The sequence below is a fragment of the Ginsengibacter hankyongi genome, assembly GCF_008710285.1.
GTDB lineage: Bacteria > Bacteroidota > Bacteroidia > Chitinophagales > Chitinophagaceae > Ginsengibacter > Ginsengibacter hankyongi.
In genome coordinates, this window is record NZ_VYQF01000005.1 from 1 (window position 1) to 57671 (window position 57671).

General features: G+C 38.4%; 44 protein-coding genes (1 of these 44 running past the window's edge). 25 read left to right on the top strand and 19 right to left on the bottom strand.

Annotation, left to right across the window (positions count from 1 at the left end; translation table 11 throughout):
• A partial coding sequence (locus FW778_RS15870) for a glycoside hydrolase family 3 protein (protein ID WP_317132381.1) occupies window positions 1-751 on the bottom strand: 751 nt, incomplete at its 3' end.
• A gap of 33 nt (window positions 752-784) precedes the next feature.
• Here FW778_RS15870 and FW778_RS23595 point away from each other — a divergent pair.
• Window positions 785-907 (top strand): hypothetical protein, encoded by a 123-nt coding sequence (locus FW778_RS23595; protein ID WP_262714417.1) that lies wholly within the window; start codon window positions 785-787, stop codon window positions 905-907.
• A 129-nt stretch (window positions 908-1036) separates the two neighbouring features.
• Here FW778_RS23595 and FW778_RS15875 read toward each other — a convergent pair whose 3' ends face one another.
• Window positions 1037-1996 carry a hypothetical protein gene (locus tag FW778_RS15875; RefSeq protein WP_150415804.1) on the bottom strand — a complete coding sequence of 320 codons (960 nt, stop codon included), beginning with the start codon at window positions 1994-1996 and terminating at the stop codon, window positions 1037-1039.
• Window positions 1997-2035: 39 nt separating this feature from the next.
• A complete protein-coding gene (locus FW778_RS15880; protein ID WP_150415805.1) occupies window positions 2036-3142 on the bottom strand; it encodes a glycoside hydrolase family 18 protein in 1107 nt (368 codons plus the stop codon).
• 149 nt (window positions 3143-3291) lie between these two features.
• On the opposite strand from FW778_RS15880, the gene FW778_RS15885 reads away from it, so the two are divergent.
• Window positions 3292-4158, top strand: coding sequence for a ThuA domain-containing protein (locus FW778_RS15885; protein ID WP_150415806.1), 867 nt, complete (start codon window positions 3292-3294; stop codon window positions 4156-4158).
• A 99-nt stretch (window positions 4159-4257) separates the two neighbouring features.
• Here FW778_RS15885 and FW778_RS15890 read toward each other — a convergent pair whose 3' ends face one another.
• Window positions 4258-5232: a hypothetical protein gene (locus FW778_RS15890; RefSeq protein ID WP_150415807.1), complete on the bottom strand. Its 975-nt coding sequence runs from the start codon at window positions 5230-5232 to the stop codon at window positions 4258-4260.
• A 428-nt stretch (window positions 5233-5660) separates the two neighbouring features.
• Here FW778_RS15890 and FW778_RS15895 point away from each other — a divergent pair, with 428 nt between their 5' ends.
• Window positions 5661-6653, top strand: a complete 993-nt coding sequence (locus FW778_RS15895; RefSeq protein ID WP_150415808.1) for a glycoside hydrolase family 43 protein — start codon at window positions 5661-5663, stop codon at window positions 6651-6653.
• A gap of 137 nt (window positions 6654-6790) precedes the next feature.
• Here the strand turns inward: FW778_RS15895 and FW778_RS15900 are convergent, their stop codons facing one another.
• Window positions 6791-7507, bottom strand: a complete 717-nt coding sequence (locus FW778_RS15900) for a DUF4397 domain-containing protein (protein WP_150415809.1) — start codon at window positions 7505-7507, stop codon at window positions 6791-6793.
• 167 nt (window positions 7508-7674) lie between these two features.
• Between FW778_RS15900 and FW778_RS15905 the strand changes: the two genes are divergently transcribed.
• The 3 genes from FW778_RS15905 to FW778_RS15915 all read left to right on the top strand — a co-directional run bounded on the left by FW778_RS15905 (window position 7675) and on the right by FW778_RS15915 (window position 11084).
• Window positions 7675-8847, top strand: coding sequence for an aminotransferase class V-fold PLP-dependent enzyme (locus tag FW778_RS15905; protein WP_150415810.1), 1173 nt, complete (start codon window positions 7675-7677; stop codon window positions 8845-8847).
• A gap of 430 nt (window positions 8848-9277) precedes the next feature.
• A complete protein-coding gene (locus tag FW778_RS15910; protein WP_150415811.1) occupies window positions 9278-10207 on the top strand; it encodes an NADP-dependent oxidoreductase in 930 nt (309 codons plus the stop codon).
• 76 nt (window positions 10208-10283) lie between these two features.
• A complete protein-coding gene (locus tag FW778_RS15915; protein ID WP_150415812.1) occupies window positions 10284-11084 on the top strand; it encodes a hypothetical protein in 801 nt (266 codons plus the stop codon).
• Window positions 11085-11096: 12 nt separating this feature from the next.
• Here FW778_RS15915 and FW778_RS15920 read toward each other — a convergent pair whose 3' ends face one another.
• Both FW778_RS15920 and FW778_RS15925 read right to left on the bottom strand, forming a co-directional pair.
• On the bottom strand, window positions 11097-11468 hold the full coding sequence (locus FW778_RS15920; RefSeq protein ID WP_150415813.1) for a DUF5655 domain-containing protein: 372 nt from the start codon (window positions 11466-11468) through the stop codon (window positions 11097-11099).
• 639 nt (window positions 11469-12107) lie between these two features.
• Window positions 12108-12953 carry an AraC family transcriptional regulator gene (locus tag FW778_RS15925; protein WP_235906299.1) on the bottom strand — a complete coding sequence of 282 codons (846 nt, stop codon included), beginning with the start codon at window positions 12951-12953 and terminating at the stop codon, window positions 12108-12110.
• 442 nt (window positions 12954-13395) lie between these two features.
• Here FW778_RS15925 and fucP point away from each other — a divergent pair, with 442 nt between their 5' ends.
• The 6 genes from fucP to FW778_RS15955 all read left to right on the top strand — a co-directional run bounded on the left by fucP (window position 13396) and on the right by FW778_RS15955 (window position 18274).
• The gene (fucP, locus tag FW778_RS15930) at window positions 13396-14601 is read left to right on the top strand and encodes an L-fucose:H+ symporter permease (RefSeq protein ID WP_150415815.1); all 1206 of its coding nucleotides are present in this window, start codon (window positions 13396-13398) and stop codon (window positions 14599-14601) included.
• A complete protein-coding gene (locus FW778_RS15935) occupies window positions 14598-14936 on the top strand; it encodes an L-rhamnose mutarotase (protein WP_150415816.1) in 339 nt (112 codons plus the stop codon). The genes fucP and FW778_RS15935 overlap by 4 nt, the downstream gene beginning before the upstream one ends.
• A gap of 87 nt (window positions 14937-15023) precedes the next feature.
• On the top strand, window positions 15024-15788 hold the full coding sequence (locus tag FW778_RS15940; RefSeq protein ID WP_150415817.1) for an SDR family NAD(P)-dependent oxidoreductase: 765 nt from the start codon (window positions 15024-15026) through the stop codon (window positions 15786-15788).
• A 26-nt stretch (window positions 15789-15814) separates the two neighbouring features.
• On the top strand, window positions 15815-16672 hold the full coding sequence (locus FW778_RS15945) for a fumarylacetoacetate hydrolase family protein (protein ID WP_150415818.1): 858 nt from the start codon (window positions 15815-15817) through the stop codon (window positions 16670-16672).
• The gene (locus FW778_RS15950; protein WP_150415819.1) at window positions 16659-17489 is read left to right on the top strand and encodes an amidohydrolase family protein; all 831 of its coding nucleotides are present in this window, start codon (window positions 16659-16661) and stop codon (window positions 17487-17489) included. Before FW778_RS15945 ends, FW778_RS15950 begins: the two co-directional genes overlap by 14 nt.
• Before the next feature lie 2 nt (window positions 17490-17491).
• Window positions 17492-18274, top strand: coding sequence for an L-fucose dehydrogenase (locus tag FW778_RS15955; RefSeq protein ID WP_150415820.1), 783 nt, complete (start codon window positions 17492-17494; stop codon window positions 18272-18274).
• 10 nt (window positions 18275-18284) lie between these two features.
• Here FW778_RS15955 and FW778_RS15960 read toward each other — a convergent pair whose 3' ends face one another.
• From FW778_RS15960 to rhaT, 9 genes are all read right to left on the bottom strand, one after another.
• Window positions 18285-20132 (bottom strand): glycoside hydrolase family 2 protein, encoded by a 1848-nt coding sequence (locus FW778_RS15960; RefSeq protein WP_150415821.1) that lies wholly within the window; start codon window positions 20130-20132, stop codon window positions 18285-18287.
• Window positions 20133-20177: 45 nt separating this feature from the next.
• Window positions 20178-21353, bottom strand: coding sequence for a mannonate dehydratase (uxuA, locus tag FW778_RS15965; protein ID WP_150415822.1), 1176 nt, complete (start codon window positions 21351-21353; stop codon window positions 20178-20180).
• A gap of 174 nt (window positions 21354-21527) precedes the next feature.
• Entirely contained in the window at window positions 21528-22190 is a 663-nt protein-coding gene (locus tag FW778_RS23190) for a glycoside hydrolase family 88 protein (RefSeq protein WP_202552296.1), read from the bottom strand.
• Window positions 22191-22224: 34 nt separating this feature from the next.
• Window positions 22225-22740: a hypothetical protein gene (locus FW778_RS23195; RefSeq protein ID WP_202552297.1), complete on the bottom strand. Its 516-nt coding sequence runs from the start codon at window positions 22738-22740 to the stop codon at window positions 22225-22227.
• 161 nt (window positions 22741-22901) lie between these two features.
• Complete coding sequence (locus FW778_RS15975) at window positions 22902-24290, bottom strand: FGGY-family carbohydrate kinase (protein ID WP_150415823.1); 1389 nt, start codon at window positions 24288-24290, stop codon at window positions 22902-22904.
• Window positions 24287-25561, bottom strand: a complete 1275-nt coding sequence (locus FW778_RS15980) for a TIM barrel protein (protein WP_150415824.1) — start codon at window positions 25559-25561, stop codon at window positions 24287-24289. The genes FW778_RS15975 and FW778_RS15980 overlap by 4 nt, the downstream gene beginning before the upstream one ends.
• Window positions 25562-25570: 9 nt before the next feature.
• Complete coding sequence (gene rhaM / locus FW778_RS15985; protein ID WP_150415825.1) at window positions 25571-25885, bottom strand: L-rhamnose mutarotase; 315 nt, start codon at window positions 25883-25885, stop codon at window positions 25571-25573.
• Between the two features lie 162 nt (window positions 25886-26047).
• Window positions 26048-28171: a bifunctional aldolase/short-chain dehydrogenase gene (locus FW778_RS15990; RefSeq protein ID WP_150415826.1), complete on the bottom strand. Its 2124-nt coding sequence runs from the start codon at window positions 28169-28171 to the stop codon at window positions 26048-26050.
• 23 nt (window positions 28172-28194) lie between these two features.
• The gene (gene rhaT / locus FW778_RS15995; RefSeq protein ID WP_150415827.1) at window positions 28195-29280 is read right to left on the bottom strand and encodes an L-rhamnose/proton symporter RhaT; all 1086 of its coding nucleotides are present in this window, start codon (window positions 29278-29280) and stop codon (window positions 28195-28197) included.
• A 546-nt stretch (window positions 29281-29826) separates the two neighbouring features.
• On the opposite strand from rhaT, the gene FW778_RS16005 reads away from it, so the two are divergent.
• Window positions 29827-30858, top strand: a complete 1032-nt coding sequence (locus FW778_RS16005) for a GntR family transcriptional regulator (protein ID WP_150415829.1) — start codon at window positions 29827-29829, stop codon at window positions 30856-30858.
• Window positions 30859-30929: 71 nt separating this feature from the next.
• Here FW778_RS16005 and FW778_RS23750 read toward each other — a convergent pair whose 3' ends face one another.
• On the bottom strand, window positions 30930-31115 hold the full coding sequence (locus tag FW778_RS23750; RefSeq protein ID WP_150415830.1) for a substrate-binding domain-containing protein: 186 nt from the start codon (window positions 31113-31115) through the stop codon (window positions 30930-30932).
• Between the two features lie 201 nt (window positions 31116-31316).
• On the opposite strand from FW778_RS23750, the gene FW778_RS16015 reads away from it, so the two are divergent.
• The 4 genes from FW778_RS16015 to FW778_RS16030 are packed head-to-tail and all read left to right on the top strand — an operon-like array spanning window position 31317 to window position 38531.
• Entirely contained in the window at window positions 31317-33278 is a 1962-nt protein-coding gene (locus tag FW778_RS16015; protein ID WP_150415831.1) for a beta-L-arabinofuranosidase domain-containing protein, read from the top strand.
• A 38-nt stretch (window positions 33279-33316) separates the two neighbouring features.
• Window positions 33317-33592: a hypothetical protein gene (locus FW778_RS16020; protein ID WP_150415832.1), complete on the top strand. Its 276-nt coding sequence runs from the start codon at window positions 33317-33319 to the stop codon at window positions 33590-33592.
• 35 nt (window positions 33593-33627) lie between these two features.
• On the top strand, window positions 33628-35700 hold the full coding sequence (locus FW778_RS16025; RefSeq protein ID WP_202552299.1) for an amylo-alpha-1,6-glucosidase: 2073 nt from the start codon (window positions 33628-33630) through the stop codon (window positions 35698-35700).
• A gap of 17 nt (window positions 35701-35717) precedes the next feature.
• A complete protein-coding gene (locus tag FW778_RS16030) occupies window positions 35718-38531 on the top strand; it encodes a formylglycine-generating enzyme family protein (RefSeq protein ID WP_150415834.1) in 2814 nt (937 codons plus the stop codon).
• A gap of 308 nt (window positions 38532-38839) precedes the next feature.
• Here FW778_RS16030 and FW778_RS16035 read toward each other — a convergent pair whose 3' ends face one another.
• Window positions 38840-41227 (bottom strand): ABC transporter permease, encoded by a 2388-nt coding sequence (locus tag FW778_RS16035; RefSeq protein ID WP_150415835.1) that lies wholly within the window; start codon window positions 41225-41227, stop codon window positions 38840-38842.
• 1166 nt (window positions 41228-42393) lie between these two features.
• Between FW778_RS16035 and FW778_RS16040 the strand changes: the two genes are divergently transcribed.
• Window positions 42394-43508 (top strand): IS3 family transposase gene (locus FW778_RS16040; protein WP_150415836.1). Its coding sequence is split into 2 segments (ribosomal slippage): window positions 42394-42655 and window positions 42655-43508, totalling 1116 coding nucleotides; the frame shifts between segments, so codons are not numbered across the junction.
• 89 nt (window positions 43509-43597) lie between these two features.
• On the opposite strand, the gene FW778_RS16045 is transcribed toward FW778_RS16040, so the two are convergent.
• Window positions 43598-46495, bottom strand: a complete 2898-nt coding sequence (locus FW778_RS16045) for a ligand-binding sensor domain-containing protein (RefSeq protein ID WP_150415837.1) — start codon at window positions 46493-46495, stop codon at window positions 43598-43600.
• A gap of 206 nt (window positions 46496-46701) precedes the next feature.
• Between FW778_RS16045 and FW778_RS16050 the strand changes: the two genes are divergently transcribed.
• From FW778_RS16050 to FW778_RS16080, 7 genes are all read left to right on the top strand, one after another.
• Window positions 46702-49827 (top strand): SusC/RagA family TonB-linked outer membrane protein, encoded by a 3126-nt coding sequence (locus tag FW778_RS16050; protein ID WP_150415838.1) that lies wholly within the window; start codon window positions 46702-46704, stop codon window positions 49825-49827.
• Window positions 49828-49850: 23 nt separating this feature from the next.
• A complete protein-coding gene (locus tag FW778_RS16055; protein ID WP_150415839.1) occupies window positions 49851-51383 on the top strand; it encodes a RagB/SusD family nutrient uptake outer membrane protein in 1533 nt (510 codons plus the stop codon).
• Window positions 51384-51406: 23 nt separating this feature from the next.
• On the top strand, window positions 51407-53518 hold the full coding sequence (locus tag FW778_RS16060; protein WP_150415840.1) for a hypothetical protein: 2112 nt from the start codon (window positions 51407-51409) through the stop codon (window positions 53516-53518).
• Between the two features lie 20 nt (window positions 53519-53538).
• Entirely contained in the window at window positions 53539-54435 is an 897-nt protein-coding gene (locus FW778_RS16065) for a PKD domain-containing protein (protein ID WP_150415841.1), read from the top strand.
• 58 nt (window positions 54436-54493) lie between these two features.
• Window positions 54494-55516, top strand: coding sequence for a family 16 glycosylhydrolase (locus FW778_RS16070; protein ID WP_202552301.1), 1023 nt, complete (start codon window positions 54494-54496; stop codon window positions 55514-55516).
• A gap of 38 nt (window positions 55517-55554) precedes the next feature.
• On the top strand, window positions 55555-56364 hold the full coding sequence (locus tag FW778_RS16075) for a glycoside hydrolase family 16 protein (RefSeq protein WP_150415842.1): 810 nt from the start codon (window positions 55555-55557) through the stop codon (window positions 56362-56364).
• 690 nt (window positions 56365-57054) lie between these two features.
• Window positions 57055-57671: the 5' portion of a rhomboid family intramembrane serine protease gene (locus FW778_RS16080; protein ID WP_150415843.1), read on the top strand. It continues 118 nt past the right edge of the window; the window shows 617 of its 735 coding nt (coding positions 1-617); it begins with the start codon at window positions 57055-57057; its stop codon lies off the right edge, out of view.

Genomic DNA, 57671 nt, shown 5'->3' on the forward strand with positions numbered 1-57671 from the left:
CCTGTTCGATTACTTTTTTAAAGGGATATAAATACATTTCCTGTAATTCCCTTGGCGCCACATGCGGATCAGTTCTCACATTTCCATCACGGCCTCCCTTAGGCACGCTGTATACCGCAAAATGTTTCAACGTGGATGCAACGCCTTCACTTTGTATACCTTTTACCATTTGTATTCCCAATTCAGAAATAAGATATGGATCTTCACTATAAGTTTCTACAACTCTTCCCCAGCGTGGATCACGGGATACATCTAAAATGGGTGCATATATATTTGTATAGCCGAGTGCTTTTGCTTCAGTACCTTCAATTTGGCCTGCCTGTAAAACCAATTCCCTGTTCCAGGTACTGCCAATACTTATTGGTGCAGGTAACGGTGTTGCCCTGTCGTGGTTAAGGCCATGCACACCTTCATTTGTGAAATCAACGGGTATGCCTAAACGCGTTTCTTCCACAAACCATTTTTGTATTTGGTTGATTGCAGCCGCATGATTGCTATATGGATAAGTGAGGTTGTTGGTATAATATCTTTCAGGTCCGTTGATAACGCCATTGAGTTGTTCGTCAATATTGGCAATGCCATCTTTCCATATTTCAGTTTTCCATTCGGAGGTAGGTAAGCTATCTTTTAATACTCTTTTATAACCATATAAAGTTGCCATCTGGCAGGTCTTTTCATCCACATTCATTTGCGATAGCAAGTCTGCAACTCTTTTTTCAACGGGCTGTGCAGGATCTTCAAATACATCCATCCTCCCATTTTTATTAAAATCTATCCAGCCCTTGTGATAAATATTTATTTGGGCACTAACGGTAATACTATTGAAAATGATAATTATCAAAAGATAAAAACTGAAAGAAAAAAACTTGCTGTTCCGGTTCATAATATTGTAGTGATTGTGAAATAAAAGCAAATGAATAGTTGTGCTGATTATTTTCTTGTGAGTGTATAAGTAACAAACTTATGATAAAATTATTTTAATGAGAGCCGGTTTTTTTGCCTAATAACAAGCTATGTTATCAAAGTAATAAACGATTTATTCTATAAGATCACTGTAAGCCCTTTTGCCAAAATACCGGTAGCCCTTCGAATCATATTTTGTTCCCGATAAAACTGAATGAATAAAGCCGTTCAACTCAACCTGCGTGGTGTGATATATTTTTTTATCCGGGTTAGTTTTCAAATAAAATTGTATACGATTATTTGCCGACTTAAAAACAACCAGGCTATCATCTTCTGTTTTTTTAAAATTAAAAAAAGAAGAAAGTTGTGTTAGCATTAAATGGCTTCTATACCAGGTGCCGCCTGTACCAGAAACGAAAGTTTTTCCGTTATATAATGCTACGCTATCATTGTAGGCAAAAACATTAAGGACGTGTTTCTTATCATTTTTTATCCATGACTTTAATTTAGGCAGGTAAGATGAATCATAACCATAATCGCTATCAAGAAAAATAATTCGTTGCACATAAGATGGAATTGCTGTGACCGCATCGAGGTAGCTAAAAATAAAACGGCCACCACCGCTATGGCTCCCCAGGTATATCACTTTTTTTGGAGACGGGATTAAATTGTATAGTGTATCAACAATTTGTTTTGCTATTGCAGCATAATCATGGTGTTTGGTTTTCCACAGCGGCCAGCTCTTATATGAGTTTTCAAGATAAGCAACCACGATGGATGCAGTGCGTAATTTGGTTCTTATAAATCGGGTCTGAGCACGGATGTGCTGGATATCAAAATGCCAATCATCACCTTCTTTTATTTTTTTGCCCATAGTTTGCTCCGTGGTATTCCCGTTTGGCAATGCGTAAAGAATAAGAATTGTTTTTTTTGCATTTGCGTTTGCAGGAGCATCAATAGTTATTCTTACATCCTTTTGCATCGAAAACGAATAGATAGAATCGTCTTTAAGCTGGCCAACCGTTGCAAAATATTTTAAAAGAGAGAAAGTGATTAATAAAATTTCAATATAAAATTTGTTGAATTTATACATCAATTATTTATAAATCTGGTAGATCATGTGAAGACCGGGTTATTTAGTTTCCTGCTTTTTCGCTTTGTCAATTGCGTCTAGCAGCCCGTTAGTAAAACTGTCATCTGCCAATTGCCAGAACATGATACCATTTAATTTATTTTTTATAACATATTCAGTTTTCAATTTTATTGATACGCTATCGTCATAAGTTGCCAATAATTTTCGCTGCTTGTTAAATGCATAAGGCGCCATTGCTGTAGAATCCCAATATTGTATAAAGCCATTATTTATATTAATCGTATCGGCGAACCTGCTATAAGATAAGCCATGGTAAAAATGCCCTGGCCGGTATAAGCCATTATTTGCTGTATCGCTTACTTCGAATAGCCTTGCATAAAAAGCTGCGCCAATAGCAATTTTTGCGGGAGGAACACCTGCCGCAATTAGTTCTTTTACTCCATTATCCACCGATTCTACTTGCTGCGCTGTTGAATAAAGAGGAGTGTGATGGCCCGAAACCTTACTAAAGCCAGACACAAGGTCGTAACTCATAAGGTTAATACGGTTTATCATAGGCATAACCTTTTTCCATTCCACCGCAGAATCAATGTAAGAAGAAAAGCCGCCTGCTGCGAAACTTATTTCTTTTTTCTTACCCAGCTTTTTTCTTAACTCTTTTACTAACGCAGTGAAGTTGGGTTTATCTTCTGGGCCATAGGCATGGCCGGGAAAGCCGGAAATTGCAGGATATTCCCAATCAAGATCAATCCCATCGGTACCAAAATAATCAGTTAAATGTTTAACAGAATTTGAAAATGTCTTTCTTCCTTTTTTCGTTGAGAAAACTGCAGAGCATGTTTTACAACCGCCCCATCCGCCGAGCGATAACAGTATTTTTAAACGGGGATTTCTTTGTTTCAAAGCTACCATACTAACGATAGTAGCGCTGTCTCTTGCATTGTCAACTGCCAGTGAATCACCTTTTAAATGACAGAAACTAAAAATAAGATGCGTAAGTTTTTCTATCTCAAAACTATCAATCGCAGTTGTTCGGCCGGCATAATAGCCAATTACGGCAATGTTGTTTTGTTCTTTATTATTTTGGGCATTGCAAAAAGATGTAATGAAAGTAAATGTTGCCAGAATTGAAGTTATACGCATCATGTATTATAGTTTCTGTTAAGTGAATTTTTAAAGATTTTGTAATTTATAAAAGATTGCTTGCTTTGGGATATCTTTTTAAAACATTTAATGAAAACCTCTTATTTAATTCGCCTATTTTTATAATTAAGACCGGGAACAAATTTTTTAAAATGATACAATTTGTTTTTAATAATAGACGAAAAATAAAAATCTATTTTGTTCTGAGTTATATATTAAGTTTTTGTTTTCAGATACAAAGTAGCGCACAAGCTAAATCGCCTGCATTTAAAGTGATTGCATTTTATACAGCAAAAAACGACCAGGCGCATATAAGTTTTGTATGCGAGGCTAATAACTGGTTTTCTAAAATTGCCGCTGAATATAATTTTTCTTATGACTCAACTAACGATTGGAATAATTTAAACACCCGTTTTCTATCGCATTATAAGGTTGTAATTTTTTTAGACACACGGCCCGACTCATTACCGCAGAGAAAAGCGTTTCAAAAATATATGGAAAATGGTGGTGGATGGATAGGGTTTCACTTTTCTGCATTCGCATTAACGCCTTCAGATTTTCCGCAAAACTGGGACTGGTATCATGAAGAGTTCTTAGCATCCGGACAATATGTGAGCAACACCTGGCGGCCTGTTTCAGCAATTTTAAGAGTTGAAGATAGTACTCATCCTGCAACAAAACATTTGCCTGTAACATTTAAATCATCTCCAAATGAATGGTACAGGTGGCAACATGACTTGCGAAAAAATCTTTCAATAAAAATTTTACTTTCAATAGATTCCTCCAGTTATCCCTTAGGTACAGGCCCCAAGCCTTATGAAATATGGCATAGCGGTTATTACCCGGTTGTGTGGACCAATAAAAAATATAAAATGATCTATTTTAATATGGGACATAATGATATAGATTACGAACATAAATTTGATACTACCAACAAAACCCTGTCTTATACATTTAATAATCCAATACAGGATAAGCTTATCATTAATGCATTATTATGGCTGGGGGAAAACAAATAAAACTAAAATGTATGTGTCCATAAAAAAAGAGCAGCCTTGTTGAGGCTGCTCTTTTTTTATGGAATAAGTAGTAAACTTAAATACCCGGTGATAAATCAATTAGCTGAATAAACCACCCTTTCTCAACGAACGTGTTCCTTCACCAATTAAAAATCCATTTTGATATATTTCTATAGTGTAATTACCTTGTTGAAAATTTCCCGGTGCAAAAGAAAACTGAACATTTTTCTTTTTAGCCGTTTCTATATCAACTGGTAATTTAGCCGTAAACGCTTTGTCACCTTCTTCACGTGTTGTAAATGTTCCGGAATTTAACGACTGCGTTGAAACAGGTTTGCCATCAGGACCGATAACGCAAACATAAACATCTGTCATACCTGGTGCGGCAATGCGATTGCTTACGTCAAAAGATATTAATAGCTTATCTACGCGTTTTGCTTTTGTAGTAACTTTTTCTTTACCGCTGTGTCTTACATCAACTGGCTTAATATCTATATTAGAAGCGTTTAATGTAGAAGCAACATCTACTTTTTGTACGAGGCTATCTTTGGTAGCTGTTGTTGCGGTAAGGTTTTGATTTAACTGCTCTTTCTCCTGCGTTAACGTTGCTTTATCCTGCGTTAACGTTTGGTTATCCTGGGTTAATTGCGCGATCTGTTGTTCCATTCCGCTTATTTTATCATTCAGGCTGGCGATAAGTTTTTTAGCCCTGCCTAATTCAGCGGCAGTTGCATTTTTCTTATTCAAGATACTGCGGATTTCTGATTTCGTTTTAGCGATCTCTTTGTTGCCATCAGCAAGTTTACTTTGCAAACTTGTATTAACAGTTGACATTGAATCGAGACGTGCTAACGATGCGTCAAAACTTTTTTGTACTTCACTTTTTTGATCCGTTACAGTTGCAATTTGTGTTTGTTGTTCCTGGATGGTGTTGCCACTTTTATTTTTATCAACAACTAATGCAATGCCTGTTCCTACAAGAGCGACGGCTAAAATTCCTATAATTAGGTTTTTAAAATTTTTCCGTGGTTCCTGTGGTTCTGTGGTTGCCGTTGGAAAATTGGTAGTGCTCATAATTTTGATTTTTTGTTTAATGAATTGTTTGTTTTAATTTTTAAATTATAGCTGTCTCGGATAGGTTAAAAACGATAATGAAATATTTTTTCATTTTTCACCCTATTAATTTCCATAATCGTGCCACATTTTTTTTTCTAAAATTCTTATTTAAAAAAATAAATTATATCGCATTGATTTCTAAATGATTAAAAACGAAAAATATTCGGTGTTAAATCAAACCGTAACGTGCCGATCATTTAAAATTTTTATTAAATCAAAGGCTATTAACAAGAAAAATTTAGAAACCCGCATTACTTTTTATTAAAAAAAATAGCATTTATTGTAAGAATTTATCGTTCCTTTTTTCATCAGTATTATATAAGCATAAGCAGGAAGTTTATTAAATATATTTGTTTAATTTTTTTGTCTTCATATAAATAACAGTAATGAAAACAGTTATAATATTTTTATACATAACAGTGTTAACTGCCCCCGCTTGTTTTGCACAATCGAAAACTCATGCTGAAAAATCCGGCAACCCGATCTTTCCAGGGTGGTACGCAGATCCTGAAGCCAGGATATTTAATAATACTTACTGGATTTATCCAACGTACTCCGCGCCTTACGATAGACAAGTTTTTTTTGATGCGTTCTCTTCTACTGATCTCGTGCACTGGACGAAGCACCGTGATATAACGGACACATCAAAAATTAAATGGGCGCATCGTGCAATGTGGGCGCCGGCTATTGTTGAAAAGGATAAAAAATATTATTTCTTTTTTGGGGCTAATGATATTCAGAACGACCAACAAGTTGGCGGTATTGGCGTTGCCGTTGCAGATAAGCCCGAAGGGCCTTTCAAAGACTATCTCGGCAAACCACTTGTTGATAAGTTTCATAACGGCGCACAGCCAATTGATCAGTTTGTTTTTAAAGATACTAACGGTAGTTACTATCTTATTTACGGCGGTTGGGGACATTGCAACATTGCCAGGTTAAATAATAATTTTACGGGGTTTATTCCTTTTAAGGACGGAACAACATTTAAAGAAATAACGCCCGACGGATATGTGGAAGGTTCTGTTATGTTTAAACGAAAAGGCAAATATTATTTTATGTGGTCGGAAGGCGGCTGGACAGGACCGGATTATAGCGTTGCTTATGCTATAGGCGATTCTCCATTCGGGCCTTTTAAACGAATAGGTAAAATATTACAGCAAAATCCTGCAATAGCAACAGGTGCAGGTCATCATTCGGTTATTAATATTCCCGGTACGGATTCCTGGTATATCGTTTACCACCGGAGACCTTTGGGTGAGACAGACGGAAATTCCAGAGTGGTTTGCATTGATAAAATGTATTTTGATGCAAAAGGTTTTATTAAACCGGTTGTTATTACCAAAGCAGGAGTTGATAAATTTATCCTGGATAAAAAGTAAATCGTTGCAAGACCGCCAATTGCCTTTGGAGGACTTTCAAGAAGAGATATTATAGGAAGACATTAATTCTATAAAATGAAAACTTCGAAATCACTATCGACTTCGAAGTTTAGCTTAAAAAACCAATTAAAAAAAGTTTATGGAGTTACCTGTCCGTTCTGAATAAATTTAATCTGAACTGTTTTTGTCGAATCAGTTGCTCCCGGTTGCCCTACTAATAATATAGTATAAATCTTTCCCTTTTCAACACTAATGGTCCGGCTCTTGTTCACGGTTGATTCATCATTTACATTAATAGAAATATCTCCCGGCGTAACACCTTTAAAATATGAAACGCTTGGAAACGGCGCTGCAGTGTTAAAAACATTGCTTCCGTTTGAACTAACGGTAACGGTTGGTTGCAAAGTTGAATCAGGAATAGCATTTACATATCGCACATAAGCTTGCCCGCTTGCGGATGTAAGACTATCGAAATTATCTTTCACAACGACATTTTTATATTTGCCATTTGTTCCTACAAAAAAGGCTGAATAATAGGCACTGTCTGCAAAAAGCTGTGTTGTGTCAGCTAACGTCGCCTGGGTGGAAAAATCATAAGTTGTTACATTGCGGGTACCAGTATATACCCCTAGGTAACTTCCGGTGTAATTTGTAAAACCCAGGGGGCTCCTGGTAAAAATATTGCCTGAAAGCGCAAAACCAACCGAGGTTTGATCCGGGGCAAGATTGAAAGCCATTAACCCCGAGGCAGGTGTGTGAGAAACTTTATCAAGGTTTTTTTTACATGCACTAAATAAAAGGGCACTTAAGAAAATCGCGGATAGGGGTAATAGAATTGAAAATCGCTTTTTCATTAATAAATTCGTTTAAATAGGTAAGGAGATAAATCTGAACTACAAAATAATGAAATAATGATGCCACTAAATATTAATGAAAGTTTAAAAAAAATTATTTAAACGCACCATGAAATAATAAATAAATACTCTGTTTTATTATTACCGAAACGATTTACTTTTATCGTATGCAAAGCAATTATTTAAAATCACAATTTTTATTAAAAGAAGGAATTACTTATTTAAATTTTGGCGCTTTTGGAGCTTGCCCAAAGCCGGTTTTCGAAAGATACCAACAGTACCAATTAGAGTTGGAACAGGAACCAACACAATTTATTACGGTAAATGGGTTGCAATATTTAAGACAATCAAGAGAAGCGTTGGCTGCTTTTTTAAATTGTAATTCCGACGATGTGGTTTATGTTACTAACCCATCTTACGGAGTAAATATTGTTGCAAAAAGTTTTCCTCTTAAAGAAGGTGACGAAGTGCTCACTTCTAATTTAGAATATGGAGCATGTGACAGGACGTGGAGTTATTATTGCGAAAAGAAAGGGGCAAAATATGTAAGGCAGGAAATAAAATTTCCTATACAATCAAAGGAAGATTTTATTGAACAGTTCTTGAACGGCCTTACTTCAAAAACCAGGATAGTATTTCTTAGTCACATCACAAGTAGTACAGGCCTGCGACTGCCAATTGAAGAAATTTGTGCAATTGCAAAGCAAAAAGGGCTTATTACTTTTGTTGATGGTGCACATGCTCCCGGTCAATTGCCAATAAACCTCGGTACACTTAATGTTGACTTCTATACAGGGGCTTGCCATAAATGGATGCTTACTCCCAAGGGGAGTTCCTTTTTGTATGTTAAAAAAGAACTTCAAAATTTGTGTGATCCTTTATTGATCAGTTGGGGTTATAAAAGCGCCAGGCCATCGCATTCACAATTTTTAGATTACCATCAACTGCAGGGAACCAGAGACTTCTCGGCTTTTTTAACGGTACCTGCTGCTATTGGATTTATGAAAGAAAACAACTGGTCAGAAGTTGCTCAAAATTGCAGAGCGATTGCCATGTCTAATGCTGATCGCTTTCGTGATTTATTAAAAACCGAACCGCTTCATAATAGCAAAGGAGATTTTATTTTTCAGATGTGCAGTACTCTTATAAAAACAAAGCAGCCCGAACAACTGCACCAGCTTTTGTTTGTCAAATACAATATTGAAATACCCGTAATGCAGCACAACAACATGACCTTGCTGCGATATTCCATACAGGCTTTCAATAGCCAGCAGGATCTTGACATATTATATAATGCCCTGGAAGATATAATTAAAACAACTAACCTGGTTGACCTTTAATAAAATTAAAAGCGATTATAGTAGTACGCTAGTAATCGTTCTGATTTCTCTTGCACATAATCAAAATCATTTCATGGTAAAATGCCTATATCGCAGTTTCCAGATTCACTGGCTTATGCTTACGGAGTAAAACTGGTTATTTATTACCCCTTATTCTTGTTAAACGTGGAATTCTGTTTTGGTATAGAAAAGGCAAGACGACAAAAAAAGCTGTTGCAAAATTTAATCTATTATTCTAATCATTTGGATTGTTAAAATAAAATGAGCCTAAAGGCTCTATCGTAAAGCGCCTACACGCAAATTTTGAATCGCATAAATTAATTTTCAACAAGATGAAAATCTGTTTTTTATGTGGCTGAAAACAATAAACCGAAATTCACTTTTCAGGCATAATTAATGTAGTCTGTTTTTATTATAAAAACATACCCACATGAAAGCTATACAAATCCATGAATTCGGTGGCCCTGAAGTTTTGAAATATGAAGATGCACCCAAACCTACGCCTGCTGAAGATGAGGTATTGATCAAAGTGTTTGCAAGTGGTGTAAATCCTATTGATTGGAAAATAAGAGCCGGGCATGCAACGGGAAAATTCCCTGTGCAGTTTCCCTTAATTCCCGGTTGGGATGTTTCAGGAGAAATAGAAGAGGTAGGTGGCTCTATAAAAAATTTCAGAAAAGGCGATGAAGTGTATAGCAGGCCTGATCCTTCAAAAAATGGTTCTTATGCGGAATATGTTGTGGTTAAAGCTAATCTTGTTAATCTAAAACCAAAATCTATTAGCCATGAAAAGGCTGCGGCCGTGCCGCTCGCAGGGCTTACCGCGTGGCAGGCATTATTTGATTATGGAAGGTTAATGAAAGATCAAAAGGTTTTGATACATGCGGCTTCCGGCGGGGTTGGAACATTTGCAGTTCAGTTTGCTAAATGGAAAGGCGCTTATGTTATAGGCACAACTTCGGGAAAGAACATTGATTTTGTTGAAGATCTGGGTGCCGATGTGGTAATAGATTACAAAAAAGAAAAATTTGAAGACATTTTAAAAGATATAGACCTCGTAATTGATTTAATTGGTGGTGATACACAAAAGCGTTCTCTGAAAGTACTTAAAAGTGGCGGTCGCCTTATTACGACAGTACAGCCGGAAAACGAGGAAGCTGCTAAAGAAAAAAATATTCACATAGAAAGTTTCCTGGCAAAATCTATACCTGAAAAACTGGAACAAATAAAACAACTGATTGATTCGGGAAAGGTGAAACCTGTTATTGCCGTAATTATGCCATTAAAAGATGCCGCCAAAGCCCAGCAGCTTAGCGAAGAAGGACATACCAGGGGGAAGATTGTGTTGCAGGTTGCATAGGATTTTAGTAGCTCCTTATTTCTACTAACGACTGAACAAATTCCCTTCGTGACATGTTATGTTGTGAAACAGTTTGATGAAGAATAAGTCACTTTCGCTCGTTTTATTAAATACCATCACTTTGGTGATTATGTTATTTGCAAACTACGCAAGTACCAGCGGCATGTATTCAAATAAAAATGTGGCTGATGTAAGCCATAAGTATGATACATTATTTGCGCCCGCCGGTTATGCTTTTATAATTTGGGGAGTTATATTTTTACTGGCACTTAGTTTTGTAATTTATCAATGGGTTTTATTAAAAACAAACGATTCGCAGCGATACGTTCAGCGCATAGGAATATGGTTTACCGTAAGTAACATTGCGAATGCAGGATGGCTATACTGCTGGCTCAATGAGCAACTAGGCTTGTCCGTTATATGCATTTTTATATTGCTCATCAGTCTTATTATTTTAACCATACATCTTCGTCTTGAACTGGACGATGTTCCGGTTCGTAACATCTTTTTTGTATGGTGGCCGGTTACATTTTACCTTGGCTGGATAATGGTAGCAACTATAGCCTGTGTTGCATCGTGGCTTACATCAATTGGGTGGGCCGGTATTGGCATCTCTCAAAGCACATGGACAATAATATCAATTGTAATAGCTTGTTTACTTTACCTCATCATTATTGTAACAAGGAACATGCGTGAGGCAGCTGTAGTGGGAATTTGGGCTTTCATTGCCATTGCAGTGCGCCAGTGGAATAACCATAACGGTATTGTGTGGACGGCACTTCTTTCCTCTTTAATTCTGGCAATTGCCATATCAGCGCATTTTTACAAAAACAGGAATTACAGTATCGGCTTAAAATTAAAAAGAGGCGAGTGGTAATAGCGATAAGGCTTATTCGCCATTATAAGCCATAGTCATAAAACGAATCACTTCTTCGTTTATATCTTCATTATAAAGCATACGAAAATGATGATTAAATTGATGGGCGCTCCCAGGGACTTCTGCAATCTTTTGAAAACAAAGATTATCAGGATACGCTTTTGCAAACGGGAACACAATATGGATAAAGTTCTTACCGAATTGGGTGATCCATGCAATTCTTTTTTTATCGTTGGAAATGCCAATCATTGTGTTTGCGGGGTATAAAGAAATGAGCCCGATCTTCCTGTATTCATTTAAAAAATGATGAAATAAAGATTTGGTGTGATCTGATTTTCCCGCCAGGAAATCTTCAATTGTTTTATTCGGCTTGGGCTTCGTCATAAAATAGTAAGATACTCAATGAGATTTTTTGTGATTTAACTAAAAAATAGGGAAGCGTAGAAGCCGCACCATCAGTCGTTAAATCTAGCGCATTCAGCTACTCTGCCCAAATTTTTCAGATTTAAGTCACCCGAGGTTTGGAGCTTTTGCACAAATACCTTTTGAATAAAAAAAATGTTTCACAAAAATATTTTCAATCATGGAAGAAAAAAAGAATGATAACAAATCTGATGATAACATATCCTATAAAGTGTATGGTTATGTGTCATGATGTTTACAGGATGGACTAAAAATATAACTGGTTATTCTGCCTGAAACTTAAAAGTTAATGCAGAAAAAACTGTAAGTCATCTCTTGTTATTTTAATTATTCTTCTTATTCTTTAAACAAAAAAAAGGGTTCCTTAGAAAAAGAACCCTTTAAACAGCCTTTACTAGCTTGCTTATGAGAAGTTGGTTTACCTGAAATTTATTTTAGCCCCGGCAAATTCATCCAATATTATTGAAGGTATTTGCGTCAGCAACATTTTCTTTTTTATGAAGTAAAACACAAAAATAAACCCGGTGCTGATGTTCATTATACTTTAATTTGGCAGTTTATTATTCTATTTTACCATACTCGTTGGGTCAGCCTGTTACTTTATTTTGCGGTAAATTCTTTTTGATAGGTAAGCGGGCTTTTACCGGTAATTAATTTAAAATATTTATGGAAGCTAGTGAAATTATTGAACCCGCTTTCGTAGCATAAACGTTTAATGCATTGGTTATTTTCAATAAGCAATTTACAGGCATGGCCTACCCGAAGTTCAATTAAAAATTGTGAATAGGTTTTTCGTGTACGCGACTTAAAATACCGGCAAAATGAATTAGGACTAATGTTTGCAATTTCTGCAATTTGCTGGAGTTGAATTTTTCCTTTGAAGTTTTTTAATGAGTATTCATAAATGGCATTGATGCGTTCATTTTCGCTATCAACAAAATCCGGCTTAAAACCGATAGAAGACAATGACGATAATTGTTTGCAACCGGAAATACTTGAGAGCGCTTCCATTAAAAGAATAATTCTTTTTGAACCGGTGGAGGTAATTAATTGTTCTAAAAGTTCAGCGACTACCTGCCTGGGCTTACCCACAATTTGTAAACCTCTGCCAGCTTTTTCCAGTACTGCTTTAAGGTTATTGTTTTCCGGCAAACTGAGGAAATTCTCTCCCCAAAAATTTTCTGTAAAATGTGCTACTCTCACATCAGCATTTGCCGTTGTATTTTCTTCAAAATAAATATTATCAAATTTCCAGCAATGTGGAAGATTGCTGCCCACCATAACAACGTCGCCGGGTTTAAATCTCTTAATACTATCGCCTATAAATTGTGTTCCTTCCCCTTTTTTAAAATGAATCAGTTCAATTTCCGCGTGGTAATGCCAACGGTTATTTATGTGAGGAACCAAATCCCTGCGGGCACTAAAAGAATGTCCTGGTACTTTCATAACTTTTAGCAATTGAGGTCTCATTAACTTATATTAGCATGAATATTAAGAGTAACAGGCAACCGATGCCAAATTAGCTTATTATTTATTTTTCGGGAAAGAAATCTCCGCAATCGTTTTCGGAACCAGCCGTTATAAATCTAAAGTTTTATATAAGAATAAGAACCCGTCAGTTCGTGTAACCGTGCAAGCAAAATCGTCCATCGGTTTTGCAGAATTAATTTAAAATACTTTTATTCTTTTCAAATTAATTTAAAGACTAATTAAACATCCATGCTAAAATAGTTGAATGGAAAGACAATTTTAGGTAATATCGCATCCCGGTTTCATTCGTTATTTGTTATTAGTAATCAGCCATTATAAAATAACTGTGTAACACCGGTTAATAATAATTATCTTTTATACATAAACAGGTTAAAATAACCATCACGAATTTTTTGATATGAATAATCGAAACTACACATTACCTATTATTTTAGTGACCTCACTATTTTTTTTATGGGGGCTTGCTTATGGTCTTTTAGATGTGCTTAATAAGCATTTCCAGGAAACGCTGAATATTACCAAGCAACGGTCAACTTTGTTGCAGGCAGCGTACTTTGGCGCTTACTTTTTAATTGCTTTGCCTGCAGGTTATTTTATGCAGAAGTCGGGTTATAGAAAAGGTATTATTACCGGGCTGTTATTGTATGCCACAGGAGCAATTCTTTTTTATCCTGCAGCGCAAAATGAAAGTTTCGCTTTTTTTCTTTTAGCATTATTTGTTTTGGCCAGTGGACTAACTTTCCTGGAAACCGCTGCTAATCCATATATCACGGTGCTTGGCGAGCCTGCAACATCTGAATTTCGGTTAAACCTTGCGCAAAGTTTCAATGGAGTAGGGTCTTTCCTGGGACCAATTATTGGTGGTGCATTATTTTTTGGTAATAAATCTGCTGATGGATCTTCTCAGTTAGATACAGTGAAATACGTATACATCGCTATTGCCGGTATTGTCCTATTAGTAGCATTATTATTTTTCAGGACACCAATGCCCGAAGTGAAAGAGGAGGAACTGGTAATAGATAAAGATGAACACGTAGGTAGGAAATTATTTCAGCATACGCATTTTGTATGGGCAATTGTTGCCCAGTTCTTTTACGTCGCTGCGCAGGTGGGTATAGCAGCATTATTTATAAATTATTGTACTGAAAAAAATGTTGGTATCGATAATGAACGTGCCTCATATTTACTTTCAGGAAGCCTGGTTTTATTTACAGCCGGAAGGTTTGCAGGCACAGCACTCATGAAAATTATCGCTCCCCACAAGTTGCTTGCATTGTATGCCCTTATCAATATTTGTTTATGTATTGTTGTGGTGATGGTGCCGGGAATAATATCAGTATACTCATTGATGACTATATTCTTTTTTGAATCTATAATGTTTCCAACCATTTTTGCATTGGGAGTAAAAAATCTTGGAGTCTATACCAAGAAAGGCGCATCTTATATTATAATGTCAATCGTTGGCGGGGCGCTGGTACCGGTTCTTATGGGCTCATTGGCACAGTCACACTCAACATCTTTTTCATATATAGTTCCAATGATTTGCTTTGTATTCGTTTTCATTTTTGCTGTATATGGCTATAAAATAAAAACACATGTATGACCCGATATTGTTTAACACTCGATTTGAAAAATGATCCTGAATTAATCAGCCAGTATGAGCAGTATCATAAAGAAGTATGGCCGGACATTATAAGTTCAATAAAAGATTCAGGAATTACCCACATGCAAATCTATCGTTACGATACGCGGCTGTTTATGATTATGGAGGTCACTGATGATTTTAGTTTTGAAAAGAAACAGCAGGCGGATAATGCAAATGCAAAAGTGCAGGAATGGGAAGAGTTGATGTGGAAATACCAGCAAGCCTTACCGGGAAGCGCGGCAGGTGAAAAATGGAAGCTCATGGATAAAATATTTGACCTGAATGAATGCTGAAAAACAGTGTGATTACAGTTTTACAATAGAATATTTTATTTGTTATAAGCTATCTCTCTGATTAATATAAATAAATTTGCAAAAAAAATGTTTCAGTTAAATAATAAGATTGCGGTAGTTACGGGCGGTGGAAGCGGAATTGGCAAGGCGGTTGCATTATTGTTTGCAAGGCAGGGTGCCCTGGTGCACGTTATAGACCTTAATGAAAAAGGCGGCGAAATAACTTTGCAGGAAATTAATGATGCAGGCGATAAAGCGTTTATGCATGCATGTGATGTTACGGTACAGGAAAAAGTACAGGAAGTTTTTAATGAAATTGGCAATGTTGATATTTTAGTAAACAGCGCAGGGGTTTCTCATGTTGGAAACGTGGAAAATACAACGCCAGCTGATTTTGAAAGAATATATAATGTGAATGTGAAAGGCGTTTATAATTGCCTGCAGGCTGCTGTTTCAATAATGAAAAAAAATAAAAAGGGCATTATACTCAATCTTGCGTCTATAGCAAATAGCGTTGGATTGCAGGATCGGTTTGCTTATTCTATGAGTAAGGGCGCCGTGTATGCGATGACCTTATCAGTGGCGAGAGATTATCTTCATGAAGGAATTCGTTGTAACTGCGTTTCTCCTGCAAGGGTTCATACTCCTTTTGTAGATGATTTTATTAAAAAAAATTACCCGGGAAAAGAAGGTGAAATGTTTGAAAAATTATCAAAAAGTCAGCCGATAGGCAGAATGGCAAAACCTGCGGAAATTGCCAGCCTTATTTTATTTTTATGTTCTGATGAAGCCTCATTCATTACAGGATGCGATTACCCGATTGATGGTGGTTTTATCAAGTTGAATAATTAAAATTTAATTTTTAAAAAAGATAAAAGATGAAACTGATACGATTTGGCGAAGCCAATAATGAAAAGACCGGTGTTATTATCGATGATGCATATTACGATACTTCCATTTTCGGACAGGACTATAATGAGCATTTTTTTGAAACGGACGGATTGAATCAATTGCAAAAATTTATTGATTCCAATAAAGACCAACTGCCGGAAATTTCAAAAGATGTACGCCTGGGAAGCCCTGTTGCAAGGCCTTCTAAAATAATTTGTATTGGATTAAATTATGCTGATCATGCCAAAGAAACGAAAGCGTCTATCCCTTCAGAGCCCATTATATTTTTTAAATCAACAACCGCTTTGTGCGGACCTTATGATGATGTGATTATTCCCAAAAACTCTGCGAAAACAGATTGGGAAGTTGAGCTGGCTGTTGTAATAGGAAAGAAGGCATCTTATGTAGATGAAACGGATGCTTTAGATTATGTTGCAGGATATTGCTTGCATAACGATTTAAGTGAACGGTCTTTTCAGTTGGAAAGAAATGGTCAGTGGGTGAAAGGAAAAAGCTGCGACACCTTTGCGCCGCTCGGGCCTTTTATGGCAACAAAGGATGAAATTAATGATACGGATAATCTGCGTTTATGGCTAACCGTTAATGGTAAAAAAATGCAGGATGGTAACACCGCCGATTTTATTTTCAAAATTCCGTTTCTTGTTTCGTACGTAAGCCAGTTTATGACGCTTCTTCCCGGCGATGTTATTTCAACTGGCACACCTGCGGGAGTTGGTTTGGGGATGAACCCGCAGGTTTATTTAAAGGCGGGCGATGTTATGGAGTTGGGCATTGACGGTTTAGGTACTTCAAAACAAAATGTAAAGGCCTATGCCAAAGATTGATTCGCACCAGCATTTTTGGAAATTCGATCCCATACGGGACACTTGGATACCAGATGAAATGGCCTTACTGCGGAAAGATTTTCTTCCTGATCAATTTGCGCCACTTCTAGAGCAAAACGGTTTTGATGGATGTGTAACGGTACAATCTGAACAGGCTGAAATTGAAAATGTTTTTCAACTGGAGAATGCCAAGAATAATAAATTTATAAAGGGAATTGTTGGCTGGGTAGATTTCCAGGCAAAGAACGTAGGGCAAAAGCTTTCGTATTACAAGGAGTTTGAAAAAATAAAAGGATTTCGCCATATTTTACAGGGAGAAGCGCACAGGGATTTAATGTTAAAAACAGAATTCCTGAGAGGAATCGAGGCATTAGGCGAGTATGATTATACTTATGATATCCTTATATATGCCGACCAGGTAAAGTTTACAAAAGAATTCGTTGCGAAATTTCCCAATCAAAAATTTGTAATTGATCATCTTGCTAAACCCTATATAAAACGTAAAGAAATTGATGGATGGAAAAAAGATATTCAGCAAGTAGCAGAATATGAAAATGTATCCTGTAAAATTTCTGGCTTTTTAACCGAGGCTGATATGAAGCATTGGAAGGAAGAGGATTTTATTCCATACTTTGACGTGGTGGTTGAATCATTTGGTATCGACCGGATCATGTTTGGTTCAGATTGGCCGGTGTGCCTTGGTGGCGCAGATTACAATACAGTAGTGAATATTATGAAGAAATATTTTTTATCTTTTACAGTAAATGAACAGGATAAATTTTTCGGAGATAACGCAATTAAATTTTATAACTTATAAATATGGACCTGCAATTAAAAAATAAAGTGATTATTGTTACCGGCGGTGCCAAAGGAATCGGTGAAGGCATAGTAAGAGTATTAGCCGCAGAAGGCGCTATAACGGTAATCGTTGGACGAAATGAAAATGATAACCTGAAATTATGCAATGAGTTGGCTTCTGATGAAACAGAAATATTCCAGGTGGTGGCTGAATTAACCAATCCTGATGAAAATGAAAAAGCAATAAATGAAGTGATAAAGAAATATGGGCGAATTGATGGGCTCGTAAACAATGCTGGACAAAATGATGGAGTAGGGCTCGAGAAAGGCGATTACAGAAGCTTCATGGCAAGCCTTCACCGGAATTTAATTCACTATTATTTAATGGCACATTTTGCATTGCCAGAATTAAAAAAGCAAAAAGGCTCCATAGTTAATATAACTTCTAAAACAGCAGAAACAGGCCAGGGAAATACTTCTGCATATGCTGCGTCTAACGGTGGCCGTAATGCATTAACGAGAGAGTGGGCTGTGGAATTATTGCAATATGGTATAAGGGTAAACGCTATCATAGTAGCTGAATGCTGGACGCCCCTGTATGAAAAATGGATAAAAACGGTGCCAAATCCTGCTGAGAAAATAAAAGAGATAGAATCGAGGATACCGCTTGGTAAGCGTATGACTACCCCGGAAGAAATAGCTAATATGACAGCATTTCTTTTATCTGAAAAATCAAGCCATACAACCGGTCAGTTGATTCACGTGGATGGGGGTTATGTTCACTTAGACAGGGCTTTATCGTGAAATAATTTAATTATTTTTTTTTAAGAGATGAATCAGAAGCGCTGTTATATAATTTTTCATTTGCTTCTCTCAACTTATCTAAAGGCATCTTAATTACTTTCCTATCGTAAGTCATGAAGCCGTTAACTTCGCCTTCCACATCGGTGGTTTGTGTGTAAACCGCTGCCGACAGGCCTTTGCGAACTAATTCCTGCAAGTGGTCTATTAAAGAATTATATCTCATAAATAAACTGTCATTACTTTTAAAACTTTGATAGCCCCAGTTTTTTTGTTGCCATGTATGCTCGGCAACAGGTAAACCCAGTCCGCCAAATTCACCCAATACAAGCGCTTTTTTTGCGCCAAAAATTTCAGGCCTTGGCATAGCCGGATCAGGGTAATTATGAAGATCTACAATGTCTCCAACATCATAGTAATTACCACCGCTTGCGCTATTTACTAATCTTGAGGGATCTTTTTGCTTCGTTTTATTTGCTATATCAATTGTTTTAAACTGTCCCCATGCCTCATTGAATGGAGTCCATACAACAATGGAGGGAAAGTTGTATAACGCATCCATTATTGCGTTCCATTCTTTGCGGTAATAACCTTCACTTTCCGGTGAACGCTCTTTGTCAGTTTGCCTTCCCAATACGCCGGGGCGTGGCTCCCAGTGATTGCCCAGGTCTCCGCTTGGCATATCCTGCCATACCAGCATGCCCAATTTATCACAGTAATAGTACCAGCGTGCCGGCTCTACTTTTATGTGTTTACGAATCATATTAAAACCCATTTCTTTTAATGTTTCAATATCAAACTTAAGAGCGTTATCCGTCGGTGCAGTATACAATCCGTCGGGCCACCATCCCTGGTCGAGAGGTCCAAACTCAAATAGAAATTTATTATTCAACATCATTTTTTGAATGCCGTTTTCAGGTGCTACGGAGATCTTTCTCATGGCAAAATAGCTTTTTACTTCATCAATTATTTTGCCTTTACGCGTGACCGTTAGTTTGAGGTCGTATAGAAAAGGTTGAGAAGGAGACCATGTTTCAGGATTGTTTATTGATAAAGTTTCAGCAGTATCCGTGCTTGTTTTTTCTGCTACTTTTTCATTTCCTTTCCATGCTGAAATATTAATTTCATCACCCGGTTGAAGATTATCAACCGAAGCGCTCACTGTTATTGTTTGTTTATCTACATCGGGTGTTTGCCGGGTAAACGCAATATAAGTTTGCGGAACTATTTCCATCCACACGGTTTGCCAAATGCCTGTAACCGAAGTGTACCAGATTCCTTCAGGATGTACGACCTGCTTGCCTCGTGGCTGTGGCCCGTCATCAGTGGGGTCCCACACGCGAATGGATAGTTGTTGTTTAGAACCTTTATTTAGAAAGCCTGTAATGTCAAATGTAAAAGGATCATAGCCTCCTTCATGCCTGCCCACTTTTTTTCCATTTATAAATACATCGCTTCGCCAATCTATCGCTCCGAAGTGAAGCAATATTCTTTTACCTTTTCTTTTTACGGGCACGTCAATTGTTCTTTGATACCAGAGGATACTATCTTTTCCTACGCTTTTTCCAACTCCTGATAAAGATGATTCAATAGCAAACGGAACGAAAATATTTCCCTGGAAATTAGCAGGAACCTGTTCGTCTGAATTCGGCAAAATTGAATATTGCCACAAACCATTTAAGTTTATCCAATCTTTACGCTGCAGTTGGGGGCGCGGATATTCATTTAGCACATTTGATGGATCAACGCTGTCAGCCCACGGTGTAGTAATTCTCCCCGGAACAATTTTCCATGTATTTTTTTGGGCAAATGAATGACTTACTATTAAAGCTGCAAGGCAAATAAGAAATGAATTCTTCATAAATGTTTTATAAGAATGGGAAAATGTATAATGGGTTTTACTTTTTTAGTAACTCTGCAATGATTCAATTATTCCCATTTCAAGCCCTCTTATTTCAGCAAGACCTCTTAATCTTCCTATTGCAGAATAACCGGGGTTGGTTGTTTTATTCAAATCATCCAGCATCTGGTGGCCATGGTCAGGGCGAAACGGAATCGAAATTTTCATTTTTTGTTGCAACCGCAATAATTCTTTTACAATGCTATACATATCGTTGTCGCCACTGAGGTGGTCGGCTTCATAAAAATTTCCTTCTTCATCTTTTTTTACATTGCGTAAATGAATAAAATGAATTTTTTCTCCAAAGGACTTAACCATGCCCGTTAGGTCATTATTTTTTGAAGCTCCTAAAGAGCCGGTGCAGAAGCAAACTCCATTGGCAGAATTATCAACCTTATTTAAAAAATATTCATAATCATTTTGCGTGCTTACAATTCTTGGTAAACCCAGGATTGGAAATGGCGGATCATCAGGATGTATGGCTAATTTTACACCGCAATCTTCCGCTACTTCACTTATCTCTTTTTGAAAGTAGCAAAGGTTTTCCCGTAAGGTATTTGCATCAATATCTTTATACAATTCCAGTTTTTGCAGCATATCATTTGTTGATATCTTTTTTTCGCCAGGTATGCCGAACATAACAACTCCGCCTAAAGCTTCGAGGTCTTTTTCAGAATAATTTTTAAATCGCTCTTCAGCTTTTTGTAAAATATCTGTTGAGTAAGAACTGTCTGCATTTTTTCTTTTTAAAATATAGATGTCAAAAACAGCAAGATCAATCCAGTTGAAATACAGTGCCAGCGATCCGTCACTCATTTTATAATTTAATGAAGTACGCGTCCAGTCGTTAACCGGCATAAAGTTATAAGTGATAATGGGGATACCGCAGGCGGCTACGTTACGTATGGATGTTTTATATTTTTCAATATATTCTTTATAGGCCCCGGTCCTGGTTTTTATATTCTCATGCACCGTTATACTTTCCACCACAGACCAGGTAAGTCCCACCTTTTCTATTTCTGCTTTTCGTTTGTTGATTTCATCCACTGTCCATATTTCACCATGAGGAATATGATGCAGCGCAGTAACAACACCTTCAGCACCAGTTTGCTTTACATCCTGCAAGCTTACGGGGTCCGAAGGTCCAAACCAGCGCCAGGTCTGTTTCATTTTATATTTCATGTTTTATAATTTAAACTCCACTCTTAAATGTATGTTGGTTATTAGCTCTAAACAAATTTAAATTCAATACTTCATTTGGTGCTTTAAATTTTGATTACAATATTAGTTTTTCTCTATCCGAAAACTGCGTGTCGATCCTGATAATAATTTAAAAAGCATGCTTCTCTTTTATTTCTATTTCAATAATTTTTTATAACGACACATGGCTTCCACATAATAATAATCGGCATAAGGTAACGGTGCGTCCACCTCTGCATTTTTATTCATATTTGCAACGCTGTGCATCAAAAGAAAACCACCGTTTGTACCAATAGCGGCTTTATATTCATTAGAAGAAAGAGTATGCAAAATGGTTGATGCGGTACCGAGGTATTTTTTTGACAAGCTATCATTACTATAGCGAGAAAGCTCAATTAATGCTGAAGCCATAATCGCTCCTGCAGATGCATCCCGTTGAGCATTTGGAATGCCGGGTGCGTTATAATCCCAATAGGGTATTTTGTCTGAAGGCAGGTTAGGATTATTTAAAATAAATGAAGCAATGTGTTGTGCCTGGTCTAAATGTTTTTTGTCTTTCGTATAACGATACATCATCGTATAACCGTAAAGACTCCACGATTTTCCCCTTGCCCACGCAGACTCGTCAAATGCGCCCTGTGCCGTTTGTTTCTTTATTACAACACCTGTTTGAGGATTATATACAACTACGTGGTAAGAACTGTAATTCTGGCGGTAGTGATTTTTCATAGTAGTGTTTGCATGGCTCACCGCTATGTGGTAAAAAGACGAATCGCCGGTTACGTTGGTTGCCCACATCAATAATTCCAGGTTCATCATATTATCGATAATTACTCTAAACTCGGTTGTGTCATCAGACTTCCCCCGAGGATCTTATACATCCCACTTTTGGATTAAACCGTGTTGAGAGAGACCGGGCCGAGGTCAATAAAATTTGTTTGTATTTATCATCAGGCCAGATACGAAAAAGATTACCATAACTGCAATACATCATAAAACCTAAATCATGTGTGCCGGTGTCATATTGCTCATTATCCATTAATACTATTTTCTTCAGCGCCCCGTTATACAATGTTTTATTCCCGGTTGATTCGTACAAGTACAATAACGTGCCTGGAAAAAAACCGGCAACCCAGTCTGAAGAATTGCATGTTTTAAGCTTGCCATTTTGGAATGATTCAGGCATAACTCCCTCGGGAATTTTTTGCATCAATACTTTATATTGTCTTGCAGCATATTGCAGATTTTGATTAATCCATTTTTTTGAAATAGTTTGAGCAGATGTACTATTAAAATTGCAAAATAAAAAAACCGGAAGTGCCAAACAGATAATTGATTTACTCCTTGCTGACGAAAATAGTTTTATCATTCGGTTAGTTTAAGCTTTAATTGGAGGAAAAATGTTTGTATCTTATAGAAATTGATGAAGAGTTTACCATCCGTATTTAGCAATAAAAATAATTAATCCAATATATTAAACTGATAAAAGTTTTTGTTTATTTTTTTGAACCGCCTGGTTCACGCATCAAGTTACATTACTGGAAGGGGCTCATAATAAGTGAGCTTAACCATGTCAGCTGGTACTGGCAGAGGATTCCATGAAGTGTGGATAGCGAGAGCAGCGCCCATTGCAGTGGCTTGTGCAACAGATGCAGCATACACTTCGAGTTGTGGAAAGGCAAATGCAAGCAAGTGCATATAAATAGAATTATTGCTAAATCCCCCATCAACAAATATGCGTTTTACATTAGAATTTTGAAGTACCAATTTCGTAGAAATAAATTGCTGTTGCATGATATCGTGTATCAGACAATGATAGCTTTCTTCATAATTTTTGAAATTTTTCAATTGCCTTTTTTCAAAAGTTATTTTACCTGAAAGATGATCACTATCCTCAAATTTATTTTTTAAGATATCCAAATCTGCTAAGTGTTGAATGATGGAGGCATCGTATTTTATACTTTTGTAAAAGTCGCCATGCTTTCGAAAATGTTTTGCAATCCTCTTTATTTGTTGCTCATGAACATAGCCCCCAAATAAACGCGATGCTTTTACAGGCTTTCCCTTATAATCGAGATAGCACAAACAATCATTTTTAAGTTCTTTAACGGTTAATGGTTTTTTATTGAAAGGGTTTAATGATATACACCATGTTCCGGTGGAAATTAATATAAACGGTTCTTTAAAAACCGCGAGATAAGGAATAAGTGCAGCCGAGCTGTCATGCAGCCCGGGACCGGCTTTTAAGGTTTTATTATTAAATTTTATATTAAATGCTTTGCCCGAAGGTTTTACAGGCGCCAGTTTTTTTTCCCAGCCTTCTTCTTTCACCCATCTATGATAATTATTTTTTTTAAAGTCCCACAAAAGGGTATGGCAGCCAATGCTTGTGATATCAGAAACCATTTTCCTGGTAATAACAAAACTTACATATTGGGGAAGATGTAATGCATATTTTATCTTTTTATAAAGCGCAGGATTTTCATGCATTACTCTGTGCAATTGCATCCCGGAATTTAAACTTCCCAAAACAGGCGAAGCTGTTTCGCAGGACAGATTTTCTTCGCCGCCATATTTTTTATAAAAAGCATTTTTTAATTTGGCCGGATAATCTTTTAAATAATTATATAGCGGGGCAATAACTTTTCCTTCAGCATCTATATAAACAAAGCTTGCTCCATAAGCCGAAAAATTAATAGCTTTTACATCATATTCTTTTTGGGATAAAATACCAGTAAATGTTTTTGTTATCCAATTGGTGAGAGCCTTTATGTCTTCGCATGCATCTCCATCGTCATCGTGAATTTCCGGAAATGTTATTGACTGCTCATGTACGATTTGGTAACTGGTATCAAGAAGAAAAAACTTTTTATTGGTTTTACCAATATCAAATATTGCTATAACGGGTAAGGAGTTCATAGCCCTGTTGCAAGCGTTTTATTGCCACGAACTTTAATTAACTCCCCGCGCGCATTTAAAACTCTGAAAGATTCTAAAGGCCGTAATGCGCCACCGGAAAGCATCCTGGCTTCTGCAATAATCGGCCGTACATCCGTAAGAAATGCCGATTGTAAAATTTCCTGCGCTTTTACTACATCATTTTCCTGCTGTGCCTGTTGCAGGGTGGTTGCATCCACCAATAAGGCACGGGCGTAAGCAATCATGATGGCCTCTGTAGATTGTAACAAATCTTCCAAAGGATCTTTCACATTATGAGAGGCATCAATCATCCATGCAAGATCTGTGGCATGATCCAGTCCTTTTGCATCCATACCTTCCACCAGTTCTTTGAAAATAAGAAACAGCTGATAAGGTTTTATACTTCCGACCGTAAGATCATCATCGCCATATTTTGAATCATTAAAGTGAAAGCCGGCAAGTTTATCTTCCATCATTAATAATGAAACAATCTGTTCAATATTTGCGTTGGGTAAATGATGCCCAAGGTCAACCAATGAATAGGCCTTACTGCCAAGCTTACTTGAAAATAAATACGACTGTCCCCAATCGCCAACAGTCATGCTATAAAAGTTGGGTTCAAATGCTTTGTACTCAATAAATATTTTCCAATCAGCAGGTAATGCCTTGTAAATTTCCTGAAGACTTTCTAAAGTTCTTTTAAAGGCTTCCCGAAAATTTAACTGACCGGGAAAACAGGAGCCATCTGAAAGCCACACGGTTAAAGCTTTCGAACCAAGAGCTTCACCATGCTTTATTACTTCAATGTTATGAGCAATAGCCTGGCGCCGTACATTTGCGTCTACATGTTGCAGTGAGCCATATTTATAACTGAAGGCCTGGCCAGGCTGGTCCTGGAAGGTATTAGAGTTTACCGCGTCAAATTTTAAATTATATCGAGCCGCTAAAGCTTTTATAGCATTTGCATCTTCAGGAATATCCCACGGAATGTGAAGAGAAATAGCTCCACTGGATTGATTCAACGAATGCAATAAGCCAACGTCTTCAATCTTCTCCTCAAGGCTTGAAGGTTCGCCGCCACCAGGGAACCTTCCAAACCTTGTCCCCCCGGTACCTAAAGCCCAGCTTGGTATGGCAATTTGAAATGCAATTAATTTTTGCAAAATGTTTTCAACATTCGGAATTTGTAAAGCAATAAAATCAAATTGCTTTTTATGATCTGCCAGGTGCTGTTGATTTAACTCTTGTAATGTTTCTTTTTTAATTTGCATGATATTGATTTATGGCAAATGAAAAACTTCCTTTAAAGGTATACTTATTGGTGAATTATCATCGTTGCATTCCATGAGGTCCTTCATATAAGCCCACCATTGCTGCATTACAGCGTTGGCAGGCAATGCATCTAATGCTTCAGCATTTTCAATTTTTAATACGCCAAAAAGATTATTGGTAGATTCATCTAAGAAAATGGAATACTCATGAATGCCTGCCTCTTTTAAAAGTTCTTTTAACTCTGGCCATATTTCGTCATGCCTTTTTTTATATTCTTTTTCAGCACCATTAAATAGTTTCATTTTAAAAGCGACTCTTTCCATCTTCGTTTTGGGTTAATTTCTGTTAAGTTAAAAATGAAGTACAATTACAACATAATTTATTTCTGAATATTTTACATCGGCTGTAATATCGTTAATTTAAAAAAGGGTTGACCGATTAGAAAATCACCAACCCTTATTGATTGCGAGAAAAAACTAAGTTTATCATCTTGGAAATGCAGCTGCAACTCCTCCATCTACATTCAATACATTTCCGGTTGATTTATTTAAAAGCCCGCCAACAAATGCAAAGCATGCATCGGCTATATCCCCGGGATTTATTATTTTATTAAGCAACGTGCGCTTTGCATAAAATGAAGGCAACTCTGCTACCGATACACCATAAGCTTTTGCTCTTCCCTCTGCCCAGGCGCCTTCCCATATTTTACTGTCGGATATTACGGCATCAGGATTTACAACGTTTACTCTTATGCCATCTTGGCCAAGTTCTGCTGCTGTTAAACGGCTAAGGTGCAATTGTGCAGCCTTTGCTGAACCGTATCCTGTATTGTTGGGGCCGCTTACAAATGCATTTTTGCTCACTATATTTATTATATCACCGCCAAGGTTTTGTTTGCGCATTATTTTTAAACCAATTTGCGTTACCAGGAATTGACCTTTAACCAAAACATCATACAAAAGATTCCAATCTTTTTCAGTGTGTTCTTCAATCGTTTTTGAAATAGACAAGCCTGCATTATTTACAATGATGTCTATTCCGCCGAACGCTAAAGCAGCGGAATTATAGGCTTTAGTTATCGAACCAGCTTCTGTTACTTCGAGTAGTTCTGCTATAAAAACATCTTTGCCATATTGCTGTCTGAATTCTGCTTTAGCAATTTCCAGGCGTGCTGCATCGTTGTCATTTATAACAACACAGGCGCCTTCCTCAGCAAATTTTTTAGCGACCGCTTTTCCAATACCACCGGCACTTCCGGTAATAAGCGCAATTTTTCCGGATAAAGCTTTTGGCTTCGGCATTCGCTGCAATTTGGCTTCTTCCAATAACCAATATTCTATATTAAAAGCTTCCTGCGCCGGTAGTGAGGTATAGGTTGAAATGGCTTCTGCGCCGTTCATTACATTTATCGCATTGATATAAAACTCCGCGGCAACTCTTGCTGTTTGTTTGTTTTTTGCAAAGGTGAACATACCGACACCAGGATAAAGAATTACAACCGGGTTTGCATCACGCATGGCGGGACTATTGGGATGTTTGCACTTTTCATAATACTCTGCATACATTTTTCGGTAACCCGTAAACGCAGATGAAAGCTTTTCTTTTATAGCATCAATGTTGGTAAGATCTTCATCGGGCTTCAATGAAAGCACCATCGGCCTTATTTTTGTACGTAAAAAATGATCGGGACAACTGGTACCCATAGACGCTAATCTTTCAAGGTCATTTGAGTTAATAAATTCCAGCACTTTTTTATCATCTGTAAAATGGCCGATCATCATGATTTCAGATGAACAGAAGCCACGCAATACAGGCGCAAGGGCGGCACCCTGTTGTAAGCGCTTATCTTCCGGCAAAGACTCAATTTTAGTCCCGCCAAAAACAGGCCCTTTTTTACCGGTATTTTCTTCAATGTACTGCGCACATGTTTCTATAACTTCCAGCGTGTTGATATAACTGTCATAAGCAGTGTCCCCCCAGGTGAAGAGCCCGTGTGAACCGAGCATAATGCCGCGTATGCCGGGATTTTCATCCAGACATTTTTTTAATTTTAATCCAAGATCAAAGCCTGGCCTTTGCCATTCTACCCAGCCTATTGTACCGTTAAATAATTCTTTGGTTATTTCTTCTCCCTCTTTAGATGCGGCAATCGCTATCGCTGCATCGGGATGTAAATGATCAATGTGTTTGAAGGGAAGAAAGCCATGCAGTGGTGTATCAATGGATGGCGCTTTGGAATTTAAATCATAAATACAATGATTAAATAATTCTACCATTTCATCTTCGTGATCTATGCCGCGATATACGTTTTTTAAGCTTCTAAGCCTGTTTACATACAAAGCAGCAAGCCCGCTTTTAGTTAATGTTCCAATGTCGCCGCCTGAGCCTTTCACCCACATTATTTCTGTCTGTTCACCGGTTAGAGGATCTTTAGCCATTGCCTTACAGGAAGTATTGCCACCACCATAATTAGTTAAACGAAGATCAGCACCCAATAAATTGGATCGGTAAATTAATAATCCTACTTCGTCGCCTTCAAGAGCGGCTGCCTCTTTGGTATTCCATAAGTAACTTACGTGCTTAAATTGTCTTGGTTCAGCTATTACCATATCAAATATTTTATAGTTTTTCGTTAATTTGATTTGAGAGAATTACCATACCCTACCAGTATTACAGAAAGTATAATTGTGATAACTCCTATTATAATTGTCGTCCGGGTTTTTTTACTCACGCCCTTCCACTCTTTTAGAGCAAAGCCCCACATGTTGGCCACTAAAATTATAAATGACATGTGAAGTATCCATGAACTTGCACCATTACCTAATTTACTTTCCCCCATTCCATAAAAGAAAAACTGAAGGAACCAAAGCGTACCGGCCACTGCACAAAAAATATAATTACGAAGAAGTGGCGTTTTCTTATTCGTGTAATCAGCAAAAGATTTATTACGGAAATTTAGAAACATTGTCCAGATAAAATTGGTAGTTAAACCACCCCATAAAAGAACGATATAGATCACATTATTTCTATACAAAAAGTTACCGGTTTCTGTAGGATTGGCTGTTTTCCACATGGTATTCGCTACTTCGGCCATTTTAGAACCAGCTTCAATTCCATAATTAAAACAGGCACTTAAAATTCCGGCAACAATACAAACGATTAAACCCTTTACAAGATTGAACTCTTTTATACTTTCCTGTTTTTTTTCTTCTGATAATTCCCGTTCCTTCGATACTCCTGCTTTGCCACAAATAAAAATTCCGGCCAGGCAAAGTATTATGCCGATAAGTACAATCTGTCCCCAGGAATTGGTGAGCAGGTCATGGAAAGTTGTCTTACCTGCCTGTGGATGAAAGTTGTAATAAATAGACGGTGCCAATGCTCCGAATGCAGATGTAAAGCCGAGCAAAACAGAATTGCCCAACGACATTCCAAGATAACGCATACCGAGTCCATACATCAATCCGCCAATTCCCCAAAGTACACCCCAGAAATAAGTCCAGCCAAAAGTAGACGCAGGGGTTTGTGAAATGATTTCAGCAAAATGAGGAACCGTGAGCCACGCCGCTATTGGAGGAATAATGAGCCAGGAAAAAAGTCCACCAATAATCCAAAAGCTTTCCCAATGCCATCCTTTTACTTTATTATAAGGAACATAAAAGCTCCCTGAGGCAGCGCCACCAATAAAGTGAAATATTATTCCTAAGATTATTTGCATTTTAGAGTTATTATTTTAGTTCATGGTCCTTTCGTTTGCACCATAAATAATAGTACAAATTTTAAGAAGATATGTTCTTTTAAATTTCCTGTTTTTTGTAAAATCCGGCAGCAGCAAAACTATAGGCCGGCTTATTATTGCGTGATAATTTTTAAAGGTGAAGTATGGGTTTAAAATAGGGGTAAAAGATACTTTACAACGTGTTGGCTGTGTGTTGTAATAGTGAGAACAGACTCCGGTATTGATAAATGAAGATGAAAATAATCTGCTGTTAAACCAGGATCTTTCCCCTGACCAGTCCATGACTTTTTTATAAGGCATGTAAAAACTTCGTGAGGCAAATCCACCAATAAAGTGAAAGATAATGCCGACAATTACTCCCATTTAAAATATTTTCATATAAGCAAAAGATGGTTAAAGATAAACGGGTATAATAATATTTCTATCATGTACTGTCATGGTAAGTTGATAATCATTTCATTTTTTTACCAAAGAATCGTATTGGATAATTACAGTAAGTTTGATAAATAAATTTACTGGCGGCGCATGAAACAACATGATATATTTAAATACCTTCTTATTGATTATTTTTCTTCCACGCCTAAATATTTGCAACTGGCCAATTGTATCACCAAAGCAATAGGCGAGGGCATTTTAAAAGAAAATGATGTGCTTCCTTCTATAAACGAACTGAGCTTTGAATTTGATATATCACGTGATACTGCTGAAAAAGGTTATAAGCATTTAAAGAAAAATGGTACACTCAGCTCCGTGCCTGGCAAAGGTTACTTTGTAAAAAATGCTGAAGTAAATCAGCGGCTCAAAATCTTTTTATTATTTAATAAGTTAAGTGCCCATAAAAAAATTATTTATGATGCTTTTGTTGCATCATTGGGAGATCTCGCCGCAATTGATTTTTATATATATAACAATGATTTTCTCTTTTTTAAAAAATTAATTACGAGTCAAAAAAACGATTATACGCATTATGTGATAATTCCCCATTTCACCGATGCATCGGAAAATGTTTCCGAGATAATTAATACCATTCCGAAGGACAAATTAATTTTAATGGATAAATTGGTACCCGGTGTGACGGGACAGTATGCAGCCGTATACGAAAATTTTGAAAAAGATATTTATGGCGCCCTGGTACAGGCCAACGGGCAGCTAAGTAAATACAATACTATTAAAATTATTTTCCCAAATTATACCTATCATCCAAAAGAAATACTGGAAGGCTTTTATCGCTATTGCCAGGAATATGCTTTTAATTATAAGGTCGTTCAGAACCTGCATAAAGAACCGATAAAAGAAGGAGAGGTTTACATCAACCTCATGGAAAATGACCTGGTATTTCTTATTGAAAAAATACTAACTACTAAAATGAAACCGGGCAAACATGTAGGAGTTATTTCTTACAATGAAACTCCTTTAAAAAAATTAATTCTTAATGGCATTACCACTATCTCTACTGATTTTCAAATGATGGGGGAAAAAGCTGCGAAATTGATTTTAGAACGTTCTAACGAACACGTTGAGATACCTTTTTATTTAAGACTGCGGGCATCTTTGTAAATTTTCCTGCAATCTTTCCAGATAAATTTCTGTCTCTTAGCAATACGATACAAAGGTTATGACCGGGGACTCTATTTAAGATTTACCTGGGATGATTTCCTTTTGATTAGCGTGCTTTGTAGAGTAATAGTTTCAGGCGGGGTAGAACGATCATCAATTCTTTTTATTAGCATTTCTACCGCTGTCGTGCCGATCTCATAACATGGCAACATTACCGTTGATAAAGTTGGCCTCCACAATTTCACTAATTGGGTCATTATTAAATCCAATTACAGCTACTTACCAGAAACGTTATTTCTGCTTTTTTAGCCTAAATTACGCTAAAGCCATAATCACTTTATAGTATTGTTAACTAGTTTTGAAAGCTTTCGTAAAATTAATAATAACTAATGGAAAAGAAACCGCGAGTGCTCAGATACGTTTTCATTTGTGCTTTATCCTTATATATATCCACCACAATGGCGATACCTTCCGGCGATACAGTTAAAACAAATTATTTACAAAACCGGACCCCGTTATTACAAAAGCCTTTCCTCGAATTACCTATCGGTGCCATCCAACCGGCGGGCTGGTTAAAAGTTCAACTGGTTAAAATGAAAAACGGCTCAACCGGTCATTTGGACAGCCTATATAGCAAGGTAATGGGAAAAAGAAATGGCTGGCTTGGCGGTGATGGTGATGTGTGGGAAAGGGGACCCTATTGGCTGGATGGCTTAGTTCCGCTTGCATATATTCTAAACGATAAAGAATTAATAAATAAAGTGAAGCCGTGGATCGAATGGTCTATTACGCACCAGCGGGCCGATGGTTATTTTGGCCCTGAACCAACAAAAGAAAAACCTGCAAACGAAGCAGGATTACAAAGAGATAAACCGCAGGATTGGTGGCCAAAAATGGTAATGTTGAAAGTGCTCCAGCAATATTATTCTGCCACGGGAGATAAAAGAGTCATCAACTTAATGACAAAATATTTTCATTATCAGCTGAAGCAATTGCCAACAACACCTCTTGATCATTGGAGCTGGTGGGGCTCACAAAGAGGCGGTGATAATTTAATGGTTGTTTATTGGCTTTATAACATCACAGGAGATAAAACTCTACTAGACCTGGCAAATCTTATTCATAAACAAACCTTCGATTGGACGGATACATTTTCCAAGACAGATAATTTATCAAAATTATTTTCTTTTCATGGAGTGAACCTTGCGCAGGGAATTAAAGAACCCGTTATTTATTACCAGCAAGATCCGGGAAAAAAATATCCTGCTTCTGTAAACAAAGCATTTAAAGATATTCGCCAATATCTAGGTCAGCCACAGGGAATGTTTGGCGCAGATGAGCTAACTCACGGTAACGTACCCACGCAGGGCTCTGAATTTTGTACGGCTGTTGAAATGATGTTTTCTTTGGAAAACTTGATGTCGATTACCGGCGATGTAAAATATATGGATCATCTTGAAAAGATCGCCTTCAATGCATTGCCTACGCAGGCAAGCGACGACTACATGACGCACCAGTATTACCAACAGGCAAACCAGGTAATGATAAGCAGGCTTGATCGTAATTTTATGACACCCTACGATGGAACAGATCAATGTTTTGGCATATTAACCGGCTATCCATGCTGTACCGCCAATATGCACCAGGGCTGGCCCAAATTCACGCAAAATTTGTGGATGGCTACCGAAGATAATGGAGTGGCTGCATTATTATACGCTCCTTCGTCAGTAAAAATAAAGGTGGCTAACGGTACCGAGGTTGAGTTTATTGAAAAAACAAATTATCCCTTTGCAGATGCTATTCATTTTACTTATAAAAATAAAGGGGCTAAAATTACTTTCCCATTTCATCTTCGAATTCCCGCCTGGTGTGATGAGGCAGAGATTGCCGTGAACGGAGAAAAACTGCAGAATGCAAAAGGAGGCCAGGTTATAAAAATAAATCGTAACTGGAAGGATAATGACGAAGTAACGTTGATATTACCAATGAAAATTTCTTTAGAAAGATGGAATGAAAATTCCGAGTCTGTAGAACGAGGCCCATTGGTGTATGCGCTTAAGGTTGATGAAAGCTGGGAGAAGAAAAAAAATAATGATCAATACGGAGACTATTATGAGGTGCATCCGCTGTCCCCATGGAATTATGGGCTATTAGAGATACCCAAAGAAAAATGGCAAGAGGCTTTCCAGGTAATTGAGAGTGAACATATCTCAGATTATCCCTGGACTTTGGCAGATGCACCGGTTGAATTAAAAGCTTCAGCAGTGCGATTACCCAACTGGCAGCTTTACAATGGCAATGCAGGCCCATTACCGTATAGCCCGCAACCAATGCCACCCGGCGAAAAACCTGTAACCGTTACCTTAATTCCTTATGGATGCACAACTTTGAGAATAACAGAATTTCCGGTTGTTGAATAATGGCCCTGCTGACCAAAATTTGATTCAATATTTTTTATATGCTTACTAAGCCCAAAACGATGCTACGAAAAATTTCTGTTTATTTCATTGCTGTAATGTTGTGTTTTAATTTTCAAATAGAACAGGCTGCAGCGCAAGCGACTGTTCCGTTAAAAAACGGAATGGTGATTTTTCATTCAATCACTGTAAAAAATTCTTACTATAAATTCAATGCAGGTCGTTCATCCGGCACAGGAGTTATTGAAATAAAAGGAGATAATATAGTTGTTGATTTTAACGGCGCTGTTTTGCAGGGAAGCAATTATAAAATATGATAGGAATGTTACAGGCAGGTAGAAAAATAAAAATTATGATAAATCCTTGCAGGTTGGTGTTAATGTTGTTTGGGGCGCTATCGATATTTATACAATGCGATGCACAACCCGCTCGTCCTTTTTTATCTAACCTTAAGGCTGGCCAGCACTTTCCACTTTATACCGGTTATGCGGCGGCAATGGAACGCTCGGCATTCACACTGGATGAAGGCTACCGGCTGCAGTATGATATAGATTCATTAGGAGCAGATTTTATTACCGACAATGCAGGAGACCTTGGCTTTGCTTTCTGGGAAAATAATCAATGGATTTATCGTGTAGTTGATATGAAGGTGAAGCCTGTGATTACACTTTCTTACCCCGACATGGTGACGTACCATTATTATCCGTTTGAAAATATTCGTGTTGAAATTTCAATGGTTGTTCATAGCTCAACTGCCGCTTTCTGGCAAATGAAAATAACGAACGAAAGCAATGTCCTAAGAAATATTAATCTCGCATCTTTTATTAAGAAAAAGCAACAAGCTTTTAAAAATACCAGGGTAATGGCCGAAGATGGTAAGATCTATTTCACGCATGTTGAAGAGCCTGATGGATGGACAAAGGATCATCATCTTCCAATGGTAGACAGCATCCGGGATTTATTTCAATTTAGCAGTAATGTTTCTTCAGCAGTTTGTGTAAATGATCTTTCTTTTAATGAAAATATTTTTGAAGAGAAAAATGAAACGGATTCGGCGCATTTAATTAGTATTAGAAAAGATGTTTCTTTACAACCACATCAATCTGACAGCTTCCGCATTTTTAGAATTGTTCAACCATTGAGTCATCCTGTTTCATCATTAGAAAAGGAAGCTGATTCAATGGAGCATGCTTCAATCGTTTCATATAAAAAAGTCAACGAGCATTTGTTTTCAAAAACGCCTTTGCCTTTTTTTAGCGATTCTGCGTCTATGGCTCTGTATTGGAGTGCCTGCAATATGATGCGCCAAGTTTTTTATCCTGCAGAAGGAAATTTAAAACATAACTATTATGTTTTTTCGCGTGAGCCGCAATGGGGCTGGGGACATGGCGGACAGGTATTTCATGAAAGCATTGCCATGCTGGCTTATGCTTATATAGATCCTGTAAGTGCCATGAATTCGCAAAGAGTTTTTTCTGACAGGCAGCATTCTAACGGTTATATTAATTATCGTACGGGCTCCTACCTCGATGAAGTGATTGAGTACAAAGGACAGCTCACATCATCAGCGCCATGGTATTCCTGGCTTAACTGGGAAGTTTATAACATTACAAAGGATCAATCATTTCTAAGTGAGTTGTACCGGTCATCCAAACGCTTTTATAATTTTTATACAAGTAACCGTGATACTGATCATGACGGGCTTTGTGAATGGGGCGGAGAAGCAGTGCTGGAGTCAGTTAGAGATGGACATGTAGCCGTTTGGGACCAGGTCGGTTACCCCGCAGAATTTGAAGCGTTGGACTTAAATTGCATGTTGGTGATGGAAGCTAAGTCATTGGAGAAAATGGCTTTGACATTGCATTTGGACAAAGAAGCTGTTGCATGGAAAAAAGATTACCAAAAAAGAACATTGCTTATAAATAAAACTTTCTGGGACCCTGTTAATCATTTTTATTATAATGTAGATAAGCGAACTCATAAGTTTACTTATAAGAAAAAAGATGATCTTAAAAGAGATGAGATTATAGGATTTTTGCCACTTTGGGCTGGTGTGGCTGATCACCAGCAGGCAGCCTACCTTGTAAAGCATTTAACAGACACTGCGTCTTTCTGGCGCCGTTATGGAGTTCCTTCTTTGGCTTCTAATGATTCTTATTATAATCCAAAGGGATATTGGAATGGCGCCGTATGGGTTCAATGGAATTACCTGATAGAACGCGGCCTGCTGGATTATGGCTATAAAAAGGAAGCCTCCACATTAGTTCATAAAGTGATGGATAATATGATAGGCGTTTTAAAATCAGATCATGAGCTATGGGAATTTTATGATCCCGACAGTACTTGGGGTGGTTATCACCGCACTTACATCTGGGCCGGCATTATAATCCGGATGATGATGGACCTTCAAACCAAAAGAAAATAAACTTTAAAAGAATATTCATGCAAAAACAATTACCTCTGCTATTACTGTCCGGAAGTATCTTTCTGTTCTCAAAAAACTGCGAAGCTCAGGATGTTGCAGGCTTGAAAAACATCCAGGTGGATCATTTAACTGTATCCAACATTAAGGATAATGACAATCAATCTCTTCATTTGGATAAAACAATTCCATTGGTTGATTTTGAGTTAAATGGAAAATACTGTACTCCGTCTCATGAAGACGAATGGCAACAAAAGCTTGCTGTAAGCTTTGAAGCAGATCAAGGCTTTTCACCCGGATTTAAGGGGATGGTCAGTTTTAAAAATATTTCAAACGATACCATTACCATTTCAAATGTCGTTCCGCTAGGCAGAAGCAACGATAAAGTTTTTATAACCGGCTTTGGAGATAATGGCCTTTCAAGAACGCATTTATTTCTCCCTAATCGTAAGCCTGTAAATGTAATCGTTCCGGATAATGCCTGGGAACTTGGATTTTCAGAATCACCTGTAAATAATAATCTTTCTGTTTGTGCTCTTGCCAGGCGTGTAAGAAAGGGTTTTGAGAAGGGCAGCATGGGACGTTTTGAAACAACACTTTATCCTGGTGGCAGCGTATCATATTCATTGTATGCTGATCTGTATAAGGGGAAATGGCAGCAAGGCCTTCGGGTAATGTTTCAGCAAAGAAGTTTGTATGATGTGAAAACTTTTGATGACAGCTTATATCATCGTAAAGATCTTGAATGGATCAGGAAATCTTATGTGGTCCACCTGTTGATGTCGTGGGATAACCAGTTTTATGATAGTAAGGATCATACCTATCACGTCATCAACTTTTTAAAGAAAGGCCTTCCGTTATATGGCGGTGATGATGTGGTTGGCATCTGGCCCACGTGGCCTTCTTTGGGTATCGATCAGCGGAATCAATTTGATCTTTTCAGGGATTTACCAGGAGGCTTATCGAAAATAAAAGCATTGGCAGATAGTTGTCATAAGATGAATACCAATATGTTTATCTGCTACAATCCATGGGATGGAAGCACACGCGGCGAAGGTCATTTATCCGGCCTGGCAGATATCATTCGTGAAACCAATTCCGATGGTGCTGTGTTGGATACACAAGGAGCTTCCAGTCATGAGTTGCAGGCCGCGGCGGACAGTGTAAAGCCTGGTGTGATTATGTATCCCGAAGGAATGGCTGTTCCAAGGGATATGCAGGGTGTTGTAGCAGGAAGGGTTCATAACGCTTTGTATTATGCGCCTATGCTAAACCTCAATAAATTCATAAAACCTGAATTTGCAATTTTCAGGGTAGCAGAAGTTTACAAAGAACCGATACGACGCGAATTTTCTTTATCATTTTTTAATGGCTACGGTACAGAAATAAATATGTTCTCACCAGGTATGCCTGCCAATCTTGATGATGAATACCGGTACCTTGGACAGACCGTAAGAATCTTACGTGAGAACGCTACCAATTTTACCGGTAAAGCGTACACGCCGTTAATTTCAACAAACAGGGATAGCATTTGGGTGAATGAATGGCCTTCTGCTTCTAAAACAATTTATACCATTTACAGCATTATTCCCGGTGGCTATAACGGTTCACTTTTTGAAATAAAAAATAAACCCGCTACACATCTTGTAGATATTTGGCACCACCAGGAATTGAATGCTAAACCGGATGGTGATCACTCGTTAGCTTTGGTGCAAACCGATGCTTTCAACAGTTCATGGTTAGGTACCAATAACGAGGGTGCGGTGGATTGCATTGCACAACTGCCGGAGTTCTTAAATACAAATTTATCAGGAGATATCTTAACCATAAACGCAGACAAAGGCACGGAAATTAAAGTGTGGAAAGGAGTTCCATCTTATGATACAAAGCCGGTTGTATTTAAGCCTGGTATGCATTCAATTCATTTAACGGACCTCTTTGGCCGTTATGAAGGGAAGTTTGTGATACAACTTTTTAATGAGGATGAATTGCTCGACGAAAGGGTTTATGAAATTGCCCCGGGGACGCCGCGTTTAATAACTGATATTGAACCAACGGTCCCGGCTACCCGCGTTTTAAATGGAATGGTAACGATTCCTGCAGGTTCATTTAAATTTCACACAACCCATGGAGATGATTTTATTTCTTATCCCAATTTTAATGAAGACAGTGTTTATCAAATGCCATCTTTTTTTATGGATAAGTTCCCCGTTACCAACAAGCAATTCAAGGAATTTTTAGATGCAACCAACTACCAGCCAGAAGATACAGCCAACTTTTTAAAGAACTGGATAAATAAAAATATTCCTGTGGGCATGGAAAATTTCCCTGTTGTGTATGTATCGTATGAAGATGCAAAAGCTTATGCAAAATGGGCAGGCAAGCGGCTTCCATCGGAAATAGAATGGCAGTATGCGGCGCAAACTCCTCATTTAAATGAATGGCCATGGAAGCAAAAGAACCCGGTGAAATGGACGTCAGAAGTTGTTACCAATACCCTCACCGTAAAGAAACCCGCAGGTATTGATTCAACCTATAGCAATTTGGGTGAGGGTAAAATGTACCCGGTAGGTAAATATAAGCGCGGAGCAAATCCATACGGCTTGCAGGATTTGGTAGGCTGTGTTTGGCAACTTACAAATGATATTTACCAAAGCGGAAGCTACCGTTATATTTTAATGAAAGGAGGAAGCTATTTCAATCCTTCTTCCAGTTGGTGGTATGTGCAGGGCGGGCCTAGGCCTTTAACTTACCGGCAATTTCTTTTGAGGGTTTCACCTGGCTTCGAACGCAATGCTACTGTAGGTTTCCGTTGTGTTAAAGGTCGCAGGTAGTAGGGATGTGTTTTAAAAAGGTGTTCCAGTAAAAATTGCTTTTTTTCTCAATTTTTAGCGAAAAATGACAAAAACGAAGCCGTCCCCGATTTTTCAGAATATTTTCTCCGAAGACTCTTTTGTTGTGTTTATTTCGATAATTTGATAATACCATTTTCCACCAACAGCCAAATCAATTATATGTTTTGATAAGGCCGGAAGTCGTTGCTTACGGGAAATCTCAGGAAAGCGTTAAAATATTTTTAAGTATAACAATTTCGGCTAGCTGTTGACGTTAGTCTTGCCAACAAACTTCGTTGAGGTATTTATCATTCAGTTCTCAAACTTTTCACCGGGTTTGCAACCGCTGCTTTTATGGCCTGGAAGCTAACGGTAACTAGGGTTACCAACAATGCACCCGCTCCCGAAATAATAAATACCCACCATGAGATAGAAGTTCTGTAGTCATATTGCAATATCCATTGATGTAGATAATACCACGCTAATGGTATAGCAATGAGGCAGGAAATAATTACCAGTAATACAAACTCCCTGGAGAGCATTTTCCAAAGATTAAATACCGATGCACCCAGCACTTTGCGTACCCCAATTTCTTTTTTGCGCTGCTCAGCCACAAATGATGCAAGTCCGAATAAACCAAGGCAGGAAATAAAAATGGCAAGTATGGTAAAAAACGTTGCAAGATGGCCCACCCGCTGTTCATCGGCAAATTTCTTCGCATAGTCTTCATCGTTAAATGTATAGTCAAAAGGCGCTGAAGGATTATATTTTTTAAAAACTGTTTCTATTTTATTTAAGGCATCTTTTACAGGCACCCCTTGCTTTATTGCGACTGTTATTACATTGGCCCAGTTAGGGTTGTACAGAAAAACCGTTGGCTCAACAGGCTTATAGGGTGATTCCATAATCATATCTTTTATCACGCCAATAACTGTATATTTTTTATCGTTGAATTGAATGATCTGCCCTACAATATCACGCTTCATTCCCACTTGTTTTACGGCAGATTCGTTTAATACAATTGCAAGGCTATCGGTTGCAAAATCTTTGGAAAAATCTCTTCCTTCTTTTATTTGCCAGCCAATGGTTTTACCAAAATCCTGCGTTACTGCAATCGTGCCGAAAGATGGCAGAGAGTTTGGATCCTTGCCTTGCCAATTAAACCCAATTTGATTTGACCATACGCCGGTGGTGGGACTGGAAGATTCAGCCATATTATCAACAGCGCCTGAAGCAAGCAAATCATTTCGTAATGCGTCATAATGCCCATACAAGTCCGGCGTTGACATATTGACGGTGATGAGCCCTTCCGTTCGGTAATTTACAGGCCTGTTTTTAGCAAATTGAATTTGCTTAAAAACGATGATGGTTCCAATGATTAAAGCAATGGAAAATGAAAATTGAATCACTACTAAAACTTTACGGGGCAGTGAGGCAAACTTACCTACACGAAATGTTCCCTTCAATACCTTTATGGGTTCGAATTTGGAAAGATAAAATGCAGGATAACTCCCCGAGATTAATCCCGTAATAAGTGTGAATGTTAATGCTATCAGCCAGAATATCAGGCTGCCCCAGGGAAGTTGCATGCTTTTATCTGCCAGCTTATTAAAGAATGGCATTAATAAAAAAACCAACAATACTGCAAATATAAAAGACACGAATGCCACTAAAACCGATTCGCTTAAAAACTGCCCGATTAACTGGCTACGTACTGAACCAACCGTTTTGCGGATGCCCACTTCTTTCGCTCTTTTCTCGCTTCGGGCCGTAGATAGGTTCATGAAATTTATACAGGCAAGCAGCAGTACAAAAACACCAATTATTGAAAACAACCAGATAAATTGTATGCGTCCTCCGGTGGCTTTACCATTTTTAAAATCGCTGTATAGCCGCCATTTATCCATAGGAAAAAGCACTGCTTGTTCTCTGCCATCCGTAGCCGCAACCTTGTGAGCCATCACTATATTTTTTATCTTCTCTGTTTCTTTGTCGATGTTTATATTATCTGCTACCTCAACAAACGTCTGCCACGAGTGGTTGTTCCACTGTGTTGCCGCATCTTTTAGCCATTGTTCAGTAGTTATATATTTGTTCCAGGGCAATAATAATTTGGTCTCGTACAAAGTAGTGTTATGAGGCAGATCTTCAAAAACGCCAGACACTTTATAGTTATCTTTATTATCGAGCCGTATCATTTTATTAATAACATCTGTACTCCCAAACAACGCTTTTGCAAGTGAAGCATTTATTAATATTGATGAAGGATCTGCCAGTCCATTTATGTTTCCCTTTATCATTCTTAATGAAAACATGGATGGAAAATTTGAATCAACCCACATACCACTACCGGTAATTTTTTTATCCTCAACTTTTAATACATGGCTGAAATTCCAGGATGCCATGGACACATTTTTAAAATCGCTTCCATACTTGCTGCGAAGCTCATTACCAATCGGCATACAAACGGCCTGCCCTGTTTCCATCTTGCCATCATTGTCTATAAACGTGGTCATTACCTGTGCGAGCTGGCCATGATGGGTGTGATATCTGTCGAAACTAACTTCATCCCAAATCCATAACGCAATCAGCATTGCGACTGCCATACCTGTCGCGAGGCCAAGTATATTAATAATAGAATAGCCTTTGCTTTTAATAAGATTGCGCCACGCAATTTTGAAATAATTTTTTAGCATGAAGTAATTTTTACGTCTACGTTTTACTGATAAGTTTTGCTAATGATTCATTATTTGCCGATCCCTGTTCATTAATAGTCGAGTGGAATTGAACGCGGAGGTGGCCGGCATTATAAATAGAGTAATCGCTTTTGCATCTGAACCGATACCCCGATGCACTTTTAAAACAATTTATAATCACCTGATAGAGTTTGGAATTAAAAGTTAGTAATGTCCCTCATTCAAAATTTGAAACTGTGTGAAAAACATTTCAATCGCTATACCAACTTTGTATGGCGTTGATAAAGAGTTATATATAATAATTTTTTAATAATATAAGTGTTCAGAAACGAACACTTGTTTAAGGAAAGTGAACACCTGGGCACATATTGCGAAAGGGTTACTTTGAAAGTTATATGATAGTCGTTCGGTATTTGTTCGGTACTTGTTTGGTCGCCCTGACCGAACGGGTAATAATTACATATTGACCGCATTTTGCTAAAGCCTGCAGGAAAAAGTCTCGGTGGTGATGATGTACCGCCAAATTACCCGGAAAGGGAAAAAATGCCTCCATATATTTTTGAAAATAAAATAATACGTCAAGATTTTTTAATGGCAACGATGAAGGCGGCAGTAACGTTTTTTTGCTATTAGTTATTTACCCGCTAACGGATAGTGCTGAAAACTAACGGTGAAGCTTACTTGTAATAAATTCATCCCGGTAATAACTATGCCCCTTAAACGAAGGAAAACCCAGGGAAAACCCCGGGTAATGTGGGTGGTTCTTACATCGAACAAATTAGTTCGCAACAAGGTGTTCTTTACAACGGCGAAATAATTTATATGGATTTAAAAACGAGGTGTAACAAAAATACTTTATAACAACAAAAAAAGCTATAGTATATATACGAGCCGGCTTCCGTAAAATTACCGGAGAGTTTTCTTTTTAGGTGATGGATATTTTTCTAAATTAATCTAATGCGTATCGAGTAGTTCGAATACGTTCACAATTTAAGTTAAAATCGATAACTTTTATGAAAGAACCCCGCAAAGCAAACTAACGGTTAGGCTACCCGAAATATAAATTGCCAATTGCTCCGTTTATAATGCTAAAAAAACTGGTGTAAGCTTCCCCAAAGTTCGTCCATTTAAAAGTTGAATAAATTTCTAACTTTAAATGGATAATTATGAAAAAAACAAGATTCACAGAAACACAAATTGTAAAGGCGATCCAGGAACATGAGAATGGCCGGGATGCCAAAGACATTTGCAGTGAGTTGCAAATTACTACGGCAGCATTTTATAAATGGCGCCAGCGCTATGGAGGCATGGATGTGAAGGAACTGAAGCGGGTAAAAGAACTCGAAGATGAGAATAGCCGCCTCAAGCGTATGTATGCCAATTTAAGTTTAGTGCATGAAGCCTTAAAGGATGCGGTAGCAAAAAAACTTTAATGCCTGACGAGAAAGGCAGCTTGGCTGAGCACATGATTGAAGAACATGGAATCAGTCAACGCCAGGCATATAAAGCAGTAAGCCTGCCCCGCAGCTCAGGAAGATATAAGCGCAAACCCCAAGCGGATGAACCGGTTATTGATGCGTTGAATAAGGTGATAGAACAACGCCCTTCCATTGGCTTTTGGCAAAGCTTTAAACGATTAAGACGAAAGGGTTTTGTATGGAATCATAAACGTGTATACCGTGTTTATACAGGGCTTCAGTTAAGCATCAGGCGCAGAAGTAAGAAGCGTTTGCCTGCAAGAGCGAAGCAGGCTTTATATCAGCCTGAACAGATCAACCAGGTATGGTCAATAGACTTTATGAATGATACACTGTGGGATGGAAGAAAGTTCAGATTATTAAACATTATTGATGATTACAACAGGGAGGTATTAGCTATTGAAGCTGATACGTCACTACCAACAACAAGAGTAATAAGAACACTGGAATACTTAAAAGAGTTCAGAGGATTACCGGATATGATAAGAGTAGATAACGGGCCGGAATTTATATCGCACAAACTGGATCTGTGGTGCAGGGATAATAAAATAACATTGGTATTTATACAGCCCGGAAAGCCTATGCAGAATGGTTATGTGGAACGATGTAATGGCAATATCAGAAAAGAATTATTAAACGTTTATGTGTTTACCTCATTATCAGAAGTGAGACAAAAAGCAGAAGAATGGATGCAGGATTATAATTATGAAAGGCCGCATAAAGCCTTAGGCTATGTGCCACCAAAATCTTATAATCCATACCCTATAAAACTAAAAAACCTAAATGAGTTTTTATACTTTTGATTGGTACGAAAAACGGGGAAGCTTACACTGGCAATGTGGATTAAATTCACGAGCTCAAAGTGGTGAACAGAGGATTGTTAACTTCACCCTTATGTTATTTTTTGAATGCTAATCAAATAGTCGAAGAGACCTGTTTCAGTTGGTACCTGCAATTTCTTTCTTAAGCGGTAACGGCTTATTTCAACTCCCCTAACTGAGATATTCATTAGTTGTGCAATTTCCTTTGTTGACAAATTCATGCGCAAATATGCGCAGAGTTTTAGCTCGTTTGCACTAACATTGGGATGTTTTTCTTTTAATCCTATTACAAAATCACTGTGCACTTTATCAAAGTGTTTGGCAAAGCTTTCCCACTCTCTGTCAATATTATCATCGTCGCTTAGACTTTTGATCATCTTCTTTACTTCGGCGGCGGCAGCGGGATTTTCGAGGCTTTTCATCACCTGGTTAAGTTCACTTTTTATCTTAGAGAGCAATTCGCCTTTCTTAACAAGATGCATAGCCGAAGATGCCAGTTCTGAATTTTTAAAATTGATATCTGCTTCAAGTTTTTCGTTTCTCAATGCAACCAATTCGTTTTCTGTTTTATTTAATTCCAATTCATGGATGTAGGAAAGTCTCTTTTGTTCCTCATCATGTTTTTCTTTTTGTAAAATAAATTTCTTTCGAAGAATTCTGTAAATTGTGTAAATAGCTAATCCGAAAAGTAAAAAATATATTAAGTAGGCGCCGGTTGTTTGATACCATGGCGGTAAAATCTTAAAAGCAAATGTCGCGATGCCGGATTCTCTCCCTAAGTTGTTGCGTACTTTAACCTGGAATGTATAGCTTCCTGCCGCGAGGTTAGTGTATTCTTTTTCTGTTTTGTCCTTCCATTCACTCCAGTTATCCTCAAAGCCTTTCAATTTGTAACTGTATTCAAGATTAGACTGATAGCCAAATAGTGATGAGGAAAATTCAAAATGAATCGTTTTCCAGTTGTTTTTTATGTCGGGAATTTTATTGACATCCTGCATTTGATTTGCATTCACACTGGCAAAATATCCCCCAAATAAAAGGCTATCCTTGTTGTCAATAATACGCACTGTCCTTACCTGCACCTGCAACTTTGGTTCATCTTCTTTATATTTTTCATAATTAATCAGGAAAAATCCTTTTTCTCCTCCCAGGAAAATATTGCTTTCGTTTACAGGATAGATAAACTCAAATCCACTCAGCATTTTGTTATTTAATTCAGGCAAGTAAATGATCGTTGGCTTGGTTCCGGAAAAATCTAACACACCCAATGATTTTTCATGAATGAACCAAATGTTTCCCTTTGGATCTTCTTTTAAATAACGTATGCTTTGAGTGCCTAATAACTTTTGATAATAAGATGACGGTTCAAAAATATCCTCGGCAATGTTGTATGCGTAAATGCCTTTGTTGGTTGCTGCCAGCACAGCGTTCTTAATTTTATAAATATTATTATTCAGTGCCGACGGGAGGCCATTTTTATCGGTATATTTTTTTACTGAAAATGAATTATCAGCGCCTTTAGTGATCTTATAAATCCCGTGATAAGGATGGGAAACCCAAATGTTATTTTCGCTATCAATAGCAACGAATCTCGAGGATTCATCAAAATTGGCCACCTCACCCGATTCGCGAAATTGTCCGCTCGTGTAATTAAAAAATTTGAGCCCTTTATAATATCCTGATACAAATTGCGAGGCAGTATTTGAATCTGAAAGCGGGACAAAATTCCAAAATCCCGGATTGGATGAAATGGAGGTGGCCACGTTATCTTTTATTACAAATGCGCCTTCATGATGCCCCATCAATAATTCGTTATAAATGTCCGCAAGGTGCCATACCTGGCCTTTGGTATTTTTAACTAAATCAAAATCACCCTTGCTAAAACTCAAGTCTTTCATTTGTTGTAGGGCGGTACTGTACAGGCCATTGGTGGTACCAATAAACAGGCGGTTTTCGTAAATGATTGCGGCGTATCCGGAACCGCCGAGCGGAGAAGGATTGATTTGTTTAATGGAACTGTTATACGCAACCAGGTCAATACCATTATCCAGGCCTAACCACAAATTACTTTGGTGATCCCTGAATATGCTCAATACGTTGCTATTCTGCAAGCCTTCTGTTTTTCCAAAACTTTGTATAATGTTACCAACGGCGTCAATTATCTGAACACCGTTGGTAGTAGTTGCCAAAGCCGTCCATTGAGGATTAACTTTTGCGGCCGCATATATTCTTTCGTTTTTGAACAAATCATTGTTGGTACCGGCTAAGGGCGAGATGCCAGCTTTTGAGAGATAAAAAAGGCCGCTCTTTAAAGTTGCCAGCAACGAACTATCTCCACCTAGTGGCACAATAGCCGTTACCGGATCAGTAGTTGACAAACTGTTGTGGGAAAATAGGGGATGCCACGCATTATTATCAAAACACATGAGCCCGGTCTTAAAATCATGGGCATATATACGGCCATTGCAGAGTCCCATGTAAGACCATTCCTGGGGAGCATTGTAGGTAATTATTCCGTCTTTGTTAAGTTTGAAAATTTTCGAAGGGGATCGAAAAAAGATGTTGCTATCGGATGAAACGATATCCCAAACGTCGCCAAAACTTTTATCTTTCAAAGGTATGAGTCCTGTTAATGAATGATAAGTAAGGCGACCTGCTATACCGGGTGAAAAATATCCTAATTCGTCCTGTCCGCCTACATAAATTTTTCCATCAGCATCAATTTCCACTGATCTGACAATTGTTTTATTAGGCAATGGATAAAGATGCCATGTGTTGCCATCATAAGAAAGCAAGCCTTCGTTGTTGGCTACATAAATAATTCCATTATTGTCTTGTTGAATATCCCAGTTTTGCAATCCTCCCCCGTAAACATGTTTGGAATAATTCACTACGTCTGGAAGTCCTATAGTGTTTTGAGCATATAAAGATGACGGCAAACAAATAAGCAGTAGTAACAATCTTTTCATTCGTTATCAAAAATTCCTATAACAAATATATCTGATAATAGTTTGATGTAGTATTGAAGTAGCGGAAATCCCTGTTTATCGGGGATTTTCTTTTTTTGATGTAGTAATGTAGTGGCTGTTTTTCCACTTATAGAATTTGTTGTACCTAATTTTAACGCCATTAGAACACGCTAATAATTTTTCAAAATAACTAAAACGATTGCTATATGAAATTAAAAATTTCTCTGCTCTGTTTGGGGGTTTTTTTCGGAAGTTTTCTTCAAAATGCGATTGCCCAAAGTATTTCTGTTACAGGTACTGTAATGAATAAAACTACAGATGAGCCCCTGGTTGGCGCTTCGATAGCTGTGCAGGGATCTACCGCTTCCGCAACTACCGACTCCAAAGGCAGCTTCTCCATTTCTGCAAAAAAGGGCGCTACACTAATTGTTACCTACATAGGCAAGGTTACTGTTTATCATCAGGTAAATAAGCCGGGTGAAATTGTTATATCAATGGAAGATGCAACAAAGGCGCTGGAAGATGTTGTAGTAATTGGTTACGGTACGCAAAAAGTTACGAATGTTTCAGGCGCTATATCAACCATTAAAAGCGCTGACATTGATAAGGTGAGTGCTGTACGGGTAGAGGATGCGATACAAGGCCGTGCTTCTGGTGTTACCGTCATTCAAAGCGGGTCGCCAGGTGTAAAGCCTACACTATTTGTAAGAGGTATTCCCTCTTTTAGCGGGTCGGATCCTTTGGTGGTTGTAGATGGATCAATTCAAACACTGGATGATTTTAATTCCATAAATCCTGCTGATGTTGAAAGTATTAATATTTTGAAAGATGCGGCTTCAACAGCCATATATGGTATCAGTGGCGGTAATGGGGTAATAGTTGTTACGACCAAATCAGGAAGAAAAAATCAAAAGACACAATTTGCTATATCAGGAAGTTATGGCAGCCAGGAAGTGGCCAGGAAAATTGGTGTGCTTAATGCGACCGAATATGCTGCAATTATCAATGAAGGAAGCACTACTTCCGGTGGCGGTGTTATTTTTCCTGATCTGAGCAAAATCGGTGTTGGTACTAACTGGCAGGACCAGGTATTTCAGACGGCCCCGGTTCAATCGTATGCAGTTTCTGCGAGCGGCGGTTCAGAAAAAATTACCTATTTCCTTTCCGGTGGATACACAGACCAGGTGGGTATCTTAGGAGGAACAAAATTTAATAAGTCTGACTACAAAAGGGGCAACTTTACCGCAAACATTAGTTTTCAACTGGCGCCTAAATTAAAATTTATAGTAGATGCAACGGAAGTTTTATTGAGCTCCAAAGGTGTGCAGGAGGGTAACTGGAATGGAATAATAGGTGAGGCGCTCAACTTTGACCCTACGGTGCCGGTTTACAACAATGTGCCCAATACAATAGGTACTTATGGTTTCAGCACGCTGGAAAAGAAAGAAGTGCATAACCCATTAACCGACCTGCAAAATACCTACAACAAAAATTTGGGTAATAAACAATATGGGAAATTTGAACTGCAATATGATTTGTTTAAAAGTTTAAAACTTAGTTCGCGGTTTGGCTACACTAATTATATTGATAATAGTTCCTCATTTTCACCATTGATTTTTTATGGCCTGGAAAACCAGGATAATTCATTAAACGCAGATGGTTCAACAGTTACAGGAAGGCATAATTCAGTTTCAACAAACAGGAACCTTTATTTTAATTACAATTGGGAAACATTTGCTAATTATAATTTCAACATAAAGGAAGATCATCACTTTGAAACGACTGCAGGGTTTGGGCTGGGCCGAAGTTCTCAAAATCATATCGGGGCTTCAAAACAAGATGTGCCGTTTAACTCGTGGAAGTTTGCAAGTTTGCAGGCAGCAACAGGTGTTAACACCAGTACCAATACTGCAGCTAACTCAGGTTATTATTATGAAGGTTTTACTAAATCACTTTCTTATTTCGGCCGTGTCAATTACGATTTTAAAAGCAGGTATCTGGCATCATTCAGTGTAAGACGCGACGGTTCTTCAGAATTTACGGATGCTGAAAAATATGGTAATTTCTATTCCGGCTCTTTGGGCTGGGTAGTTTCGAAAGAAGATTTTTTTAATTCAAAATTTATCAATTTCCTTAAACTTAGAGCCAGCTATGGTTCTGTAGGAAGCAGCAACGGAGCAGCCTTACAAACGTCGTCAATTATTACGGGCGGCACTTACAATAATATTGGCAATAGCAACGGTTATTATTTTAGCGGTGTTTTTTATCCGGGTTCATCAATAGGTTCCCAGATTAATCCTAAGCAATTAGGGTGGGAAACGGATGCCCAATTTAATGGTGGCTTCGACATTACTTTTTTCGACAATCGATTTTCGATCACCGCTGATTACTATCGGAAAGATGTAAACAATCTTTTATTTACTGGAACGCAGGCTTTATTTATTGGTACTATTCCTGCACCATTGGCAAACATTGGTTCCACCCGAACTACCGGGCTAGACGCAATGCTGAATTTCAAAGATAATATCGGTAAAGATTTCAGCATCAATACATCTGTAACGTTTACATCTTCTACCAGTTTAGTTACAGCAACCAACTTTGATAATTCAGCAAAAATTACCGGTGGCGGTTATTTTAACGGGCAGTCGCAAACCGTAACGGTTTTTGAAAAGGGTCAATCGCCGGGATATTTTTATGGCTATAAAACGGATGGTTTATTTCAAACTGCTGCCGAAATTGCAAAAGCCCCGTCACAACGCGGCGCACAGCCCGGCGATATCAAATACGTGGATGTTAATGGTGATGGCGTAATTGATAGCAAGGACGAAACCAAAATAGGAAATCCATTCCCAAACTTTGTAATGGGCTGGAATTTGGGATTAGACTATAAAGGCTTTGATTTCACCGCGTTCACCTATGCTTCGTATGGTAATGATATTTACAGGGCGTATGAAAGAAACGATGTCTACACCAATAAATTCAGAAATATTTTAGCACGATGGACAGGCCCCGGAACCACTAACAACGCTACAGATCCGCGTTACTCTTTTACCGATCCAAATAATAATGCAAGAGTGTCTCAACGCTATGTGGAAGACGGCTCTTTCATAAAGCTTAAAAATATACAGTTAGGATATACGCTACCTAAATCAATTATTAAATCCGGTTTCAATAAGATCAGGGTGTATGCCGCAGTTAAGAATGCATTTACGCTCACCAGATACTCCGGTTTCGATCCGGAAATTTCGGGGGGTATTTTAGGCTCGGGCGTTGACCTGGGAACTTATCCGCAGGCACGTACTTACTTCCTCGGTATAGATCTTAAATTTTAAAAAAACTCAAAATGATTATCGATATGAAAAAATTAATAATAATAGCGGGAGTTTTTGGCGTGATAAGCATGGTTGCCGCATCATGCAAAAAATACCTTCAAAAAACACCACAGGATGCCTACTTAATAACTGCTGCATCTTATTTGAAAACTGCTGCTGATTATCAAACCATGGAAGTAAGCGTTTATACACCGATGCAGTGGATGAATCAATTGGTGCCGATTGGAGACATCGCTTCTGATAATGCTGTCGCCGGAGGCGAAAGTGCGTCTGACGTATTGGATTTGCAGCAGATCGATGATTATACTTTAACACCTGTTAATGGTGCAATTGCCAACCTTTGGCGCTACGCATATGAAGGCATCAATCGTGCTAATTATTTAACGCAGTATAAAGCTGCGAATCCTTCCGGCGACGAAGTTAATTTTTCGGGTAAAGAAGCAATGTATGGCGAAGTATATTTTCTGAGAGCCTTTTATTATTTCGATCTCGTAAAAATGTTTGGCGATGTGCCGCTCTTTACGGATAAACAACTGGACATTTCAGCGACGGGAAATATAGCCCGTTCGCCAAAGGCAGATGTTTACCTCGCTATTGAAAGCGATCTTAATGCTGCCATCAACGTGTTGCCAACTACACAAATCCAGGCAGGGCGGGCTACCAAATATGCCGCACAAACATTACTTGGTAAAGTATATCTGTATCAGCAGAAATATGATTCAGCGGCAACCGTATTGCAAAGTGTCATCAGTTCAGGGGCGTTTAGTTTAGTTCCGGATTTTGCATCCATATTTTTGAAATCCGGTGAAAATGGGCCTGAATCGATTTTTGAAATTCAGTATTCAAGCGATGGTGCAAATTCCTACGATGGCGTTGATCCTGCACAAGGTCCCGGTAATTATCAGTCACAACAGTGCGGCGTTCGCAATCTAACCTCTTCATCACCTTTAATGCCTTATGCACCGGGATGGAGTACCAATTTACCAACACAGGATCTGAACCACGCATACACTACAGGAGATCAGCGAAAAGCAGCTACTTGTTTGGATATTGAAGCCTATGCTTCAGCCAATCCATCCTGGAATATTAAGTATGAAGTAGCTCCTTATAAAAACACTGGGTTGTATAATCAAAAATACCAGCCATACATTGGGCAGAATGCAACAAGCGGCGGAGACCCGGGATTAAACTGGCCTAACAACTACCGTACGATGCGGTATGCCGATGTGCTTTTGATGGCAGCCGAGGCGCTCAATAAAAGTACGTCGCCCAATGATGCATTGGCACAAACCTACCTGAACCAGGTTCGCAGGAGAGCTTTCCAGGTAAATAATGCAAGCCATGACGTAACCGCTACGGGAGCTGCATTGTATTCGGCGATCTTAAATGAAAGAAGATTGGAGTTGGCTATGGAAGGAGAGCGTTTTTTTGATTTGGTAAGAACCGGGCAGGCGTCATCTGTCATCAAAGGGTTTGTTGCAGGTAAAAACGAGTTATTCCCTATTCCACAACAGGAAATTACAGTAGCAGGGCTTACGCAAAATCCCGGTTATTAAAATTCATTTTAAAAGATTCTATTATGAAACGATATAAAATTATTTCCTTTTTAATACTGATGATCGTCTTTAGCGTAAGTTGCAAAAAAGATGTTTTTAACGATACCTCATTCGTAAAAAACGCAGCTTCTTCGTCTAAGCTATCCGTTATGTTTGATATCACCCACGATAATACCGGCCTGGTAACCATTACGCCTAACGGCGAAGGCGCTGTTTCCTACGACATTTATTATGGCGATGCTACTGCGGGTTTCTTATCGGTTGCTGCGGGAAAAAACACGCAGCATATTTATGTAGAAGGCGATTATACAGTAAAAGTAGTGGCGCACGATATCAAGGGCGGCACTGCCACTTTTACCCAGCAACTAACGGTTGCCTTCCAAGCCCCTGAAAATTTAAAAGTGAATGTAGCTATTAACAGCGTAGCAGTGACTGTTTCTGCTACAGCCTTATACGAAACTTTGTTTAAAGTGTATTGGGGAGATTCCAGTAATATAAATCCTGTTCCATTTACCTCATTCCTGGAAGGCCAAACCGTTACACACACTTACACAACTGCAGGAACTTTTATTGTGAAAGTTGTGGCATTGAGTGGCGGTGCAGCTACCTCCGAATATCTTGATACTATTAAGGTAGCCAGTCAAATTGATTTGCCGGTCACTTTCGATGATCCAAAAGTCGATTACACCGTATCTGATTTCGGCGGTAACCGGTCTTCAATAGCTGCTGATCCTGTAACCAGCGGAAATAATGTTTTAAAATCTGTTAAAACAGGCGGAGCGCAGGTTTGGGCCGGTACCACTATCGGTACTGCACTCGGCTTTGCAACAAAAATTCCAATTACGCCTGCCACCTCAAGAATGACCGTTAGGGTTTACTCACCGGCTGCAGGCTTGGATGTAAAGCTTAAAATTGAAGATCATAACGATAATACACATTCTGTGGAAACGGATGTAAAAACTACCTTAGCCAATCAATGGGAAATGTTGACATTCGATTTTAAGAATCAAGCCACCGGCACGGCCGCAATAGATTATACATACAACTATGATAAAGCCTCAATATTCTTTGACTTCGGGAATCCTGGCGCGGGTGGTGTTTTTTATTGTGACGATTTGATGATGGCGACGGTAACACTTGCACAAATTAATCTGCCGGTAACTTTTGAAGATGCAAAAGTGGATTATGCAATGACGGATTTTGGAGGCAACAACACGACGCTTACAACTGATCCTTCCAACAATGCCAATCATGTAATGATGAGCACCAAAACTTCCGGCGCCCAGGTTTGGGCCGGAACAACTATTGGAACCGCAGCCGGTTTTTCGAGTGCGATTCCGCTTACTTCGTCTGCTACTAAAATGACCGTAAGAGTTTATTCGCCTGCTGCAGGAATTGATGTTAAATTAAAAGTGGAAGATCATAATAATGGAGCTAATTCTGTCGAGACGGACGCAATTACAACGCTGGCCAATCAATGGGAAACGCTAACTTTTGACTTTAGTAGCCCTGCATCCGGAACGCCATCCTGGAACCCCTCATTCACGTATGATAAGGCTTCCATCTTCTTCGACTTTGGCAAGGGAGGTGACGGACGCGTTTATTACTGGGACGATGTTCAAATGGCGGCGGCGGTGCCTTCTTCACAAATAAATTTACCGGTAAACTTTGAGGATCCCAATATAGATTATACGATGACGGATTTTGGAAACAATGTAACGGTAGATGCTATTGATCCAGTTGTTACCACCAATCATGTCAAGTTAACTACAAAGCCGGCCGGGGCTCAAACATGGGCCGGAACTACCATCGGTACACCGCTCGGGTTTGCAACACCAATTGCATTTACAGCTGGTAGACTAAAAATGACGGTACGTGTATATTCACCTGCCGCGGGCATTGATGTAAAACTAAAAGTAGAAGATCATAATGATCCGACTCGTTCTGTTGAAACGGATGTTTTGACAACTGTTGCCAATCAATGGGAAACATTAACGTTTGACTTTAGCCAACCGGCAAGTGGTACGGCTTCCTGGAATCCTTCATTTACTTATGATAAAGCATCTATCTTCTTTGATTTTGGTAATACCGGGGACGGAAGGGTGTATTATTGGGATGATGTTAAATTTCTATAACTATCTAAAATAATTTGATCATGATCAATAACATAAAATCAATTATCATTATTCTGCCGGCAATTGTGTGTTTTTCTTCCTGTAAGAAAACAGAATATTCTTTCGGCAATATTAAGACGCCTTCCGAAATTTCAATAACGGCGGACATCCAGGGGGCTAGTGCTTCCAGCCCGGCCGGAGATGGATCTGGCAATGTCACTATCACTGCTACGGCAACTAACGCCATTACTTATAAAATTTATTTCGGCAATGGTGATTCAGTACTTACTTCTTCCGGTATTACCACATATAAGTATACGATTCTTGATACCAACACATACACCATAACGGTGAATGCTATTGGCACCGGTGGGGCTACATCTTCTTTAAGCAAACAAATAAAGGTGTATTATCTTTTTCCCATACCCGCAGCCATTGACAACGCATTAACCAACGGTTCTTCGCGTAGTTGGAAGATAGCTAAAGACAGTGCCGGTAATTTTGGGGTTGGGCCAATTACTACTTTTACGTCTGACTGGTACAAATCGGGGCCTAATGAAAAGCCTCCTTGTGCGTATGGTACAACGGTTACCTTTACCCACGTAGCCACTAATAATATTTCTGTAAGTGTAGATAACCAGGGTTCCTCTTTCCTTATTGGTGCAGCTACCGCATTTTATGGTCAGTCTGGCGGTGATGGATGTTATCCCGTTACTACCGGTGGCGCACAAACGCTGACTTTAGGAACTGATGATTTTAGCGGCGCTAATAGTTCTAATTCAACGGGGATACAAATAACAGTTCCGGGCAATGGCCTTGTAGGCTTTGGTACCGGGGCAACCACCTATGAAGTTTTGTACCTGTCGTCAAGAGTTATGGTATTGAGGAATATTGGCAGCGATGGAAATGCCTGGTACCAGATTTTGAAAGCGAATTAATAAAAAATTGTACTATCATCAATCATACTGTTGTTATAATTTTTTTCAATAAAATGCCGTGAAAAATTTAGGTATTACTTTTTTAATGCTGGTTTTTGTATCCTGCAGTAAAGGCAAATCAGGCGACAGCGGAAATCCAACGCTGGGCGACGTTAGTATCAATGCAATAGTGAATACAGATAGCAGCGGTGATGTTTCCTTTACTGCGTCTGCCGCAAACGCAATCGGCTATAATTTTGATTTTGGCGATGGCACACTTCAATCCGTTACTGATGGAAAGGTTACATGCAAGTATGCAGCTTCGGGGAATTATACTGTGAATGTAGTTGCATCCGGTACCGGTGGACAATCAAAATCAAAGAGTGTTACTGTCACGGTAGGGGTTAAACTGAATTTAGTATGGTCAGATGAATTTAATACGCCCGGCGCACCTGACCCGACGAAGTGGAAATACGATATTGGTACCGGCTCGGGCGGCTGGGGCAACAATGAACTGGAATATTATACATCGAGGCCGGAAAATGCTAGTATTTCGAACGGTACATTAAAGATCATTGCCAATAAGGAGTCGTATAACGGCAGCGCATACACGTCTGCAAGAATGCTGACGCAGGGATTATATTCATTTAAATATGGAAAAATTGAAGTAATGGCGAAATTGCCTGCGGGGATTGGTACATGGCCTGCTATCTGGATGTTGGGAAATAATATTTCCACCGTTTCATGGCCGGCTTGCGGGGAGATGGACATTATGGAACAAAATGGTAATCAGAAAAACACGATTTACGGAACTTTGCATTATCCGACTCAGGTCAATCCCTATGGTGATGGCGCCACAACAAATTTACCGTCCGCCAGTGCCGCATTTCATAAATATTCAGCTATTTGGACGCCTGGCTCTGTCAAACTGTTAGTAGATGATGTTGTATTTTATACTTTGACAAACACCAACACTTTGCCCTTCAATCAAAATTTCTTTATTATTTTGAATGTAGCAATGGGCGGGAATTTTGGCGGTACCATAGATCCGGCTTTCACAACAGACAAGATGGAAATAGATTATGTAAGAGTTTATCAATAGACAAAAGAAAGTATCAAATTTTAAAAGAAAATCAACAGATGATCAAGTATTACTTAAATGCAGGGCTGTTATGTTTTTTTATTATGACAAGCTCCCTGAAAAATGCAACGTTTCACAAACAATCATCTGCCGCTAAGTCTACTACGTCCTTCAGTGACACAACGCTGGTTTGGTCAGATGAGTTTAATACGGATGGCACGCCAGACCCCGCAAAATGGGGATATGATATTGGAAACGGTTCCGATGGATGGGGCAACCACGAATTGGAATATTATACAAGCCGTCCCGAAAATGCTATTGTAAAAAATGGGTGCCTGAAACTTACGGCCCGTAAAGAAAATTATAACGGGCAGGCATACACGTCGGCGAGGTTACTCTCGAAAGATAAATTCTCTTTCACTTATGGTAAAGTTAATATCAGGGCCAAATTTCCGGCTGCAGTTGGAACATGGCCGGCTTTGTGGCTATTGGGTAGTAATATTGGAACGGTTAACTGGCCGGCTTGTGGTGAGATAGATATTGCGGAGCAAAGAGGAAGTGAATTAAACAAGATTTACGGTACATTGCATTACCCCGGGTTACCCGGAAGCGGAAATGGAAGCACAAAAATGATTTCAGATGCTACAACCGCCTTTCATAAATACACACTCGACTGGTTTGCAGATTCTATTAAGATATCTGTTGATGATGTTCCTTATTTTGTAACGGCCAATAATAAACGCCTGCCCTTTGACCATGATTTCTTTGTTATATTCAATATTGCAGTAGGTGGAGAATTTGGTGGAAATGTTGATCCTGCATTTACCACGGATTCAATGTTAATAGACTATGTGAGGATATACAAATGAATGCCTTCGTAACCATATTTATCAATCGATATTAACCTCGTTCGGGAAATTTGTTTGGCGGATTAAAATCAGGTCTGGTGCGGCATCGTTAATTGCTATACGCGCAGCCGAAACACAAACACCTAAATAAACCTTTCACTTACTGACGCGGAAAGGATTTGATAAGCGGATACCTTGGCCTATAACGTGTCCAGAATTATTTAATTGAAGTACCGCTGCCATTACAAAAAGCCTTCAAAACTTACAATTTAAAGGTTTGATAATCGATAAGTTGTTTTTAGCGAAGGCAGAAGGGATTTGAACCATCGCTATTATAATATAGAAATCAATCACTTAAGAACTACAAATATTGCTACTCCACGAATTACTCTAGTAAATGTCTTATCTATTTAAAGGATAACATTCTAAAGTAAAGATAAGTAAATGGATATCTTTTTTGCACACCAAAAAAAGCAAATTATTAAGATGTATGCATACTAGCGTATAAGTCTGCACGATAAAGTAAGCATTAACCTTTTTTAGTAGATCAAAGAGTTTACTGCTTAAGGTTTGCTTTTTTTTTCAAAAGACGACACCATTGCTTACAAAGTACGTTGAACAACGATTTTTATTCTTCCTTATGATTCTCCATGATTCTCCATGCGCACTGATGTATATTTTGTATTATTATAGCATAATTAAAAAGGCACCATGATCCCGTTATTTGATGATGATTCAGACAGGAGAACTTTCCCGGTGGTAAATTATTTTTTTATTGCCATAAATATTTATGTGTTCATCATGTACCAGGCCTTCGGGCACAACCTGGGTTTCACTTATAGCTTTGCAACAGTTCCCGGCGAAATATTAACCGGACATGATTTAGTTAGCGCAGCCACTTATGCGTATGATCCTGCCACGGGCCAGCAGATAGTCTCACCCGGGCTGGGCATTACTCCCATTCCCGTGTGGTTCACTTTAATCACCTCTATGTTCCTGCATGGAGGGCTTGCGCATCTTGCCGGCAATATGTTATACCTCTGGATATTTGGTGATAACCTGGAAGATAAGATGGGGCATGTAAATTATTTTTTCTTTTACCTGTTATGCGGTGTTATTGCATCACTAACGCATGTGCTTTCGAGTTTTCTTTTTGGCGAAAATCTTCTTACGCCCAGTATCGGGGCATCGGGTGCTATCTCGGCGGTAATGGGCGGTTATTTATTGCTATTTCCAACAAGGCGGGTCACTGTATTGCTGCTCATATTTTTTGTAACTGTGCCGGCATTTGTCGTTCTTGGTTTATGGATATTGTTGCAGGTAGCCAG

Bases quoted from the DNA above. Each gene is read 5' to 3' on its own strand.
- FW778_RS23190 (WP_202552296.1), bottom strand. From the start codon at position 22,190: ATGATGAACCTGGAATTATTGATGTGGGCAACCAACGTAACCGGCGAT.
- FW778_RS16015 (WP_150415831.1), top strand. From the start codon at position 31,317: ATGGCGATACCTTCCGGCGATACAGTTAAAACAAATTATTTACAAAAC.
- FW778_RS15925 (WP_235906299.1), bottom strand. From the start codon at position 12,953: ATGAAAGTACCAGGACATTCTTTTAGTGCCCGCAGGGATTTGGTTCCT.
- FW778_RS15900 (WP_150415809.1), bottom strand. From the start codon at position 7,507: ATGAAAAAGCGATTTTCAATTCTATTACCCCTATCCGCGATTTTCTTA.
- FW778_RS15880 (WP_150415805.1), bottom strand. From the start codon at position 3,142: ATGATGCGTATAACTTCAATTCTGGCAACATTTACTTTCATTACATCT.
- FW778_RS15980 (WP_150415824.1), bottom strand. From the start codon at position 25,561: ATGCAAATTAAAAAAGAAACATTACAAGAGTTAAATCAACAGCACCTG.
- FW778_RS15895 (WP_150415808.1), top strand. From the start codon at position 5,661: ATGAAAACAGTTATAATATTTTTATACATAACAGTGTTAACTGCCCCC.
- FW778_RS15975 (WP_150415823.1), bottom strand. From the start codon at position 24,290: ATGAACTCCTTACCCGTTATAGCAATATTTGATATTGGTAAAACCAAT.
- rhaM (WP_150415825.1), bottom strand. From the start codon at position 25,885: ATGGAAAGAGTCGCTTTTAAAATGAAACTATTTAATGGTGCTGAAAAA.
- FW778_RS16065 (WP_150415841.1), top strand. From the start codon at position 53,539: ATGATCAATAACATAAAATCAATTATCATTATTCTGCCGGCAATTGTG.
- FW778_RS15935 (WP_150415816.1), top strand. From the start codon at position 14,598: ATGACCCGATATTGTTTAACACTCGATTTGAAAAATGATCCTGAATTA.
- FW778_RS16020 (WP_150415832.1), top strand. From the start codon at position 33,317: ATGCTTACTAAGCCCAAAACGATGCTACGAAAAATTTCTGTTTATTTC.
- FW778_RS16050 (WP_150415838.1), top strand. From the start codon at position 46,702: ATGAAATTAAAAATTTCTCTGCTCTGTTTGGGGGTTTTTTTCGGAAGT.
- FW778_RS15875 (WP_150415804.1), bottom strand. From the start codon at position 1,996: ATGTATAAATTCAACAAATTTTATATTGAAATTTTATTAATCACTTTC.
- rhaT (WP_150415827.1), bottom strand. From the start codon at position 29,280: ATGCAAATAATCTTAGGAATAATATTTCACTTTATTGGTGGCGCTGCC.
- FW778_RS15990 (WP_150415826.1), bottom strand. From the start codon at position 28,171: ATGGTAATAGCTGAACCAAGACAATTTAAGCACGTAAGTTACTTATGG.
- FW778_RS16030 (WP_150415834.1), top strand. From the start codon at position 35,718: ATGCAAAAACAATTACCTCTGCTATTACTGTCCGGAAGTATCTTTCTG.
- FW778_RS16035 (WP_150415835.1), bottom strand. From the start codon at position 41,227: ATGCTAAAAAATTATTTCAAAATTGCGTGGCGCAATCTTATTAAAAGC.
- FW778_RS16005 (WP_150415829.1), top strand. From the start codon at position 29,827: ATGAAACAACATGATATATTTAAATACCTTCTTATTGATTATTTTTCT.
- FW778_RS15960 (WP_150415821.1), bottom strand. From the start codon at position 20,132: ATGAAGAATTCATTTCTTATTTGCCTTGCAGCTTTAATAGTAAGTCAT.
- uxuA (WP_150415822.1), bottom strand. From the start codon at position 21,353: ATGAAATATAAAATGAAACAGACCTGGCGCTGGTTTGGACCTTCGGAC.
- FW778_RS16055 (WP_150415839.1), top strand. From the start codon at position 49,851: ATGAAAAAATTAATAATAATAGCGGGAGTTTTTGGCGTGATAAGCATG.
- FW778_RS15950 (WP_150415819.1), top strand. From the start codon at position 16,659: ATGCCAAAGATTGATTCGCACCAGCATTTTTGGAAATTCGATCCCATA.
- fucP (WP_150415815.1), top strand. From the start codon at position 13,396: ATGAATAATCGAAACTACACATTACCTATTATTTTAGTGACCTCACTA.
- FW778_RS23750 (WP_150415830.1), bottom strand. From the start codon at position 31,115: ATGACCCAATTAGTGAAATTGTGGAGGCCAACTTTATCAACGGTAATG.
- FW778_RS15905 (WP_150415810.1), top strand. From the start codon at position 7,675: ATGCAAAGCAATTATTTAAAATCACAATTTTTATTAAAAGAAGGAATT.
- FW778_RS15890 (WP_150415807.1), bottom strand. From the start codon at position 5,232: ATGAGCACTACCAATTTTCCAACGGCAACCACAGAACCACAGGAACCA.
- FW778_RS15915 (WP_150415812.1), top strand. From the start codon at position 10,284: ATGAAGAATAAGTCACTTTCGCTCGTTTTATTAAATACCATCACTTTG.
- FW778_RS16045 (WP_150415837.1), bottom strand. From the start codon at position 46,495: ATGAAAAGATTGTTACTACTGCTTATTTGTTTGCCGTCATCTTTATAT.
- FW778_RS16060 (WP_150415840.1), top strand. From the start codon at position 51,407: ATGAAACGATATAAAATTATTTCCTTTTTAATACTGATGATCGTCTTT.
- FW778_RS15885 (WP_150415806.1), top strand. From the start codon at position 3,292: ATGATACAATTTGTTTTTAATAATAGACGAAAAATAAAAATCTATTTT.
- FW778_RS15955 (WP_150415820.1), top strand. From the start codon at position 17,492: ATGGACCTGCAATTAAAAAATAAAGTGATTATTGTTACCGGCGGTGCC.
- FW778_RS16075 (WP_150415842.1), top strand. From the start codon at position 55,555: ATGATCAAGTATTACTTAAATGCAGGGCTGTTATGTTTTTTTATTATG.
- FW778_RS15945 (WP_150415818.1), top strand. From the start codon at position 15,815: ATGAAACTGATACGATTTGGCGAAGCCAATAATGAAAAGACCGGTGTT.
- FW778_RS16025 (WP_202552299.1), top strand. From the start codon at position 33,628: ATGATAAATCCTTGCAGGTTGGTGTTAATGTTGTTTGGGGCGCTATCG.
- FW778_RS15940 (WP_150415817.1), top strand. From the start codon at position 15,024: ATGTTTCAGTTAAATAATAAGATTGCGGTAGTTACGGGCGGTGGAAGC.
- FW778_RS15910 (WP_150415811.1), top strand. From the start codon at position 9,278: ATGAAAGCTATACAAATCCATGAATTCGGTGGCCCTGAAGTTTTGAAA.
- FW778_RS23195 (WP_202552297.1), bottom strand. From the start codon at position 22,740: ATGATAAAACTATTTTCGTCAGCAAGGAGTAAATCAATTATCTGTTTG.
- FW778_RS15920 (WP_150415813.1), bottom strand. From the start codon at position 11,468: ATGACGAAGCCCAAGCCGAATAAAACAATTGAAGATTTCCTGGCGGGA.